This is a genomic window from Devosia ginsengisoli (assembly GCF_024707105.1).
Classification (GTDB): Bacteria; Pseudomonadota; Alphaproteobacteria; order Rhizobiales; family Devosiaceae; genus Devosia; species Devosia ginsengisoli_A.
In genome coordinates this window covers 109,162-152,172 of record NZ_JANQAJ010000012.1, presented here as the reverse complement: position 1 = coordinate 152,172, position 43,011 = coordinate 109,162, and the positions used below count along the sequence as shown (strand labels likewise).

At 63.7% G+C, this 43,011-nt stretch carries 44 protein-coding genes and 2 pseudogenes (1 of these 46 only partly in view); 22 read left to right on the top strand and 24 right to left on the bottom strand.

The window, feature by feature from the left end:
* Positions 1-162: 162 nt before the first annotated feature.
* The 11 genes from NVV79_RS19995 to NVV79_RS19945 all read right to left on the bottom strand — a co-directional run bounded on the left by NVV79_RS19995 (position 163) and on the right by NVV79_RS19945 (position 9,565).
* On the bottom strand, positions 163-666 hold the full coding sequence (locus NVV79_RS19995; RefSeq protein ID WP_303993212.1) for an ATP F0F1 synthase subunit B: 504 nt from the start codon (positions 664-666) through the stop codon (positions 163-165).
* Positions 667-670: 4 nt separating this feature from the next.
* Positions 671-1,270, bottom strand: a complete 600-nt coding sequence (locus NVV79_RS19990) for an ATP F0F1 synthase subunit B (RefSeq protein ID WP_303993209.1) — start codon at positions 1,268-1,270, stop codon at positions 671-673.
* A gap of 100 nt (positions 1,271-1,370) precedes the next feature.
* Positions 1,371-1,598, bottom strand: coding sequence for a F0F1 ATP synthase subunit C (locus NVV79_RS19985; protein ID WP_303993205.1), 228 nt, complete (start codon positions 1,596-1,598; stop codon positions 1,371-1,373).
* A gap of 66 nt (positions 1,599-1,664) precedes the next feature.
* The gene (locus NVV79_RS19980) at positions 1,665-2,420 is read right to left on the bottom strand and encodes a F0F1 ATP synthase subunit A (RefSeq protein WP_303993202.1); all 756 of its coding nucleotides are present in this window, start codon (positions 2,418-2,420) and stop codon (positions 1,665-1,667) included.
* A gap of 17 nt (positions 2,421-2,437) precedes the next feature.
* Entirely contained in the window at positions 2,438-2,827 is a 390-nt protein-coding gene (locus tag NVV79_RS19975; protein ID WP_303993200.1) for an AtpZ/AtpI family protein, read from the bottom strand.
* A gap of 667 nt (positions 2,828-3,494) precedes the next feature.
* On the bottom strand, positions 3,495-4,130 hold the full coding sequence (locus tag NVV79_RS19970; protein WP_303993197.1) for an RES family NAD+ phosphorylase: 636 nt from the start codon (positions 4,128-4,130) through the stop codon (positions 3,495-3,497).
* A 57-nt stretch (positions 4,131-4,187) separates the two neighbouring features.
* Positions 4,188-4,616, bottom strand: coding sequence for an antitoxin Xre-like helix-turn-helix domain-containing protein (locus NVV79_RS19965; protein ID WP_303993195.1), 429 nt, complete (start codon positions 4,614-4,616; stop codon positions 4,188-4,190).
* 81 nt (positions 4,617-4,697) lie between these two features.
* Positions 4,698-8,153 carry a chromosome segregation SMC family protein gene (locus NVV79_RS19960; protein ID WP_303993192.1) on the bottom strand — a complete coding sequence of 1,152 codons (3,456 nt, stop codon included), beginning with the start codon at positions 8,151-8,153 and terminating at the stop codon, positions 4,698-4,700.
* Positions 8,154-8,189: 36 nt separating this feature from the next.
* The gene (locus tag NVV79_RS19955; protein ID WP_303993189.1) at positions 8,190-8,408 is read right to left on the bottom strand and encodes a thioredoxin domain-containing protein; all 219 of its coding nucleotides are present in this window, start codon (positions 8,406-8,408) and stop codon (positions 8,190-8,192) included.
* A complete protein-coding gene (locus NVV79_RS19950) occupies positions 8,386-8,928 on the bottom strand; it encodes a thioredoxin domain-containing protein (protein ID WP_303993186.1) in 543 nt (180 codons plus the stop codon). The genes NVV79_RS19955 and NVV79_RS19950 overlap by 23 nt, the downstream gene beginning before the upstream one ends.
* Before the next feature lie 124 nt (positions 8,929-9,052).
* Positions 9,053-9,565, bottom strand: a complete 513-nt coding sequence (locus NVV79_RS19945; RefSeq protein ID WP_303993184.1) for a DUF721 domain-containing protein — start codon at positions 9,563-9,565, stop codon at positions 9,053-9,055.
* A gap of 56 nt (positions 9,566-9,621) precedes the next feature.
* Here NVV79_RS19945 and mutY point away from each other — a divergent pair, with 56 nt between their 5' ends.
* The 3 genes from mutY to NVV79_RS19930 all read left to right on the top strand — a co-directional run bounded on the left by mutY (position 9,622) and on the right by NVV79_RS19930 (position 12,427).
* Complete coding sequence (gene mutY / locus NVV79_RS19940) at positions 9,622-10,680, top strand: A/G-specific adenine glycosylase (protein ID WP_303993181.1); 1,059 nt, start codon at positions 9,622-9,624, stop codon at positions 10,678-10,680.
* A 230-nt stretch (positions 10,681-10,910) separates the two neighbouring features.
* Positions 10,911-11,810 carry a 4-hydroxy-tetrahydrodipicolinate synthase gene (dapA, locus tag NVV79_RS19935; RefSeq protein ID WP_303993177.1) on the top strand — a complete coding sequence of 300 codons (900 nt, stop codon included), beginning with the start codon at positions 10,911-10,913 and terminating at the stop codon, positions 11,808-11,810.
* 143 nt (positions 11,811-11,953) lie between these two features.
* Positions 11,954-12,427, top strand: coding sequence for a VOC family protein (locus NVV79_RS19930; RefSeq protein WP_303993229.1), 474 nt, complete (start codon positions 11,954-11,956; stop codon positions 12,425-12,427).
* 78 nt (positions 12,428-12,505) lie between these two features.
* On the opposite strand, the gene NVV79_RS19925 is transcribed toward NVV79_RS19930, so the two are convergent.
* From NVV79_RS19925 to NVV79_RS19915, 3 genes are all read right to left on the bottom strand, one after another.
* The gene (locus NVV79_RS19925) at positions 12,506-13,621 is read right to left on the bottom strand and encodes a site-specific DNA-methyltransferase (protein ID WP_303993226.1); all 1,116 of its coding nucleotides are present in this window, start codon (positions 13,619-13,621) and stop codon (positions 12,506-12,508) included.
* Positions 13,622-13,737: 116 nt separating this feature from the next.
* Positions 13,738-14,394 carry a ribonuclease HII gene (locus NVV79_RS19920; protein WP_303993173.1) on the bottom strand — a complete coding sequence of 219 codons (657 nt, stop codon included), beginning with the start codon at positions 14,392-14,394 and terminating at the stop codon, positions 13,738-13,740.
* Between the two features lie 31 nt (positions 14,395-14,425).
* Positions 14,426-14,782 carry a DUF4180 domain-containing protein gene (locus NVV79_RS19915; protein WP_303993170.1) on the bottom strand — a complete coding sequence of 119 codons (357 nt, stop codon included), beginning with the start codon at positions 14,780-14,782 and terminating at the stop codon, positions 14,426-14,428.
* A gap of 88 nt (positions 14,783-14,870) precedes the next feature.
* Here NVV79_RS19915 and NVV79_RS19910 point away from each other — a divergent pair, with 88 nt between their 5' ends.
* Positions 14,871-15,461: a hypothetical protein gene (locus NVV79_RS19910; RefSeq protein WP_303993167.1), complete on the top strand. Its 591-nt coding sequence runs from the start codon at positions 14,871-14,873 to the stop codon at positions 15,459-15,461.
* Here NVV79_RS19910 and NVV79_RS19905 read toward each other — a convergent pair.
* Both NVV79_RS19905 and NVV79_RS19900 read right to left on the bottom strand, forming a co-directional pair.
* On the bottom strand, positions 15,458-16,333 hold the full coding sequence (locus tag NVV79_RS19905) for a phosphotransferase family protein (protein WP_303993163.1): 876 nt from the start codon (positions 16,331-16,333) through the stop codon (positions 15,458-15,460). The two genes, NVV79_RS19910 and NVV79_RS19905, sit on opposite strands and share 4 nt — an antisense overlap.
* Positions 16,334-16,422: 89 nt before the next feature.
* Positions 16,423-17,571, bottom strand: coding sequence for a PA0069 family radical SAM protein (locus NVV79_RS19900; RefSeq protein ID WP_303993160.1), 1,149 nt, complete (start codon positions 17,569-17,571; stop codon positions 16,423-16,425).
* A 450-nt stretch (positions 17,572-18,021) separates the two neighbouring features.
* Between NVV79_RS19900 and NVV79_RS19895 the strand changes: the two genes are divergently transcribed.
* Positions 18,022-19,512: an MDR family MFS transporter gene (locus tag NVV79_RS19895; protein WP_303993157.1), complete on the top strand. Its 1,491-nt coding sequence runs from the start codon at positions 18,022-18,024 to the stop codon at positions 19,510-19,512.
* A gap of 63 nt (positions 19,513-19,575) precedes the next feature.
* Here NVV79_RS19895 and moaB read toward each other — a convergent pair whose 3' ends face one another.
* The 3 genes from moaB to NVV79_RS19880 all read right to left on the bottom strand — a co-directional run bounded on the left by moaB (position 19,576) and on the right by NVV79_RS19880 (position 22,331).
* Entirely contained in the window at positions 19,576-20,112 is a 537-nt protein-coding gene (gene moaB, locus NVV79_RS19890) for a molybdenum cofactor biosynthesis protein B (protein WP_303993154.1), read from the bottom strand.
* Positions 20,090-21,415 carry an MFS transporter gene (locus NVV79_RS19885; protein ID WP_303993152.1) on the bottom strand — a complete coding sequence of 442 codons (1,326 nt, stop codon included), beginning with the start codon at positions 21,413-21,415 and terminating at the stop codon, positions 20,090-20,092. The genes moaB and NVV79_RS19885 overlap by 23 nt, the downstream gene beginning before the upstream one ends.
* A 100-nt stretch (positions 21,416-21,515) precedes the next feature.
* Entirely contained in the window at positions 21,516-22,331 is an 816-nt protein-coding gene (locus tag NVV79_RS19880) for a uracil-DNA glycosylase (protein WP_303993149.1), read from the bottom strand.
* Positions 22,332-22,399: 68 nt separating this feature from the next.
* Here NVV79_RS19880 and NVV79_RS19875 point away from each other — a divergent pair, with 68 nt between their 5' ends.
* From NVV79_RS19875 to NVV79_RS19865, 3 genes are all read left to right on the top strand, one after another.
* Positions 22,400-24,046 carry an electron transfer flavoprotein-ubiquinone oxidoreductase gene (locus NVV79_RS19875; protein ID WP_303993146.1) on the top strand — a complete coding sequence of 549 codons (1,647 nt, stop codon included), beginning with the start codon at positions 22,400-22,402 and terminating at the stop codon, positions 24,044-24,046.
* Between the two features lie 106 nt (positions 24,047-24,152).
* A complete protein-coding gene (locus NVV79_RS19870; RefSeq protein ID WP_303993142.1) occupies positions 24,153-25,895 on the top strand; it encodes a tetratricopeptide repeat protein in 1,743 nt (580 codons plus the stop codon).
* Between the two features lie 4 nt (positions 25,896-25,899).
* The gene (locus tag NVV79_RS19865) at positions 25,900-26,775 is read left to right on the top strand and encodes a 4-(cytidine 5'-diphospho)-2-C-methyl-D-erythritol kinase (protein ID WP_303993139.1); all 876 of its coding nucleotides are present in this window, start codon (positions 25,900-25,902) and stop codon (positions 26,773-26,775) included.
* A 137-nt stretch (positions 26,776-26,912) separates the two neighbouring features.
* On the opposite strand, the gene NVV79_RS19860 is transcribed toward NVV79_RS19865, so the two are convergent.
* Positions 26,913-27,908: a polyprenyl synthetase family protein gene (locus tag NVV79_RS19860; protein ID WP_303993223.1), complete on the bottom strand. Its 996-nt coding sequence runs from the start codon at positions 27,906-27,908 to the stop codon at positions 26,913-26,915.
* A 114-nt stretch (positions 27,909-28,022) separates the two neighbouring features.
* Here NVV79_RS19860 and NVV79_RS22705 point away from each other — a divergent pair.
* The 4 genes and pseudogenes from NVV79_RS22705 to NVV79_RS19845 form a co-directional block, all read left to right on the top strand.
* A pseudogene (locus NVV79_RS22705) lies at positions 28,023-28,346 on the top strand (methyltransferase); the annotation flags it as partial.
* 41 nt (positions 28,347-28,387) lie between these two features.
* The gene (locus NVV79_RS19855; RefSeq protein ID WP_303993137.1) at positions 28,388-28,807 is read left to right on the top strand and encodes a hypothetical protein; all 420 of its coding nucleotides are present in this window, start codon (positions 28,388-28,390) and stop codon (positions 28,805-28,807) included.
* Positions 28,808-28,890: 83 nt separating this feature from the next.
* Entirely contained in the window at positions 28,891-29,124 is a 234-nt protein-coding gene (locus tag NVV79_RS19850; protein ID WP_303993134.1) for a hypothetical protein, read from the top strand.
* Positions 29,125-29,175: 51 nt separating this feature from the next.
* Positions 29,176-30,099 (top strand): glycine--tRNA ligase subunit alpha, encoded by a 924-nt coding sequence (locus tag NVV79_RS19845; protein WP_303993132.1) that lies wholly within the window; start codon positions 29,176-29,178, stop codon positions 30,097-30,099.
* A gap of 15 nt (positions 30,100-30,114) precedes the next feature.
* Here the strand turns inward: NVV79_RS19845 and rnk are convergent, their stop codons facing one another.
* The gene (rnk, locus tag NVV79_RS19840) at positions 30,115-30,522 is read right to left on the bottom strand and encodes a nucleoside diphosphate kinase regulator (protein WP_303993130.1); all 408 of its coding nucleotides are present in this window, start codon (positions 30,520-30,522) and stop codon (positions 30,115-30,117) included.
* A gap of 62 nt (positions 30,523-30,584) precedes the next feature.
* Between rnk and NVV79_RS19835 the strand changes: the two genes are divergently transcribed.
* The 5 genes from NVV79_RS19835 to NVV79_RS19815 all read left to right on the top strand — a co-directional run bounded on the left by NVV79_RS19835 (position 30,585) and on the right by NVV79_RS19815 (position 36,396).
* The gene (locus NVV79_RS19835) at positions 30,585-30,770 is read left to right on the top strand and encodes a hypothetical protein (protein ID WP_303993128.1); all 186 of its coding nucleotides are present in this window, start codon (positions 30,585-30,587) and stop codon (positions 30,768-30,770) included.
* Positions 30,771-30,820: 50 nt separating this feature from the next.
* Complete coding sequence (locus NVV79_RS19830; protein ID WP_303993125.1) at positions 30,821-31,381, top strand: LemA family protein; 561 nt, start codon at positions 30,821-30,823, stop codon at positions 31,379-31,381.
* A 5-nt stretch (positions 31,382-31,386) separates the two neighbouring features.
* Positions 31,387-33,306, top strand: coding sequence for a DUF2207 domain-containing protein (locus NVV79_RS19825; protein WP_303993124.1), 1,920 nt, complete (start codon positions 31,387-31,389; stop codon positions 33,304-33,306).
* Positions 33,307-33,372: 66 nt separating this feature from the next.
* A complete protein-coding gene (glyS, locus tag NVV79_RS19820; RefSeq protein ID WP_303993121.1) occupies positions 33,373-35,397 on the top strand; it encodes a glycine--tRNA ligase subunit beta in 2,025 nt (674 codons plus the stop codon).
* Between the two features lie 12 nt (positions 35,398-35,409).
* Positions 35,410-36,396, top strand: a complete 987-nt coding sequence (locus tag NVV79_RS19815) for a DUF808 domain-containing protein (RefSeq protein ID WP_303993118.1) — start codon at positions 35,410-35,412, stop codon at positions 36,394-36,396.
* Positions 36,397-36,405: 9 nt separating this feature from the next.
* On the opposite strand, the pseudogene NVV79_RS19810 reads toward NVV79_RS19815, so the two are convergent.
* A pseudogene (locus NVV79_RS19810) lies at positions 36,406-37,112 on the bottom strand (GSU2403 family nucleotidyltransferase fold protein).
* Here NVV79_RS19810 and NVV79_RS19805 point away from each other — a divergent pair.
* Complete coding sequence (locus NVV79_RS19805; RefSeq protein ID WP_303993232.1) at positions 37,011-37,511, top strand: hypothetical protein; 501 nt, start codon at positions 37,011-37,013, stop codon at positions 37,509-37,511. The pseudogene NVV79_RS19810 and the gene NVV79_RS19805 sit on opposite strands and share 102 nt — an antisense overlap.
* Positions 37,512-37,560: 49 nt before the next feature.
* Here the strand turns inward: NVV79_RS19805 and rnhA are convergent, their stop codons facing one another.
* Together rnhA and ispH are read right to left on the bottom strand one after the other, a co-directional pair.
* Positions 37,561-38,028: a ribonuclease HI gene (rnhA, locus tag NVV79_RS19800; protein WP_303993116.1), complete on the bottom strand. Its 468-nt coding sequence runs from the start codon at positions 38,026-38,028 to the stop codon at positions 37,561-37,563.
* Between the two features lie 63 nt (positions 38,029-38,091).
* Positions 38,092-39,063: a 4-hydroxy-3-methylbut-2-enyl diphosphate reductase gene (gene ispH, locus NVV79_RS19795; protein ID WP_303993113.1), complete on the bottom strand. Its 972-nt coding sequence runs from the start codon at positions 39,061-39,063 to the stop codon at positions 38,092-38,094.
* A 117-nt stretch (positions 39,064-39,180) separates the two neighbouring features.
* Here ispH and NVV79_RS19790 point away from each other — a divergent pair, with 117 nt between their 5' ends.
* The 4 genes from NVV79_RS19790 to NVV79_RS19775 all read left to right on the top strand — a co-directional run.
* Positions 39,181-40,575: a PEP-utilizing enzyme gene (locus NVV79_RS19790; protein WP_303993110.1), complete on the top strand. Its 1,395-nt coding sequence runs from the start codon at positions 39,181-39,183 to the stop codon at positions 40,573-40,575.
* Positions 40,478-41,446 (top strand): putative PEP-binding protein, encoded by a 969-nt coding sequence (locus tag NVV79_RS19785; protein WP_303993220.1) that lies wholly within the window; start codon positions 40,478-40,480, stop codon positions 41,444-41,446. The genes NVV79_RS19790 and NVV79_RS19785 overlap by 98 nt, the downstream gene beginning before the upstream one ends.
* A 72-nt stretch (positions 41,447-41,518) precedes the next feature.
* Entirely contained in the window at positions 41,519-42,073 is a 555-nt protein-coding gene (locus NVV79_RS19780; protein ID WP_303993108.1) for a hypothetical protein, read from the top strand.
* Positions 42,074-42,254: 181 nt separating this feature from the next.
* Positions 42,255-43,011, top strand: partial view of a cell wall hydrolase gene (locus NVV79_RS19775; protein WP_303993105.1) — the 5' portion only. It continues 284 nt past the right edge of the window; 757 of the gene's 1,041 nt are visible here — the first part of the coding sequence; it begins with the start codon at positions 42,255-42,257; its stop codon lies beyond the right edge, outside the window.

Here is a 43,011-nt window from a genome sequence, read left to right as displayed (position 1 = left end):
AGAAAATCCAATCTCTCCCGCAGTGGCCGCAACATGGTCGAGATTCCGGGGCGCGTCAACGTGCCTTTATGCTTGTCCCCTTGCGGCGCTCGACGGCGATTGTAGCGCAAACGAAAAGGGCGGGCATAAATGCCCGCCCTTTGATCTGTTCTGCGTTGCCGCTCAGTTGAGCTTGGCGCCGACATCCTCGATGGCCTTGGCGACGAGGTCGTCACCCTTGCTGGCCATCTGCTGGTTCAGCACGATGCGGGCAGCCGAGACGGTGAGTTCGGCGGCGCTGGCGCGCACTTCACCGAGTGCCTGAGCCTCGGCCTGGGCGATCTTGTCCTCGACGGCCTTGGTCCGGCGGGCGATCAGGTCGGCCAGCTTGACGCTGGCGTCGTCGGCCAGGCGCTTGGCTTCTTCCCTGGCGGCGGTGACGATGCTTTCGGCCTCGCCCTCGGCGCTGACGCGCTTGCGCTCATATTCGACCAGCAGGGCTTCGGCTTCTTCACGCAGGCGTTTGGCTTCGGCCAGGTCGGTTTCGATCTGCGCGATGCGCTGGTCGAGCATCTTGGTGATCATCTTCGGCACGCCGAAATAGATGACGATACCGATGAAGATAACCAGCGAAATGGTCGCCCAGATCGTGGCCCAGGTGGTGGCGTCGATAGATGAGAAATCCATCTGTTTACTCCTTGGCCGCGGCGGCGACGGCCTTGCGGGCCTCGTCGGCAGTGGCCGAGCCGGTCAGTTGCTTGACCAGTGCCTGCACCGTGTCGGCGGCAATTTCGGCAACGTGGCCCAGCGCTTCGGCCTTGGTAGCCTGGATGCTGGTCTCGGCAGCGGCGACCTTGGCGGAAAGATCGGTTTCGACGGCCTTGCGCTTGGCGTCGATATCGGCCTGGATGCCGGCACGGGTTTCCTCGGCAATGGCCTGGGACTTCTGCCGTGCCGTGGCCAGAGCCTCTTCATAAGCGGCGATCGCCGCGTCGGTCTTCTGCCTTGCGCTATCCGCGGCGGCCAGATCGCCATCGATGCGCGACTTGCGATCAGCGAGAATACCGCCGATGCGCGGCAAAGCCAGCCGGCTCATGGTGAAGTAGAGGACGGCAAAAGCCAGCGCCAGCCAGATCAACTGGGGCCCGAAGGTCGAAGGATCGAACGGCGGAAACACGCCGGAATGCTCTTCGCCGCCATGCGCCTCGGTCGTAGCATGGACTTCGCCGCCTTCGGCGGAGGCATCGATGTGCTCGGCACCATCGATTGCTACTGGAGTTTCGGTTTCCATATTGATCTACCCATAAAGCAGCAGGCCCGAAAGCCGAATAAGGAAGCGGCAGCCCGAAGGAAAATCCTCCCGGCCGCCGCTTCGACTGGGTCGCGGAAAATCAGACCGCGAACAACAGCAGCAGGGCGATCAGGAACGAGAAGATGCCCAGAGCTTCGGTCACGGCGAAACCGAAGATCAGGTTACCGAACTGGCTCTGAGCAGCCGAGGGGTTGCGCAGGGCACCCGACAGGAAGCTGCCGAAAATGTTGCCCACGCCCATGGCGGCGCCGGCCATACCCACTGCGGCGATACCCGCACCAATAAACTTCGCTGCTTCAGCTTCCATTATAGTCTGCTCCTGTTAGGGACCGATTGACGACGCTCACCGCCGTCTCACTGTGAACCGGTCGAATTAATGCGACGGATGGATCGCATCATTGATGTACATCGAGGTCAGCACGGCAAACACATAGGCCTGCAGCGCCGCCACGAGGAATTCCAGCGCCGTGATGGCGACAGTCATGATCAACGGCAAAGAGGCACCGAGGAAACCAAGAGCGCCCAGCGAGCCAAGCGAAACGATGAAGCCCGCGAACACCTTGAGCGTGATGTGACCCGCCAGGATATTGGCGAAGAGACGCACGGAGAGCGAGATCGGGCGCGAGAGAAACGAAACGATCTCGATCGGCACCACGATGGGCAGCACATAGGCGGGCACGCCGGCCGGCACGAACAGCTTCAGGAACTTGAAGCCGTTGCGGTAGAAGCCATAAGCAATCACGACAACGAAGACCAGCATGGCCAGCGCGAAGGTGACGATGATGTGGCTGGTGACCGTGAAGAAGAACGGGATCATGCCGAACATGTTGGCAACCAGCACGAACATGAAGAGGCTGAACACGAAGGGGAAGAACTTCATGCCTTCGGTGCCGGCGGCACCCCTGACCATATTGGCCACGAAGTCGTAGAGCAGCTCGGAAACCACCTGCGCGCGGCCCGGGATGAGGCTGCGGCCGGCCGTCGAGCCGACGAGATAGATGATGATGAGGCCCACCGTCAGCACCATGAACAGCGCTGAATTGGTGAAGGCAAACCCGCCCTCGCCGGTCGAGAAGACATCAGTGATCGCGAACTGGTGGATCGGATCTACTTTATTCGGATCGGCCACGCCCAAACCCCTATGGTCTACCTGTCGTCTTCTTCGTCCACATCCGGACCGAGGTCCGAACCTGGTGGCGGCGGCGCCGCCCTGTTCATCTGTGTCACCACGCGGGTGACATTGAGTATTCCAGCAGCGAAGCCCACCAGGAACATGATGAGCATTCCCCAGGGTCTGGTTCCCAGGCCAAGATCGATGAGATAGCCGATGACGGCACCCACCAGGATCGCGGCGATGAACTCGGTGCCGATGCGCACGCCGCGCCCCATGCCGGTCATCTCCGGAGAACCGTTTGCCGAGGCTCTGTTGGCCTCGATATCGCGTTCCCGTTTGGCCGAGGCAATGCGCGATGCGAGATCGCGCGTCACCCCCTTGGCGCTGTCCGGCTGGCTCTGGTCATCTTGCGGTCTTACCATCCGCTCGCTCCCTCGGCCGGCCTTTTCCCGGAGTTTCCGAGACGCCCTTTCAAGTCGCGCGCAACATAGTGGTGGGGTTGGAGAGTGTCAAGATAGCGTTAGCACACATAAGGCATTGAAAAGTAAAGCGAAATCAGCTTGTCGCAGGGGTGCGGCATGCTGTCCACAGGCCGTGGCGACGGCGTGGGGGCGGGACAGGGGGGATTCTGGTCCACGAAGACATGCTGAAGTGCCGCCTGCGATGCGGTTGTCGGATAGCTGGGCGGACCCCGAGACGGCTTTCGCCCCTGAATAATTTAATAATGAGACGTTGACCGCCTCGGGGTGCCGGTTTTTGGAACTGTACGGGGCGCGCGCACACGCTTCCGCCTGGACTCGGACCTGTGGGAGAGGCAAAGCCCCCACCCGGCTCACCACGCCACTGTTCGCCTGCAGGCCGCCGCGCGGGGTGATGGGGAGGAGTATGCGCGTGGTTTTTGGGGAGGGGATAAGATGGATAAGTCGGTGCTTGTTAGTACCCCACCCTCATTCCCTCCCCACAAGGGGGAGGGAAGCCTGGCCGGCGGCTACGGACCTATCGTGCGAAACCCCTGAATGCGGTCATGCGCCTCCCTCCCCCTTGTGGGGAGGGAATGAGGGTGGGGGTGTTTGGCCCCGATCTATCGACCTATAGCGGGCCCTCGATGATCGGCTCGGGTTGGCCGCGCCAGATCATGCGGTAGACATCGCCCTGCCGCACCGATTGCACGGCGGCGGGGCGTAGCGCCACGAGACAGGTGCCATCAGGGTGCCGGACCGATGGGTAGATGATGCCATTGAGGCCTTCGGCGCGGGCGTGATCGGCGAGCACATTGCCAAGTGGATAGGCCATGGCGATGTCGGCGCCCAGCGAGGGATGCTGCGGTCGTTGCCGCAGATCGACAAAGTCGCCGGCCAGGCTGCAGAACATTTCGGCATATTCGACCACGGCATTGAAATCGCCGGCATCGGCCAGGGCGTTGGTCAGGTGAAAGCCGACCTCGGCCAGGCAGGTTTCCAATGCCAGCGCCGCATACCAGGCGCCGCGGTTGGCGCCGTTGAAACGGTTGGGCTGCTGCGGCCGGGCATAGGCAAAGGACGCATTGATGAAATGGGCATGGGGCACGTCATAGACGAGCTCATTGGCGGCGAGGCCCGATATGCCGCGCTCCTGCGCCATCAGCCGGGCGCTTGTCGCGCCTTCGATTTCGCCGAGCAAAGCCAGCTCGTCCTCATTGTCCACCAGCGGCATGAGCACCGGCGCACGCAGGCGCGCGGTCGTCACCAGACGCACGGTCCGGGGAAACGCCTCGGTCGTGACGGGAACGCCGTCGACCTCCAACTAAAGGCCCCCGCGCACGGCATCCACATAGCGGCGCACTTCGAGCATTTGCGGGATGCCGCCCCTGATCATCGACTCGATCGGGCTCATGCGCGCAAAGAGTGGTGCCTTGTTCCCCAGGCTGGGCCAGCGATCGGCCATGTCATCGGCGAAGAGCAGGTGTAGCCCCTTGAACACGCCGACCAGCGCCGAAATGCGCGTCATCTGGTCCTGGCTCAGGGCCTTGCCCTTCTCGTCCTGCTTCAGCCGCTCCCATGTGCTAACAGACACATCGAGCAGGGCGGCGGCCTGATGGCCTGTCAGCCCCCACTGCGCGACCAGGCGCCGGTAAGCCTTGAGGGCCACCTTCGACAGCCGCGTGCGATCGGCATCACGGGAAAAATCCTGGCGATCGGGAATATCTGGGACTGACTGTACCGCGCTTTGCATTGAAATTCCTTCAAATGACGTATGATTTATACATCAAATGATGGTGCGTGTCGAGGAATTCAAGACCGGTGTCTATTGTCGCTAGCTCGCTTCGCGGAAGCTCTCGGCTGTGGTCAGGTCCACCGAGACCAACTGGCTGACGCCACGTTCGGCCATGGTGACGCCGAACAGGCGGTCAACCCGGCTCATGGTGATCGGATTGTGGGTGATGACCATGAAACGCGTCTGGGTGCGCTGGCGCATGGAATCGAGCAGGTTGCAGAAGCGTTCGACATTGGCGTCATCGAGCGGCGCATCGACTTCGTCGAGCACGCAGATCGGTGCCGGATTGGTGAGGAACACGGCGAAGATCAGGCTCATCGCGGTCAGCGCCTGCTCCCCGCCCGACAGCAAAGTCATGGTCTGCGGTTTCTTGCCGGGCGGGCGGGCGATGATTTCGAGCCCAGCTTCGAGCGGATCGTCGCTTTCGACGAAACTGAGTTCGGCCGTGCCGCCACCGAACAGGGTGGTGAACAGCTCCTGGAAATGCGCATTAACCTTGACGAAGGCCTCGTTGAGACGGGCGCGGCCTTCGCGATTGAGCGACTGGATGCCGGTCCTGAGCTTGGCGATGGCCTCGATCAGGTCGTCCTTGTCCTTGATCATGAGGTCGAGCTTTTCCTGGACCTCGACCGCTTCCTTTTCGGCGGAAAGATTGACGCCGCCGAGGCGCTCGCGCTCGGCCTTGAGGCGGTCGACCTTCTGCTCGATGGCCGCCTCGGAGGGCAGGGGATCGCCAGCGCGAATGCCGGAGGCTTCCAGCGTCTTGCTCGCGGGAATGTCGAGGATTTCCTCGATCTGGCGCTCGATCTGCTGCCGTTGGGCAATGAAACCCTTGATGCGCTCCTCGATCCGGGTGAGCTCGATCCGGGCATTGCCCAGCAGGTCCCCGGCGGTCTTGAGCGCCTTGTCGGCCTCGCGCCAGCCGGCCTGGGCGACATTGAGACTGTCGCCGGCCGCCTTGTGCTCGATTTTCGCCTGCTCGATCTGCTCTTCGAGCTGGGCGCGGCGGGCGGCGAAACCGTCCGGAGTCTCACTGACACTGGCCAGTTGTGCGCTGACTTCGGCGCTGCGCTGGTCGAGCGTCGAGAGCTGGGCCAGGGCACCGTCGCGGCGGCGGTTCCAGCTTTGTGCGTCGCGCTCGAGCTGGGCGAGGCGGCTTTCGCGCATGCGGGCCGCCGTCTCGAAACTGCCCAGCTTGAGCCTGGCCTGATCGGCCCGCTCGCGGGCGGTGGTGAGGGTGGATTGGTGCGCCTCGGCAAGGCGCGCCGCATCATCCTCGGTGCCGGCTTCGACCAGGGCCTGCTCGGCATCGGCGCGGATGGCCTCGGCTTCGCTGAGGCTGGAGGCGAGGCGTATGCGGGCCTCTTCGAGGGCCGATTGGCGCGTAGTGAGATCGCCGATGGCGCGCTGCGCCTTGTCGACTTCCGATTGTGCGGCGCCGATGGCGTGCTGGGCGGCGCGCCAGGCGTCGCGGCAGCTGCGCTCATTCTGCCTGGCGGTTTCGAGCATGGCGGTCAGGGCCTCGACATCACGCTTCCAGGCATTGCGCTCGCCCTTGGCGCGGGCGATTTCCTCGTCGAGATCGGCGAGGCGATTGCGCTGGGCGAGGCGCTGCGCGGCGGCGCTCGGGGCGTCGGCGGCGGCGACGAAACCGTCCCAGCGCCACAGCGCGCCGTCTGATGTGACCAGGCGTTGACCGGGCTTGAGCGCATGCGTCAGGCCGGGACCGTCGGCGGCGTCGATCAGCCCGATCTGGTCGAGGCGGCGCTTGAGCAGCGGGCTGCCGGTAACGTAGCGGGAGAGCGGTTCGGCACCCTGGGGCAGGGCGGCGTCATCCGTATGATCGACAGGGACCGACCAATGCATGGGCGCCCCTGCATCGGAACTGGCTTCGAGATCGTCGCCGAGCGCCGCACCGAGCGCGGTTTCATAGCCGGGCGTGACCTTGAGCTGGTCGACAATGGCCGGCCACAGGCTGGCGCCGACATTGAGCATTTTGCCCAAAGTGGCGGCTTCGGCTTCGAGGCGGTTGAGCGCGGCGTCGATTTCGGCGAGGCGCGGGCGGGCGGCATCGAGCTTGCCTTGCGCTTCGGTGGCGGCTTCCTCGGCCAGCATGGCCGACTGCTCGGCCGCCGTGGCAGCGGCCTGTGCGGCGGTCAGCGCAGCGCGCTTGAGGTTGAGCGTTTCGTCGGCATCGAGGCTGGCGGCGACACTGCGGGCCTCGTTATCCACCTCGGCGACCTGCTGCGTCAGGCGATTGATGCGCGCCATGGCATCCTGCGCCGAACGGATCGCCTGGGCGCGGCGGGCGCGGACCTGCGCCAGCGCATCGGATGCCGCACGAGCTTCGATCTCGGCGCCTGCTACCGCTGCGCGGGCCGCATCGGCTTCGGCGCGAGCAATGTCGAAATCGGCCTGGGCGGCCTCGCCTTCGGCCGCAAGGCGGGCCTGCTCCTCGGCATAGGCAGCCAGCGTGGCCTCGGCCTCGGTGACCAGTTCGCGCTCGCGCACGCCATCGGCGGCGAGCTGGCGGATGCGGTCTTCCAGCTCGGCCCGGCGCTGGTCGGCGCGGCGGGCTTCCTCGGCGAGCTGTTCGGCATGGATCGTGTAGCGCTGCAACACGGCGCCAGTGACGGCTTCGCGGTCGCGCAGCGGTTGCAGGGCCGCGTCGGCGGCTTCGAGCTGCTTCTGGGCCTGCAATTCGAGATGGGTGGCGTCGGCCAGTTCGCGCACGAGAATCGCCTGCTGCGCCTCGGTCTCCTTCTCGGCGAAACGGGCCGCAACCCAGCGGATATGATAGAGCGTCGCCTCTGCCCGGCGGATATCGCCCGAGAGTGAGCGGTAGCGCGTGGCCAGCCGCGCCTGGCGCTTGAGGGTTTCGAGCTGGGTCTCGACCTGGGCGATGATGTCGTCGACGCGTTCGAGATTGGCTTCGGCGCCGCGCAGGCGGAGTTCGGCCTCGTGGCGGCGTGAATGGAGACCGGAAATGCCGGCGGCTTCTTCGAGCAGGGCACGCCGGGCAGTGGGCTTGGCGGCGATCAGCTCGCCGATCTGGCCCTGCCGCACCATGGCGGGCGAATGGGCGCCTGTAGACGCGTCTGCAAAGAGCAATTGCACGTCGCGGGCGCGCACTTCCTTGCCGTTGACGCGATAGACCGAGCCGGCCTCGCGCTCGATGCGGCGGGTGACTTCCAGCACGTCGGCATTGTTGAGCGCGGCGGGGGCGGTACGATCAGCATTATCGAGGACGAGGGTGACTTCGGCCGAGTTGCGGGCAGGGCGGTTGCCGGAGCCCGAAAAGATCACGTCATCCATGCCCGAGGCGCGCATGGCCTTGTAGGAGCTTTCGCCCATGACCCAGCGCATGGCTTCGACAAGATTGGACTTGCCGCAGCCATTGGGCCCGACAATGCCGGTCAGCCCTGGTTCCATGACCAGTACGGTTTCGTCGCAGAACGACTTGAAGCCATGCAGCTTGAGGCGGGAGAATTTCATGGCAGCGCCACCGGGGCAGCGCTGCCAAAAGGCAGGTTACTGCGCAGCAGGAGCCATCGCATCCGTTGCGGGCGCCATGGCGTCAGTCGCAGGCACTTCGGCAGCCGGAGCGACTGGCGCGAAATCGGCAGGGATAAGCGGATCGATCTCAGCGGCGAGCTGCTCGAGCGTCTTGTCACCAGTGAGTGTCTTGCCGTTGACATAGAATGTCGGGGTGCCTGCCAGACCGAATTCATCGAGCGCCTGTTCGCGCAAGGCTTCCATCCCGGTGAACAGCTCCTGATTCTGTCAATGCGGCATCAAAAGTTTCCTGGGTAAAGCCCAGCTGCTTGGCGATATCGAGAATGGCGTCGCGCGGGGTCTGCGATGCGGCCCAATTGGTCTGCGTCTTGAAATAGGTCGCCAGCACATTGTGGTAATTGGTCGGGCCGGCAGCCTCGGCCAGCATGAACACGGCAGCATCCAGCACATTGCGCACGAAAGGGCGCACGATCAGCTTGACCTTGCCGGTATCGACATAGGCTTCCACGAAGCTGGGCAGCACGGTGTTGGAGAAGGTCGCGCAATGCGGGCAGGTCGGCGAGGCATATTCGATGACCGTGACAGGCGCGGTTTCGCTGCCCAGCACATGGTCCGCCACGCCGCCGGCGGGCGCCATCAGCTTGGCGATGTCGATCATATCGCCTTCGGCCGCATTGGCGGTGGCGACCCCGCACAGGCTCAAAGCCGATGCGGCAGCGGCCAGGATAAGGGTGTCACGGCGGTTGAATTTCACGGCTAACGCTCCTGTTTTGATGTGGGCGACACTACACGGGGCAATTGTGTGGGCAAGTGGGCACATTCATCAACCTACGGTGAACGCTCCGGTTGCATTGTCAGATAGGTGATGCCTGCCCGACCTATCTGGCTCCACGGGATCTGCTGGAGAGCGCGTGACCCAGTGTCCGCAACGCTTCCCTCAGATCATCATCTGTCACATCGGCCACCTGGGCCCCGACCTTTGCAATGGCGCTCTGGCTCGGTTGATCGATCTTCTGCGCCTTCTGGCCTGAACCCGGTGTGAACGGCTCGGCAGAGAGTTTGACAGCCCCCACCAGCACGAAACCGAAATAGCGGTTGACCGCGGCGGCGATGCGCGGGCCTTCATGCGCAATGGCCAGCGCATGGCCGGGCACGCAGCGCAACAGCAGCGTGGCGCCCTCGGCGCTGCGCTCGCCGCGCGGCCAGGTCAGCTTGTCGGGAATAGCCACTGTGTCATAGGGCTGGGGCGCCATGGCGCCCCAGTGGGTGATGATATCCCGGCTGGCAAAGCCGCGCTTTTTCAGCACAGGATCAAGCGCACCGCCGAGCACATCGGCGACGGACATGGTCTTGTTGCGGCGTTTCGGTTCGGGAAGGTCGTCCTTGGCCATGAGGATGGAGTAGCCCCATGCCGCTCTTGTGGGAAGAGGTGAGGTAGGGGTATCCGATGCACATGTACCTCTCCGATCCCGCCCCTATCGATGCTCCGGCCGTGCTTGCCTGGTATGATCGCCATGCCCGCGACCTACCCTGGCGCGTGGCGCCGGCGGATCGGGCGCGAGGCATCAGGCCTGATCCTTATCGGGTCTGGTTGAGCGAGGTGATGCTGCAGCAGACCACGGTTGCGGCGGTGAAGAATTACTTCCTGCGCTTCACCAGCCTGTGGCCGACCGTGTTCGATCTCGCCGCCGCGCCGCTCGACAGCGTGCTCAAGGAGTGGGCCGGGCTGGGTTATTATGCGCGGGCGCGCAACCTGCATGCCTGCGCCCAGGCCGTGGTGCGCGAGCATGACGGCGTATTTCCGCAGTCATCGGCCGGCTTGCAAACTCTGCCAGGCGTGGGCGCCTATACCAGCGCCGCCATCGCCGCCATCTGTTTTGACGAGCGCGTGGCGGTGCTCGATGGCAATCTCGACCGGGTATTGGCGCGCTATTACGCACTGCCCGTGCCGGTGCGCGAGGCCAAGGAAGAGTTGCGGGCCGCGTTGCAGGCTTCGGTGCCATCTAGGGCAGGGGATTTCGCCCAGGCCATGATGGATCTGGGTGCCACGATCTGCGCGCCCCGCATGGCAGCCTGCATGCTGTGTCCGATCCAGCCCGGATGCCCGGCGACCAGGGAAGGCGATCCAACGCGCTATCCGCTCAAACCCGTCAAGGCCGAGCGCCCCGTGCGCAAGGGGCATGCCTATGTGATGCTGGATGCTGATGGCGACGTCTACCTGCAAAGCCGGCCGGAAAAGGGCCTGCTCGGCGGCATGACCGAAGTGCCGGGTTCGGATTGGGCTACGGTGCTGCCGGATGCCGAATATCCTGCCGAGGCAGATTGGCGGCACCGGGGGCAAGTCGTGCATGTCTTCACCCATTTCCGGCTGGAGCTGGAAGTGTGGTCGGCGACGGTTATTCCCGACGGGCTCGATGGCGGCTGGTGGGCGGAGCGCCGGGCGCTCAAGGGCGAGGCCCTGCCGACACTGTTTCGCAAGGTGCTGGCCGAGGCCGGGCTGGATTAGGCCGCGACGCGTGGCGCCCCGCCGGCTTCGGCATTGACAACAGGCGCGTCATCCCCGACGCTGGCGCCATGAATTGCCGCCGCAACACGTCCGCGACCTCGAAAAAAGCCTCGCACAGGGGCTGATGGTCGTCGCGCGCAGTTTTTAGCAAGCATTCGGATCAGAAAGACCCCGCCGGTTTCGTCGGGGCTTTTTATGTGCGCTCCGTCTCCGGCCCAAAGGAGATGACCATGGAAACCAACGAACCCACATTGTGCGGCCTCTGGCTGCCGCTGATCACGCCATTTCGCGATGGCGCGCTCGATGAGACATCGCTGCGTCGGCTCGTCGCGCACTATGCCGCCGAGCCGATCGATGGGCTGATCCTCGGGGCTACGACAGGCGAGGGCCTGTCGCTGGACGATGCGGAAACGCAGCTTCTGGTGTCGGTGACGCGGGCCGCGCTCGACACGTCGGAGCGGCGCATTCCGATCTATCTGGGGATTTCCGGCGCCGACACGCGCAAGGGCGGCAAGGCGCTGGAGCGGAGCGCGGAATGGGGCATGGATGGCTACCTGATCGCCTGTCCCTATTACACGCGTCCGTCGCAGGAAGGGTTGTTCCGGCATTTCTCGGCACTGGCCGGGAACACGGACAGGCCCATCATCATCTACAACATTCCCTATCGCACCGGTGTCAATCTCGGCAACGAGACCATGCTGCGACTGGCCGAATGCCCCAATATCGTCGGCGTCAAGGATTGCTGCGCCGACCCGGCGCAGAGCTTCGACCTGGTGCGGCGGAAGCCGGCCGGTTTTGCCGTGTTGACTGGCGAGGATGCCTTTTATTATGCGGCCCTGACGCAGGGTGCAGACGGCGCAATCCTGGCTTCGGCCCACGTGCGGACGAGGATGTTCGCCGCCATCCGCAGCAAGCTGCTGGCCAATGATCAGTCCGGTGCGCTGGCCCGCTGGCAGCAACTGGCCGATATCCCGCGCCTGCTTTTTGCCGAACCCAGTCCCGGCGCCATCAAGCACTGGCTATGGCGGGAGGGGCTGATCGACAGCCCGGAAATGCGGCTGCCCATGGTGCCGGTGAGCGAGGGTCTGGCGAACAGGATCGAGCGGGCGATAGGGCAAGAAAGGCGATAGGGCAAGAAAAGTGAATCCGTCTGTCGCGCGCGTCGGCGCCGGAACGTCATATGACGTGAGCGCATTTTGATATGTGCCCTTCAAGCCGAAACCCGATGATCCGGCCATGATCGCCGCGGATGCGAAAGGACAGAGCAATGGACATTGCCAAGAACACAATCTGCATATGGTACGACAAGGACGCCGAGGCCGCAGCTCGTTTCTATGCCGCGACCTTTCCAGACAGCTCGGTTGGCACCGTCTACGCTGCGCCCAGCGACAACCCCTCCAACAAGCAAGGTGAAGTGCTGACCGTCGATTTCATCGTCGCCGGCATTCCGTGCATCGGGCTCAATGGCGGGCCTGAATTCAAGCATAGTGAAGCGTTTTCGTTCCAGATCTCCACGGACGATCAGGAGGAGACCGACCGCTACTGGAACGCCATCGTCGGCAATGGCGGCGAGGAAAGCTTCTGCGGCTGGTGCAAGGACAAATGGGGCGTTTCCTGGCAGATTACGCCGCGTGCCCTGACCGAAGCGATGGCGGCCGGCGGCGGTGAAGCCAAGCGCGCTTTCGACGCCATGATGAAAATGAAGAAGATCGACGTCGCGGCAATCGAAGCGGCCCGGCGGGGCTGACCGGCGCCCAAACAAAAAGGCCGCCGGGGCAAACCGGCGGCCAGTTAGTAGAGCCTGAGACGTGATTGGAGGTCAGGATCAGGCAGAAAGCAAATCAAGTTTTTGACGGATGTCGGTCCTCAACGTGTCGATGGGCTCCATCCGGCCGGATTGCTCGTGGTGCCAGAAAGTCCACCCGTTGCATGCCTCTGCACCCTGAACCAAAGCACCAACCTTGTGGATGGAGCCCTGATGGGTGCCCGAGACGAGGGAACCGTCTGCGCGAACCATGGCGGAGTAACGTTTCGTTAAGTCGAAGAGTTGCGTGCCCGGATCAATAAGCCCCTGCTCGACCAGCGAACCAAAGGGAATGCGGGCTTCCTTGCGCTTCGGGGTGACCGATTGCAGCGCCTCGAACACGCCGGGGCGAATGGAGGCGATACGCTTGAGCGCGGCGTTGATATAGGTCTGCTCGCGCTCGATGCCGATGAAATGTCGGCCCAGCTTGCGCGCCACTGCGCCCGTCGTGCCGGTGCCGAAGAAGGGGTCGAGCACGATATCGCCGGGTTTTGTCGTGGCATTGAGGATGCGGAACAGCAGGGCTTCCGGCTTCTGGGTGGGATGGACCTTCTCGTCGTCCTCACCCTTGAGCCGTTCGGCCCCGGTGCAGATGGGGAACAGCCAGTCGCTGCGCATCTGCGTGTCGTCATTGGCCAGCTTCATGGCTTCATAGTTGAAGGTGACGCGGCTCTTCTGGCTGCGGGCGGCCCAGATCAGGGTTTCATGCGCATTGGTGAAGCGGGTGCCGCGGAAATTCGGCATCGGATTGGCCTTGCGCCAGACGATGTCGTTGAGCATCCAGAAATCGAGATCCTGGAGCGCCGTGCCGACGCGGAAAATGTTGTGATAGCTGCCGATGACCCAGAGGGCGCCATCGGGCTTGAGCACCCGGCGCGCCGCCTTGAGCCAGGCGCGGGTAAAGACGTCGTAATGGGCGAAGCTGTCGAACTTGTCCCAGTCGTCATCGACCGCATCGACCTTGCTCTGGTCGGGGCGGGTGAGGCCCTGGTCGAGCTGCAGGTTATACGGCGGATCGGCAAAGATGAGATCGACCGAGCCGGCCGGCAGGGCATTCATGTGGTCGATGCAATCGCCCACGAGAATGGTATCGATCGGGAGGCGCGATGCCTCTTCCGCAGTGGCCTCTGGAGCCATACGCGCGGTACGCAACATACACTTAACCCTAACGCAGTACTAACCAGCCCGTTATAGGCCGGGCAGGGTTAATGGAGCGTTTTTAAGGGGTTAGCGGGAGGTTAAAGTGTGGTGGTTCAGGCCACCTTGCCCCGCACGCGCTCCCAGGCTTCGGCCACCGGGGCGAATTCCTCGCGGTGGTGGCGGCAGGGGCCGTGTTCGACCAAAGCGCGCATATGCTGGGGCGTGGAATAGCCCTTGTGGCCGGCAAAGCCGAAATGCGGGGCGTCGCAGTCCATGATCCGGCACATGCGGTCACGCGTGACCTTGGCAACGATGGAGGCGGCAGCAATGGACACGCTGCGCCCATCGCCACCAATCAGCGCCAGGCCCTCGCAGGGCAGGCCCATCGGTACGTCGCGGCCATCGATCAAAACACGGTCGGGGCGGAGGCCGAGACTGCAGGCCGATTGGGCCATGGCCCAGAGCGTGGCGCCGCGGATATTGCGCGAGAGGATGATGGAGGGCGGAGCGACCACCACCGACACGGCCAGTGCCGTGGCCATGACCTGCTCGAACAGCAATTCGCGCTGCTCTTCGGTCAGTTTCTTGGAATCGTTGAGCCCGGGCGGAATGGCGCTGGCGTCGAGCACCACAGCCGAGACGACAACCGGCCCGGCCAGTGGGCCGCGGCCGGCCTCATCGACGCCGGCAACGACGCGGGCACCGCGCGCCATGAGCTCGCGCTCATGGCTATAGTCGGGCTCGGTCTGGATGGACGAATCGAACAGCATGGCTCCAAGCATCCGCCCGCCACGCGACAAGTCAACCGAGGCGCGCGATGAGGCTTTCGTGATCGGGCACGAACAGGTGGTGGCCGCGCCGGTTGGTCTCATAGACGAAATCGTGCAGCGCCTTGCTGGCGGCAACTTCCTTGGCGATGTCGCCCTGGATGACCAGTCGCCGGCCATATTGCTCCATCTTCTGGAACACTTCGCCGGCAATGCGCGTGCTGAGATCGAGGAAGCCGGGGGCGAGGCGGGAAATCGGCACGACAATGATATCGGGGTCCGCCTCATAGGCCTCCCCGATCAGGTCGGGCCCGGTGAGATCGCCGCCCAGCAGGCCACCATGCAGTGGCAATTCGCAGATGGTGAGCCCCTTGTGCCTGACGATATTCATGATGATCTCTCCGTGATTTAGCCCTGTGCCGGGCCAGGGCCGGTTGCTATAATCGCTTCCGTCGGGAGGCGCCAGCAAAGAGACTTCGATGATCGCCAGGATCGGCAGCGTCTTTATTGTTCTTCTCGCATCCTGCCTGCCGGCGGCGGCCGAGCCGTTCCATCATTCATTCGGCGAATGGCGGGAATATCATCGCGACTGGCTGGCGGCCTGTCCCGATATTATCAATGAGAGCGCGACCGACTATTACGGCTTTTCCTGCTTCGCCAGCACGGGCAGCCAGGAGCTGAACAGCGCCAACCTGCCGGCCTACAAGCTCACCTTGTTCCGCAACCGGCTCAATGGCGAACTCGACCTGGCCATATCAGTGGCGGCCGACGGTGTCGCGGTCGATCCCAGCCGGCCGCTGATCCTGGCCTTTGGCCGCGAGGCTCCCGAAGCGTTCAGCTTCACGCAGGATCTGGAGACGCGGTACAACACCACCAACCAGTATTTCGTGGCCGATCCCGGTCGCAAGGCGGTGCTGATCGAGCGGATGAAGGAGCGCAACGCCCTGTTGCTCACTGTGCCGCTGACCGGTGGCGCCGAGGCCAGCAAGCAGGTGCGGCTCTCATTGCGCGGCGTCATCGCCTCGCTGGACTTCATGGCTACCTATGCGCGCCGGGTGGCGCAGTATTAGGGCCGCTCGGCCCAGGCCCACAGCACCGCCAGCAACCCATCGATATGTGCCGGCAGATGGGCTTCCATCGCCAGTTCCCATAGTCGATGCACTGCCGTCAGCAACTCGACGCGATCGCGGTCGATGGTGTGGCCGCTATGGCCTTCATAGGCCGTGATGATGCGCGCCGTGAGATCGGCCGAGATCAGGTTCGAATAGATGAACTCCTGATGCCGTGGCCCGATGCCGGAATCGGCAAAGTCGTAGATGCCGTTGAGCCGGCCTGCGGCATGGTCGAACGCCATGTTCCAGCCATGGCCATCGAAGAAGCCATAGGTCATGCCCAAAGGCTCCTGCGTCAGCTCGGCCCAGCGCGCCATGGTGGTTTCGGCGAATGGCCGCAGTGCCTGGGGCAGCACTGGCTGGATACGCCGCAGGATTTCGTCCGCGCCGGGCCATGTCTCCACCGGCAATGCGCCGGCTGCGGTGGTGATGGCAAGATCGATACTGTGCAATTCGGCATAGAACTGGCCCAGCGTTTCGCCTAGCCTTTGCCGTGAGCGTTCATCCAGCGCATCATATTGGGCGGTGACCAGGTGTTCGCCGGGAATCTTGTCGTGCCGCGAAAAGGTTCGCGGTGTCTCGAACAGTTCCAGCACCGGCACGCGCATGCTGACCGTCGCGCCGACCGGCCCCAGGATCGCCACCTCGCGGCGCAAAGCCGCCTCGCCCTGGGGGTGACGCGGAAACTTGAAGATTGTCCGGTCGCCGACATCGACTGCGACACTGTCCCAGCCTTCCGAGAGCATGGTGAAGTGCTCATCCGCCAGCTCCGGAAACCGATCGACAATGATATCTCTCAGCCCGTCGAGGGCGAATTCCGATGCCGGCATGCCTGGCTCCGGTTGACGGGCAGCCGGTTTGCCGCCGCTATTCACCGGATTCTAGCGGCCATATCCTCGTTCTGGAAGCCTTCGACCCCCTAGAACAGGCTCATCTGCCGCTCTTCGAGCTTCGGGGCGACGAACAGGTCGTTGCGCAGGCCGGGCAATTTGGCATCCAGCCCATAGCGCTCCCGCGCCTTGTCGAGGCGTTGGCGGAGCAGGGTGGCATAGGGGCCTTCGCCGGTCATGCGAGTGCCGAAGCGAGAATCGTAGTCCTTGCCGCCGCGCGTGTCGCGCACCAGCGACAACACGTGACGCACCCGGTCGGGGAAATGGCGCAGCAGCCACTCGCGGAACACGTCGCGCACCTCGCCCGGCAGGCGGAGCAGCACCATCGAGGCGCTCTTGGCGCCCTGGGCGGCGGCGGCATCGAGAATGCGCTCCAGCTCCATGTCGTTGATGGCAGGGATCATCGGCGAGGCGAAGACAGCGACCGGTACGCCGGCCTCGCTGAGCAGGCGGATAGCCTCCAACCGGCGGGCGGGCGAGGAGGCGCGCGGTTCCATCTTGCGGCTGAGCTTGTGATCCATCGAGGTCATCGAAATGGCGACCTTGACCAGGCCCAGCTTGGCCAGCTCGGTCAGGATATCGAGGTCGCGGATGATCAGCGCCGACTTGGTGGTTATCATCACCGGGTGGCGGGTTTCGAGCATGACTTCGAGAATGCCGCGCGTCAGCTTGTGCTTGCGCTCGGCCGGCTGGTAGGGGTCGGTATTGGTGCCCATGGCGATGGGCTTGGCCTTGTAGCCCTTGGCGCCGATCTCGGCTCGCAAGGCCTCGACGGCATTGACCTTCACATAGATGTCGCGCTCGAACTCGATGCCGGCCGAATGGCCGAGAAAGGCGTGGCTCGGCCTTGCATAGCAATACGAGCAGCCATGTTCGCAGCCGCGATAGGCGTTGATCGAGCGCTCGAAGCCGATATCGGGACTGTCATTTGTGGTGATGATGGTCTTAGCGCGTTCGACATGCTCCACCGTCTCGAAGATCGACAGCGGTTCGACATTGTCCCAGCCGTCATCGAATCCCTCGCGCTTCTGCCATTCGAAGCGCCCGGTATGATTGGACTGCGCCCCGCGACCGCGAATACGGTCGGGATCGAGCAGTTCGCGCCGCGCCAGATCGGCGTCACGGCTGCGGCTGAGCTTTTCCAGTGCTTCGAAAGAAGGGGCCTGATAGAGGGCCATGAGACATCTCCTGCCGGGCGTACCGCAGTCGAATCGTGACTGCAGAACGTCTGGAAGATGTAGCAGTTCCAATGGAACAAAACAAGAACATGATGCGCAGAAGGCAGTGCAGTGGCCCGCCGCCTGGCGCTTAAATGGGTATCGCCGGCTCCGACTTGAAGAGGCAAAAACACGATTTTGCAAGGCAGAATTGCGTTTATGCGGGTGGACCTCGACCCCTGATGAGCCTAGATACGCCCTCCCTTCGCCTGCGGATCATTTCGGTTGCTTAATGCTTAAGCGAAAGATTTAGCGTTGACCTCTGGCGGGCGAATGAATTACTAAAGCTATTGCTTAACGAAGATGCTGCTGACAGGGGCTGTCGCGGAATCTTTTCAAGGTGACGTCGAAATCCAGCGACGCCACCCGTCGTCCCGCTGACAAGGCAATTCCAGTTTCAAGGAAAACACCATGAGTAACGACGCAACCACATTCGACGCGGACCTGATCGGCGCGCCGCCGGTCGTCCAGAGCGATGCCGCGCGCAACAGGCTGGTCATCGCCCTGCTGCTTGTTTCCACCTTCGTGGTGTTTCTCAACGAAACCATCATGAGCGTGGCCATTCCTCATCTGATGACCGATCTGGGCGTCGCTGCCAGCGTCGCGCAGTGGCTGACCACGGCCTTCCTGCTGACCATGGCCGTCGTCATTCCGGTGACCGGCTTCCTGCTGCAGCGGCTTAATACGCGGCCGATCTTCCTGCTCGCCATGTCGATCTTCACGGCGGGCACGCTGCTCTGCGCTGTGTCGCCCGGCATCGAATTGCTGATCGCCGGCCGAGTCGTGCAGGCCGTCGGCACGGCCATCATGATGCCGCTGCTGATGACCACTGTCATGACGCTGGTTCCTGCGGAAGCACGCGGCAAGACCATGGGCAACATCTCCATCGTCATGTCGGTGGCCCCGGCCATCGGCCCGACCATTGGCGGCTTCATCCTGGCCAATCTCGAATGGCGCTGGATGTTCATCCTGGTGCTGCCGATCGCCATCGGTGCGCTGCTGCTCGGCTGGCGCAAGATCCAGAACGTGTCGACGCCGCGTTATGCGCCGCTCGACGTGTTCTCGGTCATCCTGTCGGCTTTCGCCTTTGGCGGGCTGATCTATGGCCTGTCCAGCTTCGGCGAGAGCTTCGCTCATCCCGGCGAGGCAACCGCCATGCCGATCTGGCTGCCGATCGTGGTGGGTGTGGTCGCCATGATCGCCTTCGTCTGGCGGCAGCTTGGGCTGCAGCAGGACAACAAGGCGCTGCTCGATCTGCGCGTCTTCCAGTCGCGCAACTATACGGTGTCGGTCAGCATGATGCTGGTCGCCATGATGGCGCTGTTCGGTACGGTGATCCTGCTGCCGATCTATACGGTACAGGTGGTCGGCCTTGATACGCTGCAGACCGGTCTGCTGCTGCTGCCCGGTGGTCTCATCATGGGCCTGATGGGTCCGGTGGTCGGCCGTCTCTATGACCGTGTCGGTCCGCAGGTGCTGGCCGTGCCGGGCGCGATTCTGGTCTCGGCCGTGCTGTGGGCGCTGACCATGGTGGGCCAGGATACCTCGGTCTGGGCGCTGCTGGCCGGCCATGTCGTGCTGAGCATCGGCCTGTCGCTGATCTTCACGCCGGTATTCACCTCCTCGATGGGTTCGGTGCGTAGCGAGCTTTATTCGCACGCCTCCGCCGTCCTCGGTTCGGTGCAGCAACTGGCCGGCGCTGCGGGTATTGCGCTGTTCATCGCGCTGATGACCATCCGCACGGCGGCTCTGGCGGGTGAGGGACTCGACCCGGTCGAAGCCTTGGCCGCCGGCATCCGTTCGGCCTTCCTGGTCGGCGCGGTGATCTCGCTCTTCGCGATCGTCGCGGCCTTCTTCATCCGCAAGCCGGAAGGCAATGCGGGCATGAGCCACGGCCACTAGACCAAATCCCATCCCAAACTGCAGCGGCGCCGGTGAACACCACCGGCGCCGTTTTTCATTGAGTCAGCGCTCGTCCAGCCGGGGCATCAGTTCGACGAAGTTGCACGGCTTGTGCCGGTAATCGAGCTGGTGGGTAAGGATGCCCTCCCAGGCGTCGCGGCAGGCGCCGCGCGAGCCGGGCAGGCAGAAGACGAAAGTGGTGCCGATCAGCCCCGCCGTGGCGCGTGATTGCAGCGAACTGGTGCCGACGGTGGTGGCCGAATATTGGTGGAACAGCACCGAAAAGCCTTCCATCCGCTTGTCGAATAGCGGTTCGACCGCCTCCGGCGTCACGTCGCGGCCGGAAAAGCCGGTGCCGCCGGTGGTCAGGATCACATCGACTTGGGGGTCGGTGACGAAACCCTGCACGGCCTGGCGGATGAACTGGATATCGTCGCGCACCACGACCCGACCGGCGCAGCTATGGCCATCGGCTTCCAGCAGCGACTTGAGCAGCGCGCCGCCGGTATCGGTTTCGAGCGTGCGCGTGTCGGATACGGCGATAACGGCGATAGAGAGCGGCTTGAATGCCCGGTCCTCAAATGGTGCCGTCTTGAACATCGCGTTTCTCCTCAGGCGTCTCGATCAATTCGTCCGGTACGGGCGCTTCGTGTGCCACCGGAACGTCGGCGCTATCACTATCAGCCCGTGGATCTAGCACAATGGTTTCCGGTGTAACCTGCTTGTCGCCCATCGGCTGGAACGGCGCGCGTTCGGACGCATCGACGCTCTTGCGGATGCGCATGCGCAGCCAGGCGGTGATGGCGAGCGCTCCGTGGAAGGTGGCGGTGACGATGAACAGGCCCACCGGCGACCAGGCGCCCATGATCAGCGAGGCCACGGCCGGGCCGATGGCGAGGCCCACCCCCAGGATCAGCAGCATGCCGCCGGCAATCTTGGCGAAATCACCATCCTTGGCGAAGTCGTTGGCATGAGCCACCGCCACGGCATAGATCGGATTGGCGGCAAAGCCATAGGCCGCGAACAGCACGAACATCATCCAGTTGGGTCCCGGATTGATGAGCGCGGTGAGCGCGCCGACCACGGCGGCAAAGCCGGACAGGCCGATCAGCACCAGCCGCCGGTCGATGCGGTCGGACAGGCGCCCGAACGGAATTTGCGCCGTTGCGCCCAATATGGCGGCGAGGGCAAAGAGCAGGGAAATGCCGCCGGCATCGAGCCCCTGCTCATGGCCATAGACCGGCGCCAGCGTGCCGAAGGCGCCATTGGCCATGCCGACGGAAAAGGCGGCGATCGCGGCCACCGGCGAGGTGCGGTAGAGCAAGCCCACATCGATCTTGGCCGATGACAGCGGGCGCGGCTGCGGGCTCGATGTCAGCGCGGTCGGCAGCACCGCGCAGATGAAACTGATGGCACCGAGCACGAAGGGCACATAGCCGGCCGTGCCGGTGATCGACATGGAAATCTGCCCCAGCGTCGAGGCGGCCATGTTGATGGTGACATAGATCGAAAAAATCGTGCCGCGGCTCTTGTTCTCGGCCACCTCGTTGAGCCAACTCTCGACGATCATCGCTGCCCCGGCAAAACAGAAGCCGGACAGGGCGCGGAGCAGGATCCAACTGATATCGTTGATCAGCAGAAGATTGAGCAGGATGGTGACCGTGCCGATGGCGGCCATGACCGAAAAGGCGCGGATATGGCCGACCTTGCGCACCACTATCGGCACCGTGATCGACCCGGCCACGAAGCCGACAGACCAGCCGGTGCCGATCAGGCCCAATGACAGCAGCGAGAACCCTTCCTCGGCGCCGCGGACCGAGAGCAGCAGGCCTTGCAGCCCGCCGCCGAACATGAGCAGCGCGGAACCCAGGAACAGGGCATAGATCTTGATGACAGAGGCCATGACGCTTTCGGCTGTGCTGGATCGGAACGTTGCAAATCACGCAACGGTGACATTAACGCGGCGTTCCACGATTGGCAGGGTGAAATTGGTTCCGGCGGATTTATTGCGCCTGGAGTCCCAGGGCCTCGATCTTCAGCTTCAGGCTCAGCATGTCGCGCCACGCCTGCTGCTTGGCGGCCGGGTTGCGTAGCAGATAGGCCGGATGCAGCGTGGGGATGGCATCGGCGGTGTGGTTGCCGATGCTGACGCTCGACCACTTGCCGCGCATCTTGATGATGCCGGTCGTGGTGGAAAAGATCGTCTGCATGGCCGGACCACCCAACGTCATCACCACCTTGGGGGCGACGAGTTCGACCTGCCGGTGCAGGAAGGGCAGGCAAAGCGCCATTTCCTCTGGGGTCGGGGTGCGATTGCCCGGCGGGCGCCAGGGCACGGTATTGGCTATATAGACCTTGGTGCGATCGAGGCCGATGGCCCCAAGCATACGATCCAGCAATTGCCCGGATTTGCCGACGAAAGGCTTGCCCTGCCGGTCCTCCTCGGCGCCGGGGGCTTCGCCGATCAGCATGATCTTCGCTTCCGGATTGCCATCGGCAAAGACCAGTTGGGTGGCGCGGAGCTTCAGCCCGCAGCCGTCATAGGCGCCCAGAATGGCCTGCAATTCATCGAGCGACTGTGCCGAAGCGGCAAGGCTTCGCGCCTCGGACGGGTCGCCGCCGAGGACAGGCGTTTCCGCAGGGCGCTCGGCAGCCTGTTGCCGGGCCGGAGGGGCAGGTTGCGGCGTAACACGCTGCGGCACCCGCTGGGCAAAGCGATCGACAGGCTCCTCGCCCACGGCGATATCGACCCCCGCCGCTCGATACCAATCGAGCACGGCGACCATTTCGTCGTGATTTAGCGGTCGATCTTGAGCCATGTTCTCTGTTATGTCACAGCCCGTTTGGCACGGCCAGACATGCATCGGGACGTTGAGGATAATCCTATATGGCAGAGGCCGGTTCGCGCGAAACCCTTTCGACCGACGTGCTGATCGTCGGCGCGGGTCCGTCGGGCCTCGCCGCCGCTATCCGCATCAAGCAGCGCCACCCTGAAATAGCAGTGACCGTGGTGGAAAAAGCCGCCGAGATCGGCGGACATATCCTGTCCGGCGCGGTGATGGACCCGGTGGGCCTCGATGCCCTGATCCCCGACTGGCGGCTCAAGGGCGCGCCGGTGGGGCCTGATGTCACCCGAGATACCTATCACCTGCTGACCGAAAAGCACGATTTCGCCCTGCCGCATCTGCTGGTGCCGCCGCAGTTGAAAACGCGCAACGGCGTCATCGTGAGCCTGGGCAACCTCGTGCGCTGGCTGGGCGAACAGGCGGCCGAACTGGGCGTCGATATTTTCCCGATGACGGCCGCGGTCGACGTGCTGTCGAGCGGCAAGGGCCCCGTGCGCGGCATCATCACCGGCGACCTCGGGCGCGACCGCGAGGGCAATCCCAAGCCGGGCTTCGCCGAGGGCATTGCGCTCGAAGCCAAATACACGCTGATCGCCGAGGGAGCACGCGGGTCGCTGGCCAAGCAGCTCATCGCCCACCACCAGCTCGAACGCGAGCCACAGAAATATGGGCTCGGGATCAAGGAAGTCTGGGAAATCCCGGCCGATAAGCATCAGCAGGGCAGGGTGGACCACTATCTCGGCTTCCCGCTCGACAATGCCACGGCGGGCGGCGGCTTCGTCTACCATGCCGAGGATCGCAAGCTCTATGTGGGGCTCGTGACCTATCTCGATTATGCCGATCCCACACTTTCGCCCTTTGATGAATTCCAGCGCTTCAAGACCCACAAATCGGTGGCCCCCTTACTAGAAGGCGCCACCCGCATCAGCTACGGCGCCCGCGCCGTGACGGCCGGCGGTTGGCAATCCATCCCCACTTTGGCCTTTGCCGGCGGCGGGCTGATCGGCTGCGCGGCCGGCTTCATGAACGCGCCGCGCCTCAAGGCCATCCACAACGCCATCCTCTCCGGTATCGGCGCGGCCGATGCGGTGGCCGAAGCCATCGGCAAGGGCCGCAAGCACGACCTGATCAAGGATTTCGGCCATCGCATCATGGCCACCGGCATTGCCGCCGAATTGCAGGGCGTGCGCAACGTCAAGCCGCTCTGGACCCGATTGGGCACTGTGCTCGGCGCATTGGCGGGCGGAGTGGAATTGTGGAGCTCGGCCATATTGCGCCGCTCGCTGCTGGGTACGCTGCATCACAAGAAACCCGACTATCAGGGGCTCAGACCCAAAGGGACGCTGCCGGCGCGAACCTATGCCCGACCCGATGGCAAGCTGACCTTCGATCGCGCCTCGTCGGTCTATCTCGCCAATCTGGTGCATGACGAAGACCAGCCAGTACATCTGCGCCTCGCCGATCCGGCTGTGCCGGTGCGCGACAACCTTCCCGAATATGGCGAACCGGCGCCGCTTTACTGCCCGGCCGGCGTCTATGAAATGGCCGAGGAGGGCGGGGCACCCGTCTTCCGCATCCACGCTGCCAACTGCGTGCATTGCAAGACCTGCGACATCAAGGACCCGGCGCAGAACATCACCTGGGTGCCGCCCGAGGGCGGCAGCGGACCCAACTACAGCGGAATGTGATTTGCGGCAGCGCCTGGCATTGGCGCTTGCCCTTGCGGCGCAGTCCCAAAACGGACAATCTTCGCGCCCAGAACGGCCTTCAAAGGCCAAGGGAGTAACCAGCCTCGTGACATCGTTTCTGACCCGCATCGCGCGCCCGGCACTCATCGCCCTGCTGCTCTCGGCGACCGCCGTTCATGCGACGCAATCGGCCCAGTCCGTGCGGACGGCACAATCCGACCCACTCACCACCTTCGGCCTCATGCCGATGTTCCGGACCAGCATTACCGGCTCCTACATGGCCGGCCAGCAGGCGCTGCAGGATCTGCGCACCGACGAGGCTGCCCGCTATTTCTATCAGGCGGCCCAGAGAGATTGGGACAATCCGGTTTTGGTCGAGCGCGCCTTCATCGCCTTTGCGGCGGATGGGCAGATCGGCCAGGCGGCATCCACAGCCAAGCATCTGCTCGACCTGGACCCCGACAATGAACTGGCCGAACTGGTGGTTGCCACCGAGGCGCTGAAGGAGCGCCGCTATGGCGCTGCCGAACGACTGCTGGGCGCCATCGGCCAGGACAGCTTTACTGGTATCACGGCCGGCATCCTGCGGGCCTGGGCGCTGGTCGGTGACAATCGCAAGGACGAAGCCGACAAGGCGCTCGACCAGCTCGGCCGGTCGGGCCTCGAGGATTTCCTGGTATTTCACCGTGCCCTGATGGCGGAAGCTGCCGGCGACACGGACAGCGCCATCGAGCTCGCCGGGCGGGCCTTCGACGCCGAGCCCTATGTGGCCCGCATCGTCGAAGTCTATGCCCGCATTCTCGCCAATGCCGGCCGGTTCGACGAAGCCAAGGACGTCATTGCCGAATTCGAGAACCAGGGCCTGAGCCATCCTGTTGTAACCATCGTCAAGGAACAGGTCGACGCTGGCCAGCGTCCGGGCATTTTTGCCGCCAATGTCCAGGTCGGCGCCGCCGAAATGTTCCATGGCATCGGCGTGGCCCTGTCGCGCGACGGCAGCCTCGACCTGGCGCTGGTCTTCCTGCGCATGGGGCTCTATCTCGACCCGTCGGCCGACGTGATCGCGCTGGCGTTGGGTCAGTTGCTCGATGCCGCCGGCCAGCATGATGAAGCCAATTCGATCTACGAGGCCGTACCGGCCACCTCGCCGATGAAGCCGACGGCCGTGGTGCGCGTGGCGCAGAATCTCGATGCTACCGGTAATCGCGCGGAAGCTTTGCGCCGCCTCAACAATATCGTCACCAGCCGCCCCGACGATCTCGACGCGGTATCGGTACTGGGCGATCTGCTGCGCTATGACGAACAATATGTGGCGGCGGCCGACGCCTATACCGACGCGCTGGCGCTGACCGGCGGCGATAGCGCCTCGGATTGGCGCTTCTACTACGTGCGCGGCATTGCCTATGAGCGGGCCAAGGAATGGCCCAAGGCCGAGGCCGATTTCCTCAAGGCGCTGGAGCTCAATCCCGACCAGCCTGCCGTGCTGAACTATCTTGGCTATAGCTGGATCGACCAGGACATGCACCTCGAAGAGGCGCTGGGAATGATCGAAAAGGCCGTCGAGGCGCAGCCGCAGGATGGCTATATCGTCGATTCGCTGGGCTGGGCCTTCTACAAGCTCGGCCGTATCGAAGAGGCCGTGGCAACGCTCGAACAGGCGGTGCTGCTGCGCCCCAACGATGCCGAGATCAACGACCATCTGGGCGACGCCTATTGGCGCGCCGGGCGCAAGCTCGAAGCCCGATTCCAGTGGAACGTGGCCGCCTCGGTCGATGAAGTCGGCAACGTCAAGGAGCGTGTCGCCCCCAAGCTCGCCGAAGGGCTGACCGAAGCCAACGCGACCGAATAGAGGAATGGTCGAACCGCTCCTTCAGCGCGCACCGGCCAAGGTCAACCTGGCGCTGCATGTGACGCGGCGCCGTGAGGACGGCTACCATGACCTCGAAAGCCTCGTCGTCTTCGCCGATGTGGCGGACGAGCTGGAGGCCGTGCCGGCCAGTGCCGACGCCCTGACCATCGGCGGCCCTTTCGCCGGAGCTTTGGGCGTGGGCGAGACCAATCTGGTATCGCGCGCCGTGGCGGCCTTCCGCGCCCGCTGGCCCGACGCGGTCGCGACGGGATTGGCCCTGCATCTCACCAAGAATCTGCCGGTGGCGGCGGGTATTGGCGGCGGCTCGGCCGACGCGGCGGCCGCTTTGCGGCTGATGGCCGGACTATCGAACCGGCCGATTATTTTGGCCGAACTGGCCGACATGGCGGCGGGGCTGGGCGCCGATGTGCCCGCCTGCCTGGTTTCGACGCCCCTGGTGGCGCGGGGCGTGGGCGAAGTGCTGGCGCCGCTGCCGGAATTCCCGGCCTGCCATATCGTGCTGGTCAATCCCATGGTGCCGCTGGCAACGGCCGACGTGTTCCGGCGTCTGCGGGCGCATGACAACTATCCGCTGCCCGAACTGCCGACCCCGCTGACCCGGCCGGCGCAATTGGGCATCTGGCTGGCTGAAACGCGCAACGACCTGCAGCCGCCGGCGGTGAAGCTGGTGCCTGTTATCGGCGATATCGTGGTGCAACTGGCGGAAACGCAGGGTTGCATGCTGGCGCGCATGTCGGGCTCGGGCGCGACCGTGTTCGGATTGTTTGGGTCATCCGGCCAGGCGCATCAGGCCGCGCAGGTGATGCGGGCGGCTCATCCAGATCACTGGGTCGCGGCAGCGCCGCTGATATTGCCTTAGTGCCACGCCCTCGTGGTTCGAGGGTCGCTGCGCTCCCGCCTCACCATGAGGGCTACTTCTAGCTTGGTGTTCCAGTAGCCCTCATGGTGCGGTGCGCTTCTTCAGCGCCTCGAACCACGAGGGCGTGGCACGGTGTCCTAATAGGCCCGCAACACGCTGAATTCCACGACATCGCTCAATAGCGACCGCATGTCCGAAGCCGGCAGGACGTCCAGCGCCTGCTGGGCCGAGCGGGCATGGGCATGGGCCTGGTCCAGCGTGCGGGCCAGCGTCTTGTGGCGCTCCAGAATCGCGACCACGTCGGCCACCTGTTCGGCACTGGCCTCGGCATCGCCCAGGGCGGCGGTGATGGTGGCGCGCTCGGCTTCGCTGCCTTCGGTCAGCGCCAGGATGATCGGCAGAGTCATCTTGCCCTCGCGCAGGTCGTCACCGGTATTCTTGCCCAGCGTACCGGTCTGCCCGCCATAGTCGAGCGCGTCGTCGACCAGTTGGAACGCATTGCCCAGTTCGAGCCCGTAACGGGCCAGCGCCTTGCGGCCGACCGCGTCGGCCCCGCCGGACATGGCGCCCACTTCACAGGCCGCCTCGAACAGCACGGCGGTCTTGGCGCGGATGACTTCGGCATAGTCGGCCGGCGTCGTGGTGAGATCGCCGGTCTTGGCGAGCTGGAACACTTCGCCCTCGGCCATCACGGCTGACGCGGCCGACAAGACGCCGAGCGCGGCGATATCGCCGGTTTCCACCATCATCATGAAGGCCTGGCCGAGCAGGAAGTCGCCGACCAGGATGGAGGCCTTGTTGCCCCAGACCATGCGGGCGGCAGGCTTGCTGCGGCGCATGTCGCTCTCATCGACCACATCGTCGTGGAGCAGGGTGGCATTATGCATGAATTCGACGGCGGCCGCGAAATTGATGGCCGAGCCGGTGCCCTTGCCGAATAGCTGTGCGGCAGCAACCGTCAGCATGGGGCGCAGGCGCTTGCCGCCGCTCTCGATGAGATAGCGGGCGAGCTCCGGCACCATGTCCACATGGGAGTCGGCGCGGCTCACGATGAGCGTGTTGACCCTGGCCATATCGGCTTCAGTCGCTTCGAGCAGTCGCTCGATGGGATTGGCCAGCGGCGCTTCTTTCATCTGCGTCAGAACTGACACTGCTATACCGTCCTCGTTTGCCGCATCCGGCAAATCTGGTTGAGCCTGTGGCACCCGGCCATTAAGGTCGCGCCAAAACCGGCCTTTCGGGGTGCGATGTCCCTAGACCAGCCAAAAGCCTTTGTAAAACACCAATCGGTAACGCGCGATGCCTTTTTAGGCGGCAGGCTCACTCTGTCGCAGCCTGGCCAGGGTTTCCGCGCCGGACTCGATAGCGTACTCCTCGGCGCCGCCGTGGCAGAAGGTCGCAAGATGCTGCTCGATATGGGCTGCGGCGTGGGCACGGCTGCCTTCGTCGCCATGACGCATAATGCAGGAATCATGGCCACGCTGGCCGACCGCAATGCCGACATGGCCGCGCTGGCGGAAACCAATACCACCGACAATGGTTTTGCCGACTGCGCCCGGATCGTCATAGCCGATGTCGCGGGCAGGGGGGCGACCGGCGCGCGGCGGGCCTCGTGGATAATTTCTATGACAGTATCATCGCTAATCCGCCTTTCTTCGATGATGCCGGCGGGACATTGGCCAATGATGCCGGCCGGGCCGGTGCACGCCACATGGACGCGGCGGCGCTCGACCTCTGGATCAAGACCGCCGCTGGCGCCGCCGCGCCCGGGGGCGAGGTGATTTTCATCTATCCGGCGCAAAGCCTATCGCCCTTGCTGGCCGGCTTCACCCAGCGCTTCGGCGCTGTCACGATATTACCGCTGACCCCGCGGATCGGCGAAGCGGCAAGCCGGGTGCTGGTGCGTGGCATCAAGGGATCGCGGGCGCCGCTGACCCTGCTGGCCAGCCGCGCTTTGCATGAGGTCGAAGGGCGCGCCTTCCGCCCCGAATTCGACGCCATCTTTCGTGGCACGGCGCGGCTCGTCTGGTAATCGTCGCCGACACGCCCTAAATCTGGCCGCAAGCAACAAGGATCGAGCATGGCCGACCTGACCACGACCATCGAGGACCATTCATGACCGGCATGCTGCTCCGCGTCCTGATCTTCTTCATCATCGGCCTGGCCATCTGGCTCGGACTGCGCAAGATCTGGCGGGACTGGAGCAATCAGTTCAAGGCCGACGACGAGGAAGTACGCCGCCTGCGCCGCGAGCGCGACCTGCGCGAACGCGCCCAGCCCGGCGTCATCGACCTCAAGCGTGACGAGGATGGCACCTTCCGTCCCGGCGAGGACGACAAACGCCGTTGACCATGGCCTAGGGTCAAACTAGAGGTTTGTCCCGAAATCAGGGACTGCCAGATGACCAACCGCCCTTCGCATATGGACCCGAAGAATTCCTTCCAGGGTCTGATCCTGACGCTGCAGAATTACTGGGCGGAACAGGGTTGCGTCATCCTGCAGCCCTACGACATGCAGATGGGCGCCGGCACGTTCCACACCGCCACCACCTTGCGCTCGCTCGGCCCCAAGCCGTGGAAGGCCGCCTATGTGCAGCCCAGCCGCCGGCCCAAGGATGGCCGCTATGGCGAAAATCCCAACCGGCTGCAGCACTACTACCAGTTCCAGGTGATCCTGAAGCCATCGCCGGACAATATCCAGGAACTCTACCTCAATTCGCTGGCCGAAATCGGGCTGGATGCCAGTCTGCACGACATCCGCTTCGTCGAGGACGATTGGGAGAGCCCGACGCTGGGCGCCTGGGGTCTGGGCTGGGAATGCTGGTGCGACGGCATGGAAGTCAGCCAGTTCACCTATTTCCAGCAGGTGGCGGGCTTTGAATGCTCGCCCGTGCCGGGTGAAATCACCTATGGGCTCGAGCGTCTCGCCATGTATGTGCAGGGCGTCGAAAACGTCTACGACCTCAATTTCAACGGCCGCGAGGGCGATGAAAAGGTCACCTATGGCGAGGTGTTCCTGCAGAACGAGCAGGAATCCTCCAAATACAATTTCGAGGCGGCCGATACCGAAATCCTGTTCCGTCACTTCGACGATGCGGAGAAGGAATGCCGTTCCATCCTGGCCAAGGGGGCGGCGGGCAATCGCCAGACCATGGCCATTCCGGCCTATGAGCAGGTCGTCAAGGCCAGCCACAATTTCAACCTGCTCGACGCGCGTGGCGTCATCTCGGTCACCGAGCGGCAGAGCTATATCCTGCGCATTCGCGAACTGGCCAAGAGTTGTGGCGAGGCCTGGCTGCAAACGGCTGGCGGCGGGGCGGAATAACCGCCCCGCAAGGGATCAGGCGCCCGGCTGCTCCACCGACAGCACGGTCAGCATATGCCGCTTGTGGGCCCGGTCGCGCCAGGTGATGGACTGGCCGACGCGCAGCCCGATCAGGGCCGTGCCGACCGGGGTCAGCACGGAAATGCGGCCTTCGGCAATATCGGCATCGACCGGATAGACCACGGTCACCTGCGGCTCCTGGCCGGCATCGGTGCGGTAGCGCACCGTCGAGCCCATGCGCACGATATCGGCGGGCACGCTGTTGGCATCGAGCACGCGGGCGCGTTCGAGCTCGTACAGCAGGTTATCCGACTGCTCGGGCGTGTGGTTGAGCCCGGCCATGGCCAGGATATTGAGCTGGTGGTGATCCGCCGTGCTCAGGATGATTTCGGGATTGAGGTCGTTGTGAACGGTCGTCGTCATGGTGTGTGTTCTCGCATGCCGCCGTCGCGCCTTGCGCGCGCCGGGTCGGCGAATGAATGGGAATGATGCGCCAGATCGCAGCAGAACTGCTGCGCGCCTACCCTAAGCAGGCGCCGGCGCTGCGGGCATGCTTAGGGTTGATATCCCGCGAGGGGATTTTCCAGCCAATGTGCAGCGCTTCTGATCATGCCCATGAACGTAGTGATGGAACCGCCCAAAGGCAAGACACCGCCATTGCGCCCGAATAAGCACAGTGCCAATGTCCGGACACCTGCAGTGCGCATGAGGAGTTACGCATATGTTCGGTTGGATTGTCCTTGGCCTGGTTGTCGTGGCCGCCCTCTACGCCATCACCATCTATAACGGGCTGGTGAAGAACCGGCAGATGGTGGAGGAGGGCTGGTCGGGTATCGACGTGCAGCTCAAGCGCCGCACCGATCTCATCCCCAACCTGATGGAAACCGTGAAGGGCTATATGGGCCACGAGCGCGAAACGCTCGAGGCGGTTACCAATGCCCGCGCCGCGGCGACGGCCGCCGCCAATGGCACGCCCGAACAGCGTGCCGCGGCCGAAGGCCAGCTTTCCTCGGCCCTGGGCCGGCTGATCGCCACCGCCGAGGCCTATCCCGATCTCAAGGCCAATACGACCTTCCTCGAATTCCAGGAGGCATTGCAGACGGTGGAAGACGAAATCCAGATGGCGCGGCGCTATTACAATGGCGCGGTGCGCAACCTTAACGTCATGGTCGAATCGGTGCCGTCCAACTTCATCGCCGGCCCCTTCGGCTTCCAGAAGGCCGAATATTTCGAGCTGGAGAACGAGGCCGATCGCGCCGTGCCGAGCGTGAAGTTCAACTAGCCGCCATGCGTCTCGCCATCCGGCCGGTCATTGCCCTGCTGATCGGGCTGCTCCTCGTGCTGCCAGTGATGGCGCGCGAGGAAATCCGTTCCTTCAACTCCGATGTGACGCTCAATGCCGATGGCTCGGTCGATGTCACCGAGACCATCGAGGTCAATGCCGAGGGCATGGAAATCCGCCGCGGCATCTATCGCGACATTCCGGTGGTGATGCTGGGCAGCGATGGCGGCAAGGTGCGCCCCGATCTCGATGTCATCGACGTCACCCGCGACGGGCGCGCCGAAATGTTCCGCGTCGAGCGCATGGGCAATTTCCAGCGCATCTGGATCGGCGATCCCAACCAGCTCATCAGCCGCGATGTTCATCGCTATGTCGTGCGCTATACGATGACGCGTATGGCGCGCGCCTTCGACGACCATGACGAACTCTATTGGAATGCCACCGGCAATTACTGGATCTTCCCCATCCTGGCGGCGCGGGCCAATGTGACCCTGCCCGATGGGGTCGTGATCTCCAATCTCGTCGGCTATACCGGTGTGGCCGGCTCCACCGAGCAGGCCGTATCGATCAAGCGTGTCTCGGACAATGCGGCCAGTTTCCGCGCCAGCCGGGCGCTGGGTGCGGGTGAGGGCATGACCGTTGCCGTGGCCTTCAACAAGGGCATCGTGGCCTTCCCGACGGGCTTCGCCGCCTTTCAGCAGCGATTGGGCGACCTCAGCGAGATCATCCTGCCGGTGCTGGCCGCTTTGCTGGCCATTGCCTACAACGCCCTGGCCTGGTTCCGCGTCGGTCGCGATCCGGAAAAGGGCATCATCATTCCCCTGTTTCATCCGCCCAAGGGCTTTTCCCCGCCGCTGGTCCACTATGTCCACAAATGGGGCTTCGAGAATGCCGGCTGGACGGCGCTGACCTCGGCCATTTTCGATCTCGGCGTCAAAGGGCTGGTACAGATCGACAATGGCTCGGGTACCTTGACGATCAACCGGACCGGCAAGCAGCCCGCCGAGCCGCTGCCGGTGGGCGAGAAGGTGGTTTTCGACTATCTCAGCGCGCGGGAAACCACCCGGATCGACAAGACCACTGGTCCTGACCTGGCCAAGCGGCGCGCCGAATTCACTGGCGCTATCGAGCGTGAGAACCGCGCTTTGTGGTTCCGCAACAATACCGGCTATGCGGTGCTCGGTTTCCTGCTCGCCCTTGGCCTGCTGGGCGGCATGGCGGCCCTGCAGATGCTCTCGGTGGCATGGCTGATCGGTGCGTTTGTCGTGGGCATCTTTGCCGGCGCGGTTCTCGGCGCGATCGGGCGCATCGGCAAGGGCGGAGGTTTCATGCGCTTCTTCGGCATTTTCTGGCTGGCCATATTTGGCTTCAACGTCTTCGGCGCCTTCGTGGACAGCTTCACCAGCTTCGAGATCAACACGGCGGCAATTTCGGCCATCACCATCGTGGCGGTGACCATTGTCTTCGCCATCTTGATGCGTGCCCCGACCCTGCAGGGCCGCAAGGTCATGGACCAGATCGACGGGCTCAAACTCTATATCGAGACCGCCGAAAAGGAGCGCCTCAACATGGCCGAGGCACCGCCCATGACGGTGAGCCGCTTCGAGCGCATCCTGCCCTATGCCATTGCCCTGGGCGTCGAGAAGCCCTGGAGCAGCCATTTCGAGGCGGAACTGGCGCGCAACGCCGTCGCCGACGTTTCGGGCACCTACCATCCCGCGTGGTACCATGGTTCGCCGGGCTCGGCCGCACGTTCGGTCTCCAGCATGACCAACGCGGTGAGCGCCGCCGCGGCCAGCATGACCGCCGCCATGGTCGCCGCCCAGCCGGTGCAGGCCAGTTCCTCGGGCTTCTCCTCGGGTGGCGGAGGGGGCGGGGGCTCCTCGGGCGGTGGCGGAGGCGGTGGCGGCGGCGGCGGCTGGTAATCGCCAATAGACATCGCTGCCCGCCCAAGTTAAGCAAACCGCGCCTCTCCAATACCGGTATCCACCATGCCCGAACTGCTGCTCGAACTCTTTTCCGAGGAAATCCCGGCCCGCTTCCAGCGTCGCGCCGCCGACGACCTCAAGAAAGCCGTGACCAATGCGCTGGTCGATGCGGGTCTGGTTTACGAAGGCGCCAAGGCATTCGTGACGCCGCGCCGTCTTGCGCTGACCGTTACCGGCCTGCCGGGCCGTTCGCCCGATACGCATGAGGAAAAGAAGGGCCCCAAGGTTGGGGCGCCGCAGCCGGCCATCGATGGGTTCCTGCGCGCTGCTGGGTTGAGCTCCATCGATCAGGCCAAGGTCGAGAGCGACCCCAAGAAGGGCGATTTCTATGTCGCCCATATCCATAAGCCGGGCGCCGAGGCCGTGGACCTGCTTTCGGGCATCCTGCCGAAAATCCTGACCGATTTTCCCTGGGCCAAGTCCATGCGCTGGGGCAATGGCAGCTTCAGCTGGGTGCGCCCGCTGCGCGCCATCACCGCCACTTTCGGCGCCGAAAACGAAGAGCCGGTGGTCATCCCCTTCGCTTCCAATGCGCTGGAGGCTGGCCAGACCACGTTCGGCCACCGGTTCCTCGCGCCCGAAGCTATCCGCGTGCGCCGCTTCGACGACTATGTCGAAGCGCTGGAGCGCGCCAAGGTCGTGCTCGATATCGACCGCCGTAAGGACATCATCCGCGCCGATGCTGATCAGCTTGCTTTCGCACAGGGCCTGACCGTCATCGCCGATGAGGGCCTGCTGGAGGAAGTCGCCGGGCTGGTGGAATGGCCGGTCGTGATGATGGGCGCGTTCGATCCGGCTTTCCTCGAATTGCCCGAGGAAGTCATCATCGCCACCATCCGCGCCAACCAGAAATGCTTCTGCCTGCGCGATGCCAATGGCAAGCTGGCACCGAACTTCATCATCACCGCCAATACGGTCGCCACCGATGGCGGCGCGGTGATCACCGCGGGCAATGAGCGCGTCATTCGCGCCCGCCTCAGCGACGCCGCCTTCTTCTATCGTGGCGACCTGGCTCTGCCGCTGGAGCATGGCCTGCCAAAGCTCGAAGAAACCGTGTTCCACGCCAAGCTGGGCACGCAATTCGCCCGCGTCGAACGGCTGGTGAAACTGGCTGGCGAGATCGCCCCGCAGGTCGGCGCCGATCCCGAACGCGCCAAGCGCGCCGCCATGTTGGCCAAGGCCGATCTCACCACCGGCATGGTCGGCGAATTCCCCGAATTGCAGGGCCTGATGGGGCGCTACTACGCAGCCGCGCAGAGCGAACCATCGGACATCGCGACGGCCGTCGAGATGCACTACAAGCCGCTCGGACCCACCGACAAGGTGCCGACCGAGCCGGTTTCCATCGCCGTGGCCCTGGCCGACAAGCTCGACCTGCTGACCGGTTTCTGGGCCATCGACGAAAAGCCCACCGGCTCGCGCGACCCCTTTGCCTTGCGCCGTGCCGCCCTGGGCGTCATTCGCATCATTACCGAAAACGGCCTGCGCTTCCCGCTCAAGGTCGAACCCGACCTGCTGGCCTTCTTCCACGATCGGCTCAAGGTCTCGCTGCGCGATGCCGGTGCACGCCACGACCTGGTGGACGCCGTGATTTCGGCTGACAGCAACGATATCCTGCAGATCACCCAGCGCGCCGATGCGCTCTCGGCGCTTCTGTCGTCGGCCGACGGGCAGAACCTGCTGGCCGGCTACAAGCGCGGCGCCAATATCCTGGCCGCCGAGGAAAAGAAGGACGGCAAGGCCTATGCTGGCGCCGTCGAGCAGGATGCACTGCGCCTGCCGGAAGAAACCGCGCTGGCCTTTGCGGTCGATGCCGTCCATGCCGCCGTGACAAGCCATGTGGCCAAGGACGACTACAAGGGCGCCATGGCCGAGCTGGCGACGCTCCGTGCGCCGGTCGATGCCTTTTTCACCGCCGTGCTGGTCAACGATGCCGATCCGGCCGTGCGCACCAACCGCCTGAACCTGCTGGCCCGCCTGCGCGACACCATGCATCTGGTGGCCGACTTCTCCAAAGTGGCTGGATAAGGAGATCGGGCGATGAGCGTTGGCCTTCTCGCTTTGCTCGATGACGTTGCCGGTCTCGTCAAGGTCGCGGCAGCGTCGCTGGACGACGTCGCGGGGCAGGCGGCCAAGGCTGGCGTCAAGGCGGCGGGTGCCGTAATCGACGACGCTGCTGTCACGCCCAATTATGTGCAGGGCTTCACCGCCGACCGTGAATTGCCCATCGTCGGCAAGATCGCCTGGGGTTCGGTCAAGAACAAGCTGCTCTTCCTGCTGCCGGCGGCCTTGCTGCTGAGCCTCTTTGCGCCCTGGCTGATTACCCCGCTGCTGATGATCGGCGGTGCCTATCTCTGCTACGAGGGCGCCGAGAAGATATTCCATGCTTTGGCCCCACACGATGCGGAAAAGCATGAGGCTGGCCTCGAAATGGTGGCCATCGCGCCGCAATCGCTGGAAGATCAGAAGGTGGCCGGCGCCATCCAGACCGATTTCATCCTCTCCGCCGAGATCATGACGATCATCCTCGCGGCCATTGAGGTCCCCGATTTCTGGATGCGGGCCGCGATCCTGGCTCTGGCGGGCGTCGGCATCACCATCGCCGTCTATGGCGCCGTGGCGCTGATCGTGAAGGGCGACGATTTCGGCGTCTGGATGGCGCGTAACGCGCGCACCGGCGCCGGCCGGGCCTTCGGTCGCGGGCTCGTCACCTTCATGCCGGTCTTCATGCAAATCCTCAGCATTGTCGGAACGGCCGCCATGACCTGGGTCGGCGGCAGCATCATCGTGCATGGGCTCTATGAATTCGGCTTTGCCGGTCCCGAACATATCGTCGAAGCCGCTGCCCATTGGGCGGCACAGGCCGTGCCGGCCATCGCCGCCGTGACAGGCTGGCTCGCCACGGCCGCGGTCGATTTCGTTTTCGGTCTCGCGCTCGGTGCTTTGATGATTCCGGTGGCGGGCTATGTCATTGCGCCCGCGCTGAAGGCCATGAAGAGGCTGCTGCCGAAGCGGAATACCGCCTAGAGCGTTTCTTTAAAGATCGAATTCCGCGGGCCTATGCCCCAGGATTTTTACGCCCTCAGCGAGCTTACCCTTCATGCCCGCTGCGTCCGGCAGTGATGCCAGGCTTGGGGCAATGGCGCTGCGCCAGGCTTGCCCGCGCTGCCAGGCCTCCATGAACGCGTCGGCCAGCGGAACAACTTGGTTGGCGGCAATCATCGCTTGCATCAGCGTATCGGCCTGGCGCAAGTCCTTCCCACTTTTATCCCGGCCGTTTTGGTCATTCAGCCGGCGGGTGGCAATAATAAGCTTGTGAATGGCATACCGTTCCGGCGAGGGCACCAGAACTGGAATGCCCGCGCCGTGCAGCAACACCGCGCGAACCGGTTCGTAGATCAGGAAATCAAGGAAACGAAGGGGTTCGGCTGCTGTATTTCCAAGCGCAGGCATGGCTGCAGCCTTGCCCACATAGTCTTCGCTGCCGGTATTCGGTGTAAGGAATTCGACTTTATAGCCGTCCCTCGACGCATATTGCGAGGATTGCTGGTCCAGCCGCGGCACGGTCCGAAAGGTTGCATCGACTCCTGCAGAACGCCCAGGACATCAGGAATGCTGTCGCTAACAGCGACGGAGATTGAATGAAACTGGGCAAAATCCGCGTCGCCTGTTTGCAATATCGCTCCAGGAAATCTTACGCCGAGCCCTGCCGAGTAACACTGAAACGCAACGGTTCCGACCAAGACGCCCCGCAGCCGGAAAAAACCGGCATCGGCTATCGCCTGCACCACGGCGCCAACCTTGGGCGGTGGGGAGGGCAGATAGGCTTCCCGGACGAGGGTGGAAACCAGTTTACGCCTGGAGCGGTAGTCTGCCTTGATATTCTGGAAATTCTCGACGCGGCTGTTGATGTCCTCGTCGTCCGCAGGCCCCACGTAACGGCGTACCTTCTTCCCGTCACGGGCGGTATCGAAATACCAGTAAGCCCGCTCCTTCGCGGTGACGCGGACAAACCTGCCATCAAGCGAAAAGTCGCTCTCAAACGCAGCGTCGAGGCTGCGTTGCGTCAGTTCGGAATAGAGGACCTGATAGGCCGGATCGATGACTTTCATTCGCGCATATTACCACTTTCGCGAAAATGATAATAGCGGTTGTTACCACTTTTGTGAAATTGGTAACATGGCTTCGGCCTCAAACCGGCGGCATCAGCTTTTCGCGTTTTGGCTTGAACGGCGCCATTCCCTCATTGGCCAGTTGGTCGGCCTGTTCGTTGAGTTCGTGGCCGGCATGGCCCTTCACCCATTTCCAGGTGATCTTGTGGCGCTTGGTGGCTTCGTCCAGCGCCTGCCAGAGTTCGAGATTCTTCACCGGCTTCTTGTCGGCTGTCTTCCAGCCGTTCTTCTTCCAGCCATGCATCCAGCTTTGCACGCCGTTCTTTACATACTGGCTGTCGGTGTGGAGCTCGACATTGCAGGGGCGCTTGAGGGCGTTGAGCGCTTCGATGGCCGCGGTCAACTCCATCTTGTTGTTGGTGGTCAGCGCCTCGCCACCCTTCAATTCCTTGGTATGCCCGCCATATTCGAGAATGGCGCCCCAGCCGCCGGGACCGGGATTGCCCGAACAGGCGCCGTCGGTATGGATGATGACGGTATCAGTCATGAATGGCTCCGGCACATTGCAACGCACAGGCTAAGGCCTGTGGGGCAAGCGGGGATAAGTAACTCATCTTGCGACGGCAGCTTCGATAGTGCGGAGTTCGCGCGGAATGTTGAAGGCGATGTTTTCCTTGGCCGTGACGCGCGCTTCGACCTTGATGTCATAGCGCTGGGCAAAGGCCTCGATCACCTCGTCCACCAGCTTTTCGGGAGCCGATGCGCCGGCCGACACGCCCAGGCTCTTGATGCCCTCGAGGCGAGACCAGTCGATTTCGGCGGCGCGGTCCACCAGCATGGCATTCTTGCAGCCGGCCCGCTCGGCCACTTCCACCAGCCGCAACGAATTGGACGAGTTGGGCGAACCCACCACGATCATCGCATCCACTTCCGGCGCTACCGCCTTGATGGCCTCCTGCCGGTTGGTGGTGGCGTAGCAGATGTCTTCCTTGTGCGGGCCATTGATGGCGGGGAAGCGCTGCCGTAGCGCCGTCACGATCTCGCGCGTGTCATCGACCGAAAGCGTAGTCTGGGTCACGAAGGCCAGGGTTTCCGGGTCCTTCGGCTCGAACACCATGGCGTCGGCAACCGTTTCGACCAGGGTAATGGCGCCCTGCGGCAATTGGCCCATCGTGCCCACCACTTCGGGATGCCCCTTGTGGCCGATCAGCACGATTTCGTGGCCTTCGGCAAAATGACGCTGCGCTTCGACATGCACCTTGCTGACCAGCGGGCAGGTGGCGTCGAGAAAGAACATGTTGCGGCTGCGGGCATCCGCCGGCACCGATTTCGGCACGCCATGGGCCGAAAACACCACCGGTGCATCGGTTTCCGGGATTTCGCTCAGCTCCTCGACAAACACCGCGCCTTTATCGCGCAGGCCATCGACGACATATTTGTTATGCACAATGGCATGGCGCACATAGACCGGCGCGCCATATTTCTCGAGGGCAAGCTCGACAATCTGGATGGCCCGATCGACCCCGGCGCAGAATCCGCGCGGGGCGCATAGCAAAATGTCTAGTTGTGGCCGCTTTTCCATATCAGTCAGATGCTTTCGACGTCGCAGCAAGTCAAGCCTTGTTGCGGTCGCACGAGGTCATAGGCAATATGGCCCGGTAAATATGGCAAGGACTTAACAGTGAGTTTGGCGCAGGAAATGTTCGCGATTGCCCCGGCAATGGGGAAAGCGAACCTGTCCGCCAGCCAGTTGAAGTTGTTGAGTGGCAAGGCCCGCTGGATTTTCCGTGTCGGCGAAGCCGGCTTTCCCACCGTTCCCACCATTGCGCTGACCCGTGCCGCCTGGGAAGAATTGCAGGGTGAGCGCGCGCGCCGCGAAACCAAGCTGCGCACCCATTGGGTCGCCTGCCTGTTCAAGCTGGTGGACAAGGATGGTCGTCCGCCGGCCCTTGTCGTGCGTACCTCGGCCGCGGCGCATAATGGCGGCTTGATGCCGGCCCGGATGGGCATTACCGCCCCCGCCAATCCGGAAGATTCGGTCGATCCGACGCGCCCGCTGGCCAAGGCCATCAAGTCGGCCTTCGACAGCTATGGCTTCGGCGAGGGCTGGACGGCCCGCCCCGATGAGGATCGCGGCAAGCAGATCGTGCTGGTGCAGGCGGCCGCCGATGGCGAGATCGAACAGTTCCTGACCCGCAATGCGGTGACCGGCGCTATGGGCCCGGCTCCTGTCAACGGCGCGCCCCTGCCGCGCATGTCCGAATCCATCACCGCCCTGGTCAACCTGCTCGACGCCAAGGCCGGCAGGCACATGAACTGCCTCGTCGCCATCCAGCGCGGACAGGTACAGTTCCTCTCGGCGCGCCCGGTACAGGTCACCGCGGCGGCTGAGCTCGAAGCGGCGGTCGATCGGGTCAATCGCAAGGTCTGGTCGGCACAGAATGCCGTGACCCGCGTCGACCCGACAAGGCTGACGCAATTGTTGCATCCGCGGCTCAAATCCACCGACGGCGCTACGCCTATCGCCTCCGGCCTGGGCGTATCGCCCGGCGCGGCCAGCGGCATCATCGTCTTCAATCCTGAAGATGCGGCGCGTATGCGGGCGCGCGGCAAGCATTGCATCCTCGTGGTCAACGAGACCGGCCCCGCCGATATCGAGGGCATGAAGGCCGCTACAGGCATCCTGACGGCGCGCGGCGGCATGACCAGCCATGCCGGCGTGGTCGCGCGCATCACCGGCAAGCCTTGCGTGGCCGGGGTGCGGACGCTCTCGGTCGATACCAATGAAATGGTCTGCCGCATCGGCGACCGCGAATTCCGCAGCGGCGACCGGCTGACCATCGATGGCAGCGACGGGCAGGTCTATGCCGGCCAACTGCCCCTGGCCCAGCCTCATATCGGTGGCGCCATCGGCACGCTGCTCGGTTGGTCCGATGCCAGCCGTACCATCGCCGTGCGCACCAATGCCGAGTCGGTCGAGATCGGCGAAGACCGCGCTGAGCTTCGGCGCCGAAGGCATCGGCCTGGCGCGGTCCGAGCATATGTTCTTTTCGCCCGAACGCATGGTGGCCCTGCGCCGCGTCATCCTCAGTGAGGACGAAGAAGATCGCAGCCGGGCCATCAACGGGTTGATCGATTACCAGACGGGCGACTATTCGGCTTTGTTCTCGACCATGAAGGGCTTGCCGGTGACGGTGCGCCTGTTCGATCCGCCGCTGCACGAATTCCTGCCGCGCAGTGATGAGGATATCGAGGAAACCGCCGCGTCGCTTGGCCTGGCCGTACGCGCCTTGCGGCTGCATCTGGAGCGGATTGCCGAGATCAACCCCATGCTGGGCCATCGCGGCGTGAGGCTGGCCATCACCTATCCCGAAATGCTGCAGATGCAGATGCAGGCGCTGATGGCCGGCGTCCGCGCCGCCAGTGAGACGCAGAGCGAACCGGTTGCCGTCGAGATCATGGTCCCCTTCGTCTCTACCGCCAGCGAAGTGGCCTGGGTGCGCGACCGCTTCAACGCGATTGCCGCCAATTCGGGCCTGTTGCGCACCGACCGGGCCAAGTTCTCCTTTGGCACCATGATCGAGTTGCCGCGCGCCTGCCTGCGCGCCGGGGACATTGCCCAGATGGTCGATTTCTTCTCCTTCGGCACCAACGATCTGACCCAGACCACATTCGGCATTTCCCGCGACGATGCCCCGACTTTCCTCGCGGCCTATCAGCGCAAGGGCATCTATGAGCGCGATCCTTTCGTCAGCATCGACGAAAAGGGCGTGGGCGAGATGATCTCCATCGCGATTCAGCGGGGCAGGGCGGCCAATCCCCGGCTCAAGATCGGCATTTGCGGCGAACATGCCGGCGATCCGACCTCGCTGAAATTCTTTGCCGGCCTGGGCGTCGACTATGTGAGCTGCTCACCCTATCGTGTGCCCGTGGCCCGGCTGACGCTGGCCCAGGCTTCTGCTTAAATAGCGAAGCGATAATCCCCATATGAAGGGGACGGGCCGGCTTCGGCCGAAACAGGGATGGGACATACCGACGTGAGATTTTTGCCGGTTCTGGTGCTGCTGCCACTGCTGACTGTTTCAATGCCCGCCGTCATGGCCCAGCCAACCGGTTCTCAATGCACTTCCATTGCCGCCGACGCCGAGCGTCTCGCCTGTTTCGATGCCGCCTTTGCCGCCCCGGTGGGCGCAGTTGCCGATAGCGTGGTGTTCCAGTCCGAGCAGATGATCCCGGCCCGCCCCAGCGGCCGTCAGCCCGCCACGATCACGATCGCTTGTGCCAATGGCGTGCTGAGCATCGCCTTCGGCTTTGCCGGCAATACCCTGTCGGCCTTGGGCAACGATGCCGGCATCACCTGGCAGTTCGACCTGCAGGCGGCCCGCAGCCGCACCCTGCCGGTCAATGCCGAAAATACCGCGATCCTGCTGAACAACACCGCCGATTCCCTGGCCTTCATCCAGAGCGTGACCGGGGCCACGAACCTCACCGTACGCGTTACGCCGGTCAGTTCGCGCTCGCTCTCGGTGCGCTACCGGCTCGATACATTCGCCGAGCAGGTGGCCCCGGTGCAGGCCGCCTGCGGGGTCTGACAGAAGCGACAAATCCGCCTGCCGCATTCCTGCCCGTGCTGCGCCACGGTTAACTCATTGCTGCGCCGCAAATCTTGTTTACGCGCTGCTAACCCTAATCAGACATCATAACAATTGTCGGCATTTTAGCGTCACTTTCGCCGATCAGTAGTTTTTGTTGCGTAGCGTTGAGTAGCGTTTGATGGCTTCTTCCCACCGGCCGGTGCGTTCGCGCCCGGTCAGAGCGGTTCGCCGGCATCCCTTCACCAGGCTTCTGGTCGTCGGGATTTTTTGTGGCCTCGGCTATGTCGGGCTCACCAACGGCGCCTTCGGCCCCGCTAACGATCTTGGTGACATTGCGCCGCCCCAGGTCGCACTCGCTACTGCCAGCATTTCCTATTCGGGTGTCGATCCTGTCATTACCGGATCGGTCGATCATCTGTTCGAAACCGCCAGCTTCACCGGCCCCAACCGGGCTGAAAAGACCGATCGCATGCGGCCGCCGGTCGATGTGCTTGCCCTGTCCCGCAGCTTCGAAGAGGTTCGCGTGCGCCTGGCGTCGTTGCGCGGCACGCCGATCGACCCCACGGACCTCGGCCAGTCGCGGCTCGCAGGTATCGATATCCCGGCAACGGGCGATGTCGAGATCGGCCCCCGCATGTCGGTAGCAGCCATCGATCCGTCCACCGCTGCCGCGCTCGACGCTATTGCCGGCATTGCGCCGGAAGCGGCACTGCCCATGCCCGTCATGGCCTCCGAGCAACTGGCCTATGCCCGATCTACCGCTCCGATTACCGGCGGTTTTTCGACCGGAACTTCCATGCAGGTATCGGACAAGGAATTGTGGTGCCTGGCTACGGCCATCTATTTCGAAGCACGCGGTGAAACCTATCGCGGGCAGGTGGCAGTGGCCCAGGTCGTGCTCAACCGCGTCAAGGATTACCGCTATCCCGACACCA

Coding starts and splice junctions, on each gene's coding strand:
- NVV79_RS19945 (WP_303993184.1), bottom strand. CDS start 9,565: ATGGCCAAGGACGACCTTCCCGAACCGAAACGCCGCAACAAGACCATG.
- NVV79_RS19995 (WP_303993212.1), bottom strand. CDS start 666: ATGGATTTCTCATCTATCGACGCCACCACCTGGGCCACGATCTGGGCG.
- NVV79_RS19845 (WP_303993132.1), top strand. CDS start 29,176: ATGACCAACCGCCCTTCGCATATGGACCCGAAGAATTCCTTCCAGGGT.
- NVV79_RS19835 (WP_303993128.1), top strand. CDS start 30,585: ATGATGCGCCAGATCGCAGCAGAACTGCTGCGCGCCTACCCTAAGCAG.
- moaB (WP_303993154.1), bottom strand. CDS start 20,112: ATGTTCAAGACGGCACCATTTGAGGACCGGGCATTCAAGCCGCTCTCT.
- NVV79_RS19860 (WP_303993223.1), bottom strand. CDS start 27,908: ATGAAAGAAGCGCCGCTGGCCAATCCCATCGAGCGACTGCTCGAAGCG.
- NVV79_RS19905 (WP_303993163.1), bottom strand. CDS start 16,333: ATGCCGGCATCGGAATTCGCCCTCGACGGGCTGAGAGATATCATTGTC.
- NVV79_RS19875 (WP_303993146.1), top strand. CDS start 22,400: ATGGCAGAGGCCGGTTCGCGCGAAACCCTTTCGACCGACGTGCTGATC.
- NVV79_RS19790 (WP_303993110.1), top strand. CDS start 39,181: ATGTTCGCGATTGCCCCGGCAATGGGGAAAGCGAACCTGTCCGCCAGC.
- mutY (WP_303993181.1), top strand. CDS start 9,622: ATGCACATGTACCTCTCCGATCCCGCCCCTATCGATGCTCCGGCCGTG.
- NVV79_RS19965 (WP_303993195.1), bottom strand. CDS start 4,616: ATGCAAAGCGCGGTACAGTCAGTCCCAGATATTCCCGATCGCCAGGAT.
- NVV79_RS19900 (WP_303993160.1), bottom strand. CDS start 17,571: ATGGCCCTCTATCAGGCCCCTTCTTTCGAAGCACTGGAAAAGCTCAGC.
- NVV79_RS19915 (WP_303993170.1), bottom strand. CDS start 14,782: ATGAATATCGTCAGGCACAAGGGGCTCACCATCTGCGAATTGCCACTG.
- rnhA (WP_303993116.1), bottom strand. CDS start 38,028: ATGACTGATACCGTCATCATCCATACCGACGGCGCCTGTTCGGGCAAT.
- NVV79_RS19865 (WP_303993139.1), top strand. CDS start 25,900: ATGGTCGAACCGCTCCTTCAGCGCGCACCGGCCAAGGTCAACCTGGCG.
- NVV79_RS19910 (WP_303993167.1), top strand. CDS start 14,871: ATGATCGCCAGGATCGGCAGCGTCTTTATTGTTCTTCTCGCATCCTGC.
- NVV79_RS19880 (WP_303993149.1), bottom strand. CDS start 22,331: ATGGCTCAAGATCGACCGCTAAATCACGACGAAATGGTCGCCGTGCTC.
- NVV79_RS19990 (WP_303993209.1), bottom strand. CDS start 1,270: ATGGAAACCGAAACTCCAGTAGCAATCGATGGTGCCGAGCACATCGAT.
- NVV79_RS19830 (WP_303993125.1), top strand. CDS start 30,821: ATGTTCGGTTGGATTGTCCTTGGCCTGGTTGTCGTGGCCGCCCTCTAC.
- NVV79_RS19825 (WP_303993124.1), top strand. CDS start 31,387: ATGCGTCTCGCCATCCGGCCGGTCATTGCCCTGCTGATCGGGCTGCTC.
- NVV79_RS19885 (WP_303993152.1), bottom strand. CDS start 21,415: ATGGCCTCTGTCATCAAGATCTATGCCCTGTTCCTGGGTTCCGCGCTG.
- dapA (WP_303993177.1), top strand. CDS start 10,911: ATGGAAACCAACGAACCCACATTGTGCGGCCTCTGGCTGCCGCTGATC.
- NVV79_RS19985 (WP_303993205.1), bottom strand. CDS start 1,598: ATGGAAGCTGAAGCAGCGAAGTTTATTGGTGCGGGTATCGCCGCAGTG.
- NVV79_RS19850 (WP_303993134.1), top strand. CDS start 28,891: ATGACCGGCATGCTGCTCCGCGTCCTGATCTTCTTCATCATCGGCCTG.
- rnk (WP_303993130.1), bottom strand. CDS start 30,522: ATGACGACGACCGTTCACAACGACCTCAATCCCGAAATCATCCTGAGC.
- NVV79_RS19925 (WP_303993226.1), bottom strand. CDS start 13,621: ATGGCTCCAGAGGCCACTGCGGAAGAGGCATCGCGCCTCCCGATCGAT.
- glyS (WP_303993121.1), top strand. CDS start 33,373: ATGCCCGAACTGCTGCTCGAACTCTTTTCCGAGGAAATCCCGGCCCGC.
- NVV79_RS19805 (WP_303993232.1), top strand. CDS start 37,011: ATGAAACTGGGCAAAATCCGCGTCGCCTGTTTGCAATATCGCTCCAGG.
- ispH (WP_303993113.1), bottom strand. CDS start 39,063: ATGGAAAAGCGGCCACAACTAGACATTTTGCTATGCGCCCCGCGCGGA.
- NVV79_RS19975 (WP_303993200.1), bottom strand. CDS start 2,827: ATGGTAAGACCGCAAGATGACCAGAGCCAGCCGGACAGCGCCAAGGGG.
- NVV79_RS19920 (WP_303993173.1), bottom strand. CDS start 14,394: ATGCTGTTCGATTCGTCCATCCAGACCGAGCCCGACTATAGCCATGAG.
- NVV79_RS19895 (WP_303993157.1), top strand. CDS start 18,022: ATGAGTAACGACGCAACCACATTCGACGCGGACCTGATCGGCGCGCCG.
- NVV79_RS19960 (WP_303993192.1), bottom strand. CDS start 8,153: ATGAAATTCTCCCGCCTCAAGCTGCATGGCTTCAAGTCGTTCTGCGAC.
- NVV79_RS19815 (WP_303993118.1), top strand. CDS start 35,410: ATGAGCGTTGGCCTTCTCGCTTTGCTCGATGACGTTGCCGGTCTCGTC.